The sequence below is a fragment of the Pseudomonas sp. NY15437 genome, assembly GCF_048068435.1.
GTDB lineage: Bacteria > Pseudomonadota > Gammaproteobacteria > Pseudomonadales > Pseudomonadaceae > Pseudomonas > Pseudomonas nitroreducens_B.
In genome coordinates this window covers 497,174-551,676 of the sequence record NZ_JBLUQC010000002.1, presented here as the reverse complement: position 1 = coordinate 551,676, position 54,503 = coordinate 497,174, and the positions used below count along the sequence as shown (strand labels likewise).

The 54,503-nt window shown below is 64.6% G+C and carries 58 protein-coding genes and 1 other RNA gene (2 of these 59 running past the window's edge); 41 read left to right on the top strand and 18 right to left on the bottom strand.

The features are described from left to right. The 8 genes from ptsN to ACNFIA_RS06605 form a co-directional block, all read right to left on the bottom strand. Positions 1-443, bottom strand: partial view of a PTS IIA-like nitrogen regulatory protein PtsN gene (ptsN, locus tag ACNFIA_RS06640; RefSeq protein ID WP_037009823.1) — the 5' portion only. The gene continues 25 nt to the left of window position 1, outside the view; only the first 443 of its 468 coding nucleotides appear in the window; its start codon is at positions 441-443; its stop codon lies beyond the left edge, outside the window. 9 nt (positions 444-452) lie between these two features. Next, positions 453-761 carry a ribosome hibernation-promoting factor, HPF/YfiA family gene (gene hpf / locus ACNFIA_RS06635; protein ID WP_017518151.1) on the bottom strand — a complete coding sequence of 103 codons (309 nt, stop codon included), beginning with the start codon at positions 759-761 and terminating at the stop codon, positions 453-455. Positions 762-839: 78 nt separating this feature from the next. Next, on the bottom strand, positions 840-2,342 hold the full coding sequence (locus tag ACNFIA_RS06630; RefSeq protein ID WP_416783540.1) for an RNA polymerase factor sigma-54: 1,503 nt from the start codon (positions 2,340-2,342) through the stop codon (positions 840-842). Between the two features lie 252 nt (positions 2,343-2,594). Further along, entirely contained in the window at positions 2,595-3,320 is a 726-nt protein-coding gene (gene lptB, locus ACNFIA_RS06625) for an LPS export ABC transporter ATP-binding protein (protein ID WP_236174410.1), read from the bottom strand. After that, positions 3,320-3,856, bottom strand: a complete 537-nt coding sequence (lptA, locus tag ACNFIA_RS06620) for a lipopolysaccharide transport periplasmic protein LptA (protein WP_017518148.1) — start codon at positions 3,854-3,856, stop codon at positions 3,320-3,322. Before lptA ends, lptB begins: the two co-directional genes overlap by 1 nt. Beyond that, positions 3,843-4,415 carry an LPS export ABC transporter periplasmic protein LptC gene (lptC, locus tag ACNFIA_RS06615; protein ID WP_259759368.1) on the bottom strand — a complete coding sequence of 191 codons (573 nt, stop codon included), beginning with the start codon at positions 4,413-4,415 and terminating at the stop codon, positions 3,843-3,845. Before lptC ends, lptA begins: the two co-directional genes overlap by 14 nt. An 8-nt stretch (positions 4,416-4,423) precedes the next feature. After that, positions 4,424-4,948: a KdsC family phosphatase gene (locus tag ACNFIA_RS06610; protein WP_416783537.1), complete on the bottom strand. Its 525-nt coding sequence runs from the start codon at positions 4,946-4,948 to the stop codon at positions 4,424-4,426. After that, entirely contained in the window at positions 4,949-5,923 is a 975-nt protein-coding gene (locus ACNFIA_RS06605) for a KpsF/GutQ family sugar-phosphate isomerase (protein ID WP_259759369.1), read from the bottom strand. Between the two features lie 238 nt (positions 5,924-6,161). Here ACNFIA_RS06605 and ACNFIA_RS06600 point away from each other — a divergent pair, with 238 nt between their 5' ends. The 10 genes from ACNFIA_RS06600 to hisC all read left to right on the top strand — a co-directional run bounded on the left by ACNFIA_RS06600 (position 6,162) and on the right by hisC (position 14,139). Next, positions 6,162-6,971, top strand: a complete 810-nt coding sequence (locus ACNFIA_RS06600) for an ATP-binding cassette domain-containing protein (RefSeq protein ID WP_024766540.1) — start codon at positions 6,162-6,164, stop codon at positions 6,969-6,971. Continuing rightward, positions 6,971-7,768 (top strand): lipid asymmetry maintenance ABC transporter permease subunit MlaE, encoded by a 798-nt coding sequence (gene mlaE, locus ACNFIA_RS06595; RefSeq protein WP_259759370.1) that lies wholly within the window; start codon positions 6,971-6,973, stop codon positions 7,766-7,768. The genes ACNFIA_RS06600 and mlaE overlap by 1 nt, the downstream gene beginning before the upstream one ends. Then, positions 7,768-8,241, top strand: coding sequence for an outer membrane lipid asymmetry maintenance protein MlaD (gene mlaD, locus ACNFIA_RS06590; RefSeq protein ID WP_024766538.1), 474 nt, complete (start codon positions 7,768-7,770; stop codon positions 8,239-8,241). Before mlaE ends, mlaD begins: the two co-directional genes overlap by 1 nt. 11 nt (positions 8,242-8,252) lie before the next feature. Continuing rightward, on the top strand, positions 8,253-8,900 hold the full coding sequence (locus ACNFIA_RS06585; RefSeq protein WP_416783535.1) for an ABC transporter substrate-binding protein: 648 nt from the start codon (positions 8,253-8,255) through the stop codon (positions 8,898-8,900). After that, complete coding sequence (locus ACNFIA_RS06580; RefSeq protein ID WP_259759372.1) at positions 8,897-9,205, top strand: STAS domain-containing protein; 309 nt, start codon at positions 8,897-8,899, stop codon at positions 9,203-9,205. The genes ACNFIA_RS06585 and ACNFIA_RS06580 overlap by 4 nt, the downstream gene beginning before the upstream one ends. Positions 9,206-9,314: 109 nt before the next feature. Then, positions 9,315-9,554 carry a BolA family protein gene (locus ACNFIA_RS06575; protein ID WP_416783533.1) on the top strand — a complete coding sequence of 80 codons (240 nt, stop codon included), beginning with the start codon at positions 9,315-9,317 and terminating at the stop codon, positions 9,552-9,554. 19 nt (positions 9,555-9,573) lie between these two features. Next, positions 9,574-10,842 carry a UDP-N-acetylglucosamine 1-carboxyvinyltransferase gene (gene murA, locus ACNFIA_RS06570; RefSeq protein WP_259759374.1) on the top strand — a complete coding sequence of 423 codons (1,269 nt, stop codon included), beginning with the start codon at positions 9,574-9,576 and terminating at the stop codon, positions 10,840-10,842. 14 nt (positions 10,843-10,856) lie between these two features. Then, positions 10,857-11,492: an ATP phosphoribosyltransferase gene (gene hisG, locus ACNFIA_RS06565; RefSeq protein ID WP_017518137.1), complete on the top strand. Its 636-nt coding sequence runs from the start codon at positions 10,857-10,859 to the stop codon at positions 11,490-11,492. Between the two features lie 265 nt (positions 11,493-11,757). Continuing rightward, positions 11,758-13,080, top strand: a complete 1,323-nt coding sequence (gene hisD, locus ACNFIA_RS06560; protein ID WP_416783532.1) for a histidinol dehydrogenase — start codon at positions 11,758-11,760, stop codon at positions 13,078-13,080. Positions 13,081-13,083: 3 nt separating this feature from the next. Continuing rightward, entirely contained in the window at positions 13,084-14,139 is a 1,056-nt protein-coding gene (hisC, locus tag ACNFIA_RS06555; RefSeq protein ID WP_259759376.1) for a histidinol-phosphate transaminase, read from the top strand. 52 nt (positions 14,140-14,191) lie between these two features. Here the strand turns inward: hisC and algW are convergent, their stop codons facing one another. After that, on the bottom strand, positions 14,192-15,340 hold the full coding sequence (gene algW / locus ACNFIA_RS06550) for a Do family serine endopeptidase AlgW (protein ID WP_259759377.1): 1,149 nt from the start codon (positions 15,338-15,340) through the stop codon (positions 14,192-14,194). Positions 15,341-15,453: 113 nt separating this feature from the next. Here algW and ACNFIA_RS06545 point away from each other — a divergent pair, with 113 nt between their 5' ends. Then, complete coding sequence (locus ACNFIA_RS06545; protein WP_416783530.1) at positions 15,454-16,212, top strand: Nif3-like dinuclear metal center hexameric protein; 759 nt, start codon at positions 15,454-15,456, stop codon at positions 16,210-16,212. A gap of 154 nt (positions 16,213-16,366) precedes the next feature. On the opposite strand, the gene mltB is transcribed toward ACNFIA_RS06545, so the two are convergent. After that, the gene (mltB, locus tag ACNFIA_RS06540) at positions 16,367-17,464 is read right to left on the bottom strand and encodes a lytic murein transglycosylase B (protein ID WP_416783529.1); all 1,098 of its coding nucleotides are present in this window, start codon (positions 17,462-17,464) and stop codon (positions 16,367-16,369) included. Positions 17,465-17,768: 304 nt separating this feature from the next. Here mltB and cysD point away from each other — a divergent pair, with 304 nt between their 5' ends. The 3 genes from cysD (at position 17,769) to ACNFIA_RS06525 (ending at position 21,227) form a co-directional block, all read left to right on the top strand. Beyond that, complete coding sequence (cysD, locus tag ACNFIA_RS06535) at positions 17,769-18,686, top strand: sulfate adenylyltransferase subunit CysD (protein ID WP_416783527.1); 918 nt, start codon at positions 17,769-17,771, stop codon at positions 18,684-18,686. A 12-nt stretch (positions 18,687-18,698) separates the two neighbouring features. Continuing rightward, a complete protein-coding gene (gene cysN, locus ACNFIA_RS06530; RefSeq protein WP_416783526.1) occupies positions 18,699-20,600 on the top strand; it encodes a sulfate adenylyltransferase subunit CysN in 1,902 nt (633 codons plus the stop codon). A 150-nt stretch (positions 20,601-20,750) separates the two neighbouring features. Then, the gene (locus ACNFIA_RS06525) at positions 20,751-21,227 is read left to right on the top strand and encodes an REP-associated tyrosine transposase (RefSeq protein WP_416783524.1); all 477 of its coding nucleotides are present in this window, start codon (positions 20,751-20,753) and stop codon (positions 21,225-21,227) included. 92 nt (positions 21,228-21,319) lie between these two features. Here ACNFIA_RS06525 and ACNFIA_RS06520 read toward each other — a convergent pair whose 3' ends face one another. Further along, positions 21,320-21,760: a YhcB family protein gene (locus ACNFIA_RS06520; RefSeq protein WP_259759382.1), complete on the bottom strand. Its 441-nt coding sequence runs from the start codon at positions 21,758-21,760 to the stop codon at positions 21,320-21,322. A 139-nt stretch (positions 21,761-21,899) separates the two neighbouring features. Here ACNFIA_RS06520 and ACNFIA_RS06515 point away from each other — a divergent pair, with 139 nt between their 5' ends. The 3 genes from ACNFIA_RS06515 to zapE all read left to right on the top strand — a co-directional run bounded on the left by ACNFIA_RS06515 (position 21,900) and on the right by zapE (position 25,116). Next, entirely contained in the window at positions 21,900-22,526 is a 627-nt protein-coding gene (locus ACNFIA_RS06515; protein ID WP_416783523.1) for an alpha/beta hydrolase, read from the top strand. 60 nt (positions 22,527-22,586) lie between these two features. Further along, positions 22,587-23,927, top strand: a complete 1,341-nt coding sequence (locus ACNFIA_RS06510; RefSeq protein WP_416783522.1) for a tryptophan--tRNA ligase — start codon at positions 22,587-22,589, stop codon at positions 23,925-23,927. Between the two features lie 94 nt (positions 23,928-24,021). Further along, the gene (gene zapE, locus ACNFIA_RS06505; RefSeq protein WP_416783521.1) at positions 24,022-25,116 is read left to right on the top strand and encodes a cell division protein ZapE; all 1,095 of its coding nucleotides are present in this window, start codon (positions 24,022-24,024) and stop codon (positions 25,114-25,116) included. Between the two features lie 158 nt (positions 25,117-25,274). On the opposite strand, the gene ACNFIA_RS06500 is transcribed toward zapE, so the two are convergent. Both ACNFIA_RS06500 and ACNFIA_RS06495 read right to left on the bottom strand, forming a co-directional pair. Continuing rightward, positions 25,275-26,240: a hypothetical protein gene (locus ACNFIA_RS06500; RefSeq protein WP_416783520.1), complete on the bottom strand. Its 966-nt coding sequence runs from the start codon at positions 26,238-26,240 to the stop codon at positions 25,275-25,277. A gap of 91 nt (positions 26,241-26,331) precedes the next feature. Continuing rightward, a complete protein-coding gene (locus tag ACNFIA_RS06495) occupies positions 26,332-27,231 on the bottom strand; it encodes a GlxA family transcriptional regulator (protein ID WP_259759563.1) in 900 nt (299 codons plus the stop codon). Positions 27,232-27,483: 252 nt separating this feature from the next. On the opposite strand from ACNFIA_RS06495, the gene ACNFIA_RS06490 reads away from it, so the two are divergent. Then, complete coding sequence (locus tag ACNFIA_RS06490; protein WP_259759387.1) at positions 27,484-28,629, top strand: acyl-CoA dehydrogenase family protein; 1,146 nt, start codon at positions 27,484-27,486, stop codon at positions 28,627-28,629. Positions 28,630-28,724: 95 nt separating this feature from the next. On the opposite strand, the gene ACNFIA_RS06485 is transcribed toward ACNFIA_RS06490, so the two are convergent. Then, on the bottom strand, positions 28,725-29,762 hold the full coding sequence (locus ACNFIA_RS06485; RefSeq protein ID WP_416783519.1) for an NADP(H)-dependent aldo-keto reductase: 1,038 nt from the start codon (positions 29,760-29,762) through the stop codon (positions 28,725-28,727). Positions 29,763-30,007: 245 nt separating this feature from the next. On the opposite strand from ACNFIA_RS06485, the gene rplM reads away from it, so the two are divergent. From rplM to ACNFIA_RS06450, 7 genes are all read left to right on the top strand, one after another. Then, a complete protein-coding gene (gene rplM, locus ACNFIA_RS06480) occupies positions 30,008-30,436 on the top strand; it encodes a 50S ribosomal protein L13 (RefSeq protein ID WP_015475857.1) in 429 nt (142 codons plus the stop codon). A 14-nt stretch (positions 30,437-30,450) separates the two neighbouring features. Further along, positions 30,451-30,843: a 30S ribosomal protein S9 gene (rpsI, locus tag ACNFIA_RS06475; RefSeq protein WP_259759389.1), complete on the top strand. Its 393-nt coding sequence runs from the start codon at positions 30,451-30,453 to the stop codon at positions 30,841-30,843. A 250-nt stretch (positions 30,844-31,093) separates the two neighbouring features. Next, positions 31,094-31,684, top strand: coding sequence for a ubiquinol-cytochrome c reductase iron-sulfur subunit (gene petA, locus ACNFIA_RS06470; RefSeq protein ID WP_259759390.1), 591 nt, complete (start codon positions 31,094-31,096; stop codon positions 31,682-31,684). After that, complete coding sequence (locus tag ACNFIA_RS06465; protein ID WP_138521295.1) at positions 31,684-32,895, top strand: cytochrome b; 1,212 nt, start codon at positions 31,684-31,686, stop codon at positions 32,893-32,895. The genes petA and ACNFIA_RS06465 overlap by 1 nt, the downstream gene beginning before the upstream one ends. Next, positions 32,895-33,677, top strand: a complete 783-nt coding sequence (locus ACNFIA_RS06460; protein WP_259759391.1) for a cytochrome c1 — start codon at positions 32,895-32,897, stop codon at positions 33,675-33,677. Before ACNFIA_RS06465 ends, ACNFIA_RS06460 begins: the two co-directional genes overlap by 1 nt. 93 nt (positions 33,678-33,770) lie before the next feature. Continuing rightward, the gene (locus ACNFIA_RS06455; RefSeq protein WP_259759392.1) at positions 33,771-34,388 is read left to right on the top strand and encodes a glutathione S-transferase N-terminal domain-containing protein; all 618 of its coding nucleotides are present in this window, start codon (positions 33,771-33,773) and stop codon (positions 34,386-34,388) included. Positions 34,389-34,399: 11 nt separating this feature from the next. Next, on the top strand, positions 34,400-34,804 hold the full coding sequence (locus tag ACNFIA_RS06450) for a ClpXP protease specificity-enhancing factor (RefSeq protein WP_207883732.1): 405 nt from the start codon (positions 34,400-34,402) through the stop codon (positions 34,802-34,804). Positions 34,805-34,853: 49 nt separating this feature from the next. Here the strand turns inward: ACNFIA_RS06450 and ACNFIA_RS06445 are convergent, their stop codons facing one another. Genes ACNFIA_RS06445 through ACNFIA_RS06430 form a run of 4 tightly spaced genes read right to left on the bottom strand, consistent with a single transcriptional unit; the run spans position 34,854 to position 38,239 of the window. Beyond that, complete coding sequence (locus tag ACNFIA_RS06445; protein WP_259759393.1) at positions 34,854-35,432, bottom strand: BON domain-containing protein; 579 nt, start codon at positions 35,430-35,432, stop codon at positions 34,854-34,856. Beyond that, entirely contained in the window at positions 35,429-36,022 is a 594-nt protein-coding gene (locus tag ACNFIA_RS06440; protein WP_017518113.1) for a phosphoheptose isomerase, read from the bottom strand. The genes ACNFIA_RS06445 and ACNFIA_RS06440 overlap by 4 nt, the downstream gene beginning before the upstream one ends. A gap of 28 nt (positions 36,023-36,050) precedes the next feature. Continuing rightward, complete coding sequence (locus tag ACNFIA_RS06435; RefSeq protein WP_259759394.1) at positions 36,051-36,428, bottom strand: YraN family protein; 378 nt, start codon at positions 36,426-36,428, stop codon at positions 36,051-36,053. Further along, positions 36,425-38,239: a penicillin-binding protein activator gene (locus ACNFIA_RS06430; RefSeq protein ID WP_416783514.1), complete on the bottom strand. Its 1,815-nt coding sequence runs from the start codon at positions 38,237-38,239 to the stop codon at positions 36,425-36,427. Before ACNFIA_RS06430 ends, ACNFIA_RS06435 begins: the two co-directional genes overlap by 4 nt. Before the next feature lie 126 nt (positions 38,240-38,365). On the opposite strand from ACNFIA_RS06430, the gene rsmI reads away from it, so the two are divergent. The 16 genes from rsmI to ftsA all read left to right on the top strand — a co-directional run. Continuing rightward, positions 38,366-39,214, top strand: a complete 849-nt coding sequence (rsmI, locus tag ACNFIA_RS06425; protein WP_416783513.1) for a 16S rRNA (cytidine(1402)-2'-O)-methyltransferase — start codon at positions 38,366-38,368, stop codon at positions 39,212-39,214. Positions 39,215-39,254: 40 nt separating this feature from the next. Next, an RNA gene (gene rnpB / locus ACNFIA_RS06420) (RNase P RNA component class A) lies at positions 39,255-39,611 on the top strand. Between the two features lie 306 nt (positions 39,612-39,917). Next, positions 39,918-40,373: a division/cell wall cluster transcriptional repressor MraZ gene (gene mraZ / locus ACNFIA_RS06415; protein WP_259759397.1), complete on the top strand. Its 456-nt coding sequence runs from the start codon at positions 39,918-39,920 to the stop codon at positions 40,371-40,373. Between the two features lie 8 nt (positions 40,374-40,381). Continuing rightward, positions 40,382-41,323 carry a 16S rRNA (cytosine(1402)-N(4))-methyltransferase RsmH gene (gene rsmH / locus ACNFIA_RS06410; protein WP_259759398.1) on the top strand — a complete coding sequence of 314 codons (942 nt, stop codon included), beginning with the start codon at positions 40,382-40,384 and terminating at the stop codon, positions 41,321-41,323. Continuing rightward, complete coding sequence (gene ftsL / locus ACNFIA_RS06405; RefSeq protein ID WP_259759399.1) at positions 41,320-41,613, top strand: cell division protein FtsL; 294 nt, start codon at positions 41,320-41,322, stop codon at positions 41,611-41,613. The genes rsmH and ftsL overlap by 4 nt, the downstream gene beginning before the upstream one ends. Next, complete coding sequence (locus ACNFIA_RS06400; RefSeq protein ID WP_259759400.1) at positions 41,610-43,358, top strand: peptidoglycan D,D-transpeptidase FtsI family protein; 1,749 nt, start codon at positions 41,610-41,612, stop codon at positions 43,356-43,358. The genes ftsL and ACNFIA_RS06400 overlap by 4 nt, the downstream gene beginning before the upstream one ends. Beyond that, positions 43,358-44,821: a UDP-N-acetylmuramoyl-L-alanyl-D-glutamate--2,6-diaminopimelate ligase gene (locus tag ACNFIA_RS06395; protein WP_416783509.1), complete on the top strand. Its 1,464-nt coding sequence runs from the start codon at positions 43,358-43,360 to the stop codon at positions 44,819-44,821. The genes ACNFIA_RS06400 and ACNFIA_RS06395 overlap by 1 nt, the downstream gene beginning before the upstream one ends. Continuing rightward, complete coding sequence (locus ACNFIA_RS06390; protein ID WP_416783507.1) at positions 44,814-46,178, top strand: UDP-N-acetylmuramoyl-tripeptide--D-alanyl-D-alanine ligase; 1,365 nt, start codon at positions 44,814-44,816, stop codon at positions 46,176-46,178. The genes ACNFIA_RS06395 and ACNFIA_RS06390 overlap by 8 nt, the downstream gene beginning before the upstream one ends. Further along, positions 46,179-47,261: a phospho-N-acetylmuramoyl-pentapeptide-transferase gene (mraY, locus tag ACNFIA_RS06385; protein ID WP_259759403.1), complete on the top strand. Its 1,083-nt coding sequence runs from the start codon at positions 46,179-46,181 to the stop codon at positions 47,259-47,261. Positions 47,262-47,274: 13 nt separating this feature from the next. Next, a complete protein-coding gene (murD, locus tag ACNFIA_RS06380) occupies positions 47,275-48,621 on the top strand; it encodes a UDP-N-acetylmuramoyl-L-alanine--D-glutamate ligase (protein WP_416783506.1) in 1,347 nt (448 codons plus the stop codon). Further along, entirely contained in the window at positions 48,621-49,820 is a 1,200-nt protein-coding gene (gene ftsW, locus ACNFIA_RS06375) for a putative lipid II flippase FtsW (protein WP_259759405.1), read from the top strand. The genes murD and ftsW overlap by 1 nt, the downstream gene beginning before the upstream one ends. Then, positions 49,810-50,883, top strand: a complete 1,074-nt coding sequence (murG, locus tag ACNFIA_RS06370) for an undecaprenyldiphospho-muramoylpentapeptide beta-N-acetylglucosaminyltransferase (protein ID WP_416783503.1) — start codon at positions 49,810-49,812, stop codon at positions 50,881-50,883. The genes ftsW and murG overlap by 11 nt, the downstream gene beginning before the upstream one ends. Beyond that, entirely contained in the window at positions 50,876-52,330 is a 1,455-nt protein-coding gene (gene murC, locus ACNFIA_RS06365) for a UDP-N-acetylmuramate--L-alanine ligase (RefSeq protein ID WP_416783501.1), read from the top strand. The genes murG and murC overlap by 8 nt, the downstream gene beginning before the upstream one ends. After that, entirely contained in the window at positions 52,327-53,274 is a 948-nt protein-coding gene (locus ACNFIA_RS06360) for a D-alanine--D-alanine ligase (RefSeq protein ID WP_416783500.1), read from the top strand. The genes murC and ACNFIA_RS06360 overlap by 4 nt, the downstream gene beginning before the upstream one ends. Positions 53,275-53,277: 3 nt before the next feature. Continuing rightward, positions 53,278-54,141, top strand: a complete 864-nt coding sequence (locus ACNFIA_RS06355) for a cell division protein FtsQ/DivIB (protein WP_416783498.1) — start codon at positions 53,278-53,280, stop codon at positions 54,139-54,141. A 21-nt stretch (positions 54,142-54,162) separates the two neighbouring features. Then, a protein-coding gene (gene ftsA / locus ACNFIA_RS06350) for a cell division protein FtsA (RefSeq protein ID WP_045209630.1) crosses the window boundary here: on the top strand, positions 54,163-54,503 show its 5' end (the start). It continues 907 nt past the right edge of the window; the window shows 341 of its 1,248 coding nt (coding positions 1-341); the start codon lies at positions 54,163-54,165; its stop codon lies off the right edge, out of view.

Genomic DNA, 54,503 nt, shown 5'->3' with positions numbered 1-54,503 from the left:
ACGACGATCCGGTACAGGTCCTCGCCGTTGGCGGCGTGACGCAGGCGGTCGCGGACGTCGGAGCGGTCGAGCATGGAGGCGATCTGCCGCAGCAGTTCCAGGTGCTCCTCGGTGGCCGCTTCGGGTACCAGCAGCACGAACACCAGGTCCACCGGCGCGCCGTCGAGGGCGTCGAAGTCTACCGGGTGGTCAAGGTGGAGGATGGCGCTGATGGGCGACTGGCAGCCGGGGAGACGGCAGTGGGGAATGGCGATGCCATTGCCGAAGCCGGTGGAGCCCAGGCGTTCCCGGGCCACCAGGCTGTCGAAGATGTCTTGGGAATCGAAGCCCGGCAGCTCGCGCGCCACCAGGTTGGCGATTTGTTCGAGGACACGTTTCTTGCTGCCGCCCGGCACGTTCACGAGGGAACGGCCGGGGGTCAGGATTTGCTCAAGTCGGATCATAGAGAGGGGTTAACGAACGCCCACACCTTGCTGGCGTTCGAGGTATTTTTCCTTGTGCTTGATCAGTTGGCGGTCGAGCTTGTCGGTGAGCAGGTCGATGGCCGCGTACATGTCTTCATGTTCGGCGCAGGCCACCACTTCGCCTCCGGCGATGTGGAGGGTGGCTTCAATTTTCTGCTTCAGTTTCTCGACCTCCATGATGACCTGAACATTGGTGATCTTGTCGAAGTGGCGCTCCAGCCGGCCAAGTTTCTCGCCGACATAGTCGCGCAGGGCGTCGGTCACATCCAGTTGATGTCCACTGATGTTGACTTGCATACCGCTTTCTCCTTGTTGCCCGTGTGTAAGTGGCAGGTTAGGGGGCCTGCCGCCGGAACACTTTGGCGTGGATCAACGTCACACCAGTCGCTTGCGCTCGCTCGAGGGAGAGATTCCTAGGGACTCCCGGTACTTGGCGACGGTACGACGTGCCACTTGAATGCCCTGTGCCTCCAGTAAACCAGCGATCTTGCTGTCACTCAATGGCTTTTTCGGACTTTCCGCCGCGACCAGTTTCTTGATGATCGCGCGGATCGCCGTGGAGGAGCACTCGCCGCCTTCGGAGGTGCTGACGTGGCTGGAGAAGAAGTACTTCAGCTCGAAGATGCCCCGCGGCGTGTGCATGAACTTCTGCGTGGTGACGCGGGAGATGGTCGATTCGTGCATGCCCACCGCCTCGGCGATGTCATGCAGGACCAGCGGTTTCATCGCCTCCTCGCCGTATTCGAGGAAGCCGCGCTGGTGCTCGACGATCTGCGTCGCCACCTTCATCAGCGTCTCGTTGCGGCTTTGCAGGCTCTTGATGAACCAGCGCGCTTCCTGCAGCTGGTTGCGCATGAAGGTGTTGTCGGCGCTGGAGTCGGCGCGGCGTACCAGGCCCGCATATTGCGAGTTGACGCGCAGGCGCGGCACCGCTTCCTGGTTCAGCTCCACCAGCCAGCGGTCGTTGTGCTTGCGGACGATGACGTCCGGGACCACGTACTCGGCTTCGCCGGATTCGATCTGCGAGCCGGGACGAGGGTGCAGCGACTGGATCAGCTCGATGGTTTCGCGCAGCTCGTCTTCCTTGAGCTTCATGCGTCGCATCAGTTGGCTGTAGTCGCGGCTGCCGAGCAGGTCGAGGTGGTCGCTGACCAGACGGATGGCCTCGGCCAGCAGGTAGGTCTTGGGCGGCATCTGGCGCAGCTGCAGCAGCAGGCATTCGCGCAGGTTGCGCGCGCCGACGCCGGCGGGTTCGAGCTGTTGCACGCGGCGCAGCACGACTTCCACTTCATCCATCTCTACGCCCAGTTCGGGATCGATGGAGGCGAGGATGTCGTCGAGGGATTCTTCGAGGTAACCGTCGTCCGTGATGCCGTCGATGATGCTCAGGGCGATCAGGCGGTCGGTATCGGACATCGGCAGGAGGTTGAGCTGCCACAGCAGGTGGCTCTGCAGGCTTTCGCCGGCGGAGGTGCGGGAGGTGAAGTCCCACTCGTCGTCATCGTTGCTGGGCAGGCTGCTGGCACTGGTCTGGTAGATGTCTTCCCAGGCGGTGTCGACCGGCAACTCGTTGGGGATGCGCTCGGCCCACTGGTCCTCGTCGAGGCTGTCGGCGTTGGGCGTGGTGCTTTCCTGGAAATTGTCCTGGGAACTGCTGCTGGTACCGTTGGCGCCGGACTCTGCGCCGTCCGCCATCGGGTCGCTGTTATCGAAATCCTCACCTTCTTCCTGGCGCTCCAGCATCGGGTTGGACTCCAGGGCTTCCTGGATTTCCTGTTGGAGGTCCAGCGTGGAGAGCTGGAGCAGTCGGATGGCCTGTTGCAGCTGCGGGGTCATCGTCAGCTGCTGGCCCATCTTGAGGACTAGCGATGGTTTCATGCTGGAACTAGGCACCTTGTTCGCTGGCGCACGGCGCGCCATATCCACGACTACGGACGCCGGAGCGCCGCGAGGAAGCAAATTATATGCCTGAGTTTGGACGCTTTGCCTAGGGGCTGTCGACCTTTCGTTACAACCCGGTTGCGCAAGGCAAGAGCGGGCAGCCGAATACGACGCGCAGCGGCCGGCAAGCCGCGCCACGCTTGGGCAGGAGAGAGGCTGCCGCGCCCAGGCAGGGCGCGGCGCGGGGCCTTACAGGCGGAACTCGTGGCCCAGGTAGACTTCCTTCACCAGGTCGTTGGCGAGGATGCTTTCGGCGCTGCCTTCGGCGATCAGTTGACCGTCGTTGACGATGTACGCCGTTTCGCAGATATCCAGGGTCTCGCGGACGTTGTGGTCGGTGATCAGCACACCGATGCCCTTGGCCTTGAGGTGATGGATGATCTGCTTGATGTCGCCCACGGAGATCGGATCGACGCCAGCGAAGGGCTCGTCCAGCAGGATGAACTTCGGCGAGCTGGCCAGGGCGCGGGCGATTTCCACGCGGCGGCGTTCACCACCGGACAGGCTCATGCCGAGGTTGTCGCGGATGTGGTGGATGTGGAACTCCTCAAGCAGGCCCTCCAGGGCTTCCTGGCGGCCGGCGCGATCGAGGTCGGCACGGGTTTCCAGGATGGCGCCGATGTTGTCCGCCACCGACAGCTTGCGGAAGATCGAGGCTTCCTGCGGCAGGTAGCCGATGCCGGCGCGCGCGCGGCCGTGCATGGGCAGGTGGGTGACATCCTGCTCGTCGATGCGGACGACGCCCTGATCGGCGCGAACCAGGCCGACGATCATGTAGAAGCAGGTGGTCTTGCCCGCTCCGTTGGGGCCGAGCAGGCCGACGATCTGCCCGCTCTCGATGCTCATGCTGACATCGCGGACGACTTGCCGGCTCTTGTAGCTCTTGGCGAGGTGCTGGGCGGTTAGCGTAGCCATTACTGCGCTTGATCCTGCTTTTTCTTGGGCTGGATGACCATGTCGATTCGCGGACGCGGCGTGGTGACCTGGGAGCCGGTGGCGCGGCCTGCGTTGACGATCTGGCGCTGGGTGTCGTAGACGATCTTCTCGCCTTCGAAGGTGTTGCCTTCCTGGATCACCTTGGCCTGGTCGATCAGCACCACGCGGTTCTGCGACACGAAGTACTGGATGGTCAGGCCGTAGGCCTGGGTGATCTGCTTGTCCGGCGCCGGCTTCTGCTCGAAGTAGGCGGGCTTGCCGACCGAGGTCACGACCTCGATCTCGCCATCCTTGTTCTGCTTGAGCGTGACGGTGTTGCCGGTCAGCTTCATGCTGCCCTGGGTCACCACCACGTCGCCGCGATAGACCGCTACGCCCTGCTTGTCATCCAGTTCGGCGCTGTCGGCCTGGACGCGGATCGGCTGTTCCCGGTCGGTGGGAAGCGCCCAGGCGGCAGAGCTGCCGATGGCGGCGGCGAGGCTGAAGAGAAGGGGGAGGGTGTTAACGAGCCTCATGCTGACCTCTTACGTTGGACAGCAGGAGCATCCGGCTGTCTTTCAGATACGCTTTCATGCCAACTGCCGTGGTCACACCGTTGGGTTCGGTGATCTTCACGGGTTGGTCAGTCTGCGCATAGTCCTTGTCTGGGAACACCGTCATGCGCGAGGTGTTGAGCAGGAGCGTGCGCTGCTGTGCGTCGGTGCGCGCAACGCGCACGTCGTCGATCAGCTCGACCTGCTTGCCTTCGGGGGCCACTTCGGCGCGAACGCTCTGGACATGCCACGGCTGAGGCTCGTTCTCCCGGTGGAAGAAGAGGTCGGGCGTGGTGACCAGGGTCACGTCGGTTGCTTTCAGGTGTTCGAGTTTGTCGGCGGTCATCTCGTAGGCGAGGGAACCGTCGACGCGGTACTGCACGCTCTTGGCGTTCACCACGTAGAAATCGACAGCGTCGCTGGTCTGCGACTTGAGCTGCCGCTCGTTGAAATCCAGGCGCACGTTCCAGTAATAGCCGAGGGCGATCAGCAGGATGGCGATCAGGGCGAGCAACAGCTTCTGTTGGAGTGTCTTGGGCATGTTCGGCTCTAGAGGTACGCGTTCTGGGCAGCTTCGAGGTTGCCCTGGGCGCGCAGGATCAGTTCGCAGAACTCGCGGGCGGCGCCTTCGCCGCCACGGGCCTGGGTCACGCCGTCGGCATGCTGGCGCACGAACGCATCGCCGCTGGCGACCGCCATGCCCAGGCCGGCGCGGCGGATGGCCGGCAGGTCGGGTAGATCGTCGCCCAGGTAGGCGACTTCTTCATAGCCTAGACCCAGTTCGGCGAGCAACTCGTCCAGGGCGACCAGCTTGTCTTCGCGGCCCTGGAACAGGTGGTTGATGCCCAGGTTCTTCGCCCGGCGCTCGACCACCGGGCTCGAACGGCCGGTGATGATCGCGGTGCGCACGCCGGAGTTCATCAGCATCTTGATGCCCTGGCCGTCCAGGGTGTTGAACGTCTTGAACTCGCCGCCCTCAGGCAGGAAGTAGAGCTTGCCGTCGGTGAGCACGCCATCGACGTCGAACACCGCCAGGCGGACCTTTTTCGCGCGCTGCAGCAGGTCGGCGGTCATTCAGATGACCCCCGCGCGGGTCAGGTCGTGGACGTGGAGGACGCCGACCGGATGATCCTTGTCGTCGACCACCACGAGCACGTTGATCTTGTGGTCGTCCATGATCTTCAGGGCTTCGGCGGCGAGCATGTCCGGGCGCGCGGTCTTGCCGTGCACGGTCATCACCTGGTCGATGGTCACCTGGCGCACGTCCAGGCCCTTGTCGAGGGTGCGGCGCAGGTCGCCGTCGGTGAAGACCCCGGCCAGACGGCCGTCTTCGCCCAGGATGACGGTCATGCCCAGGCCCTTTCGGGTCATTTCCAGCAGGGCGCCGCTGAGCGACGTGCCCGGGGAAACCTGCGGCAATGCTTCACCCACGTGCATGATGTTTTCCACTTTCAGCAACAATCGACGGCCCAGTGCGCCGCCCGGATGCGAGAAAGCGAAGTCTTCGGCGGTGAAGCCACGGGCTTCCAGCAGGGCGATGGCGAGCGCGTCGCCGATCACCAGGGAAACCGTGGTGGAGGAGGTCGGCGCCAGGTTCAGCGAGCAGGCTTCGTGCTCGACGCTGGCATCCAGGTTGACCGCGGCGGCCTTGGCCAGCGGCGATTCGGCGTTGCCGGTCATGCTGATCAGGGTGATGCCCAGGCGCTTGATCAGCGGCAGCAGGGTGACGATTTCGGCGGTGGAACCGGAGTTGGACAGGGCCAGGACGACGTCGTCCTTGGTGATCATGCCCATGTCGCCGTGGCTGGCTTCGGCCGGATGGACGAAGAAGGACGGCGTGCCGGTGCTGGCCAGGGTGGCGGCGATCTTGCGGGCGATGTGCCCGGATTTGCCCATGCCGACCACGACCACGCGGCCCTTGCAGGCCAGCAGCAGTTCGCAGGCCAGGGAGAAATCGGCGCCGATGCGCGGCAGCAGAGCGTCTACCGAGTCACGCTCGAGGCGGATGGTGCGTTGTGCCGACTGGATGAAATCGTGTTTCTGGCTCATGTTCCAAAGGCGCGGGGCAAAATGAAGTGCGAGATTATAACGGGAAAGCGACGAAGGCTTCATCACTGGCATCTCAATGTTGAGCGCATTTTGCTGAACTGGCCCTTAACGGTGGCTTAGCAGCGCTTGGGGCGCGGCTTCGCGGGGTGTTATAGTTCGCCGCCGTTCGGCCTGCCGCGCCGTGTTCCTGCCGTGTGACAGACGGGGCAACGGACAGCGCCGTGATGAAAGGAGTTCTATGAGCACCAATGACCAATACGCGGTCGAGCTGAAGGGGCTGAGCTTCAAGCGTGGCACGCGTAAGATTTTCGATAACGTGGACATCCGCATTCCGCGCGGCAAGGTCACCGGGATCATGGGGCCCTCGGGGTGTGGCAAGACCACCCTGCTGCGACTGATCGCCGCCCAGCTGCGCCCGGCGAGCGGGGAAGTGTGGGTCAACGGCCAGAATCTCCCCACGCTGGGTCGCAGCGACCTGTTCGACATGCGCAAGCAGTTCGGCGTGCTGTTCCAGAGCGGCGCGCTGTTCACCGACCTCGACGTTTTCGAGAACGTGGCCTTCCCGCTGCGGGTGCACACCGAGCTGCCGGAGGACATGATCCGCGACATCGTCCTGATGAAACTGCAGGCCGTGGGCCTGCGCGGAGCGGTGGAACTGATGCCGGACGAGCTGTCCGGCGGCATGAAGCGCCGTGTGGCGCTGGCCCGGGCGATTGCGCTGGACCCGCAGATCCTGATGTACGACGAGCCCTTCGTGGGACAGGACCCGATCGCCATGGGCGTTCTGGTGCGCCTGATCCGTCTGCTCAACGATGCCCTGGGCATCACCAGCATCGTGGTTTCCCACGACCTGGCGGAAACCGCGAGCATCGCCGACTACATCTATATCGTCGGCGACGGTCGTGTGCTCGGCCACGGGACGCCGGCGGACCTGCAGGGTCTCGACGATCCGCGGGTGCGCCAGTTCATGAAGGGCATCCCGGATGGTCCGGTGCCGTTCCACTATCCTGCTCGCGATTACCGCGCCGACCTGCTGGGAGAACGTTGATGCGCAAGACTTCACCGCTCGAGCGCGTTCGCCTGCTCGGGCGCGCGGGCCTCGATGTCCTCGAGTCGCTGGGCCGTTCGAGCCTGTTCCTGGTGCATGCCATCTTCGGCCGCCGCGTGCACAGCGGCGCCTTCCAGTTGCTGGTCAAGCAGCTGTATTCGGTGGGTGTGCTGTCCCTGGCGATCATCGTCGTCTCCGGGCTGTTCATCGGCATGGTGCTGGCCCTGCAGGGCTACAACATCCTGGCGAGCTACGGTTCCGAGCAGGCGGTTGGCCAGATGGTGGCGCTGACGCTGTTGCGTGAACTGGGGCCGGTGGTGACCGGTCTGTTGTTCGCAGGGCGTGCCGGTTCCGCGCTGACCGCCGAGATCGGCAACATGAAATCCACGGAGCAGTTGTCCAGCCTGGAGATGATCGGCGTCGACCCGCTCAAGTACATCATCGCGCCGCGCCTGTGGGCCGGCTTCATCTCGATGCCGCTGCTGGCAGCTATCTTCAGTGTCGTCGGCATCTGGGGCGGAGCCCTGGTCGCCGTGGACTGGCTGGGTGTGTATGACGGTTCGTACTGGTCGAACATGCAGAACAGCGTGCAGTTCACCAAGGACATTCTCAATGGCGTGATCAAGAGCGTGGTGTTCGCTTTCGTCGTGACCTGGATCGCCGTGTTCCAGGGGTATGACTGCGAACCCACCTCCGAAGGGATCAGCCGCGCCACCACCCGTACCGTTGTGTATGCCTCCCTGGCCGTGCTGGGGCTGGACTTCATCCTGACCGCCTTGATGTTTGGAGACTTCTGATGCAAACCCGCACCCTGGAAATCGGTGTAGGCCTGTTCATTCTGGCCGGCCTGCTGGCCCTGCTGCTGCTGGCCCTGCGTGTCAGCGGACTGACCATCGGCAATTCGGGCGATACCTACAAGCTGTACGCCTATTTCGACAATATCGCCGGTGTCACCGTGCGCGGTAAGGTCACCATGGCGGGCGTCACCATCGGCAAGGTCACCGCGGTGGACCTGGACCATGACAGCTATCGTGGTCGAGTGACCATGGAGATCAACCGTCAGGTCAACAACCTGCCGGACGACTCGACCGCCTCCATCCTGACCGCCGGCCTGCTCGGCGAGAAATACATCGGCATCAGCGTCGGTGGTGATGAAGAGCTGCTCAAGGACGGCGATACCATCAAGGACACCCAGTCGGCACTCGTGCTGGAAGACCTGATCGGCAAGTTCCTGCTGAATTCGGTCAACAAAGACGACTCGAAGAAATGAGGACTCATTCCATGTTGAAAACCTTGCGCCGTGGCTTCCTGGTTCTGCTCGCGATCCTGCCGCTGTTCGCCCAGGCCGAGCAGACCGCACAGCAGGTCGTGCAGCAGACCGTCGACAGCCTGCTGACGGACCTGAAAACCAACAAGGCCAGCTACAAGGCCAATCCCCAGGCGTTCTACGACACCCTGAACCGTATCCTCGGCCCGGTAGTGGACTCCGAGGGCATCGCCAAGGGCGTGATGACCGTCAAGTATTCGCGCCAGGCCACCCCGGAGCAGGTCAAGCGCTTCGAGGAAACCTTCAAGAACAGCCTGTTCCAGTTCTATGGCAACGCGCTGCTGGAATACGACAACCAGGACATCCGCGTGCTGAACACCGGCAAGCAGGAGCAGGACCGCGCTTCGGTGAACATGGAAGTGGTGGGCAGCAGCGGCGCCATCTATCCGGTGCAGTACACCATGGTCAACCAGGGCGGCACCTGGCGCCTGCGTAACGTGATCATCAACGGCATCAACATCGGCAAGCTGTTCCGTGACCAGTTCGCCGATTCCATGCAGAAGAACCGCAATGACCTGGAAGCCACCATCGCCGGGTGGGGCCAGGTAGTCGCCAAGGCCAAGGACGCTGCCAAGGGCCAGCCGGAAGGCGGCGCTGAATGAGCCAGGGCGATATCTCGGAGCGTTCCGAGGGCGAACTGGCCCTGGTCGGCGTGCTGGATTACAGCACCGGCCCCGCGTTGCGCGAGAAGGGCGCCCGGCTGATCTCCGCCAGCAAGGCAACGGCGCTGCGCGTGGATTGCTCCGGGGTGGAACACTCCAGCAGCGTCGGATTGTCGCTGCTGCTGTCCTATACCCGCGATGCGCGCAAGGCCGGCAAGACGCTGCAGATCGCCGGCCTGCCCAAGGACATGCAGGAAATCGCCAAGGTGGGCGAGCTCCTGGAGATCCTGCCGTTACAACATTGAAACAATGAGAAGCCCTCCGTCCGCGACTTCCCCTGCCGGGGTTCGCAGGCGGGGGGCTTTTTTGTATCATGGCCGACCCGCGCGCGTAGGGCGCCGAACGAGGTTGAGCATGCAGGCCGTAGAAGTCAAAAACTTCCTGGAATCGAAACTGCCAGGTACCCAGATCGAAGTGGAAGGCGAAGGCTGCAATTTCCAGCTGAACCTGATCAGCGACGAGCTCGTCGGCCTGAGCCCGGTCAAGCGCCAGCAACAAGTCTATGCCCACCTGAACGAGTGGATCGCCTCGGGCGCCATCCATGCCGTCACCATGAAATTCTTCAGCCGCGCCGCCTGGGCCGAGCGTTCCTGAGCCCACGGGGAAAATAGCAATGGATAAACTGATCATTACCGGCGGCACTCGTCTCGATGGCGAGATCCGCATCTCCGGCGCGAAGAACTCGGCGCTGCCGATCCTCGCCGCCACCCTGCTGGCCGACACCCCGGTGACCGTCTGCAACCTGCCGCACCTGCACGACATCACCACCATGATCGAGCTGTTCGGTCGCATGGGCGTGCAGCCGATCATCGACGAGAAACTCAACGTCGAAGTCGACGCCAGCACCATCAAGACCCTGGTGGCGCCGTACGAGCTGGTCAAGACCATGCGGGCGTCGATCCTCGTGCTCGGCCCGATGGTGGCCCGCTTCGGTGAAGCCGAAGTCGCGCTGCCCGGCGGCTGCGCCATCGGTTCGCGTCCGGTGGACCTGCACATCCGCGGCCTGGAAGCCATGGGCGCGCAGATCACCGTCGAAGGCGGCTACATCAAGGCCAAGGCCCCGGCTGGCGGCCTGCAGGGCGCGCACTTCTTCTTCGATACCGTCAGCGTGACCGGTACCGAGAACATCATGATGGCCGCCGCGCTGGCCAATGGCCGTTCCGTGCTGGAAAACGCCGCGCGCGAGCCCGAAGTCGTCGACCTGGCCAACTTCATCAACGCCATGGGCGGTGATGTGCAGGGCGCCGGTACCGATACCATCGTGATCAACGGTGTCAAAAGCCTGGGTGGCGGCGCCAAGTACAGCGTCATGCCCGACCGCATCGAGACCGGCACCTACCTGGCCGCTGCCGCGGCCACCGGTGGTCGCGTCAAGCTCAAGGACACCGACCCGACCATCCTCGAGGCCGTGCTGGCCAAGCTGGTCGAAGCGGGCGCGCACATCACCACCGGCAGCAACTGGATCGAGCTGGACATGAAGGGCAACCGGCCAAAGGCGGTGAACATCCGCACCGCGCCGTACCCGGCATTCCCCACCGACATGCAGGCGCAGTTCATTTCCCTGAACGCCATCGCCGAAGGCACCGGCGCGGTCATCGAGACCGTGTTCGAGAACCGCTTCATGCACGTCTACGAAATGAACCGCATGGGCGCGCAGATCCTGGTCGAAGGCAACACCGCCATCGTCACTGGCGTTCCGCAGCTCAAGGGCGCCCCGGTCATGGCAACCGACCTGCGTGCTTCCGCCAGCCTGGTGATCGCTGCCCTGGTGGCTGAAGGCGACACCCTGATCGACCGCATCTACCACATCGACCGTGGCTACGAGTGCATCGAAGAGAAACTGCAACTGCTCGGGGCGAAGATTCGCCGCGTACCGGGCTAGGGCTGAGGCGGACAATGCTGACGATTGCCCTGTCCAAGGGCCGGATCCTCGACGACACCCTGCCGCTGCTCGCGGCGGCAGGCATCGTGCCGACCGAGAATCCGGACAAGAGCCGCAAGCTGATCATCCCCACCACCCTCGATGACGTGCGCCTGCTGATCGTGCGCGCCACCGACGTGCCGACCTATGTCGAGCACGGCGCCGCCGACCTCGGCGTGGCGGGCAAGGACGTGCTCATGGAGTACGGTGGCCAGGGCCTCTACGAGCCCCTGGACCTGAAGATCGCCAACTGCAAGCTGATGACCGCCGGTGCGGTCGGTGCGCCGGAGCCCAAGGGGCGCCTGCGCGTGGCCACCAAGTTCGTCAATGTCGCCAAGCGCTACTACGCCGAACAGGGCCGCCAGGTCGACGTGATCAAGCTGTACGGCTCCATGGAGCTGGCACCGCTGGTCGGCCTCGCCGACAAGATCATCGACGTGGTCGATACCGGCAATACCCTGCGCGCGAACGGCCTGGAGCCCCAGGAACTGATCGCGCACATCAGCTCGCGCCTGGTGGTGAACAAGGCTTCGATGAAGATGCAGCATGCGCGCATCCAGGCCCTGATCGACACCCTGCGCGAAGCGGTGGAGTCTCGACACCGGGCGTAATCCTTAGCGCGGCCATCTGGCTGCGCCCGCCTATCCGTGTCATAGCCAAATTTTCTCGGGTGCCCGCACGGAAGGCTTGGTAGTCTTGCGGCGCCCGAGAACCTGTCCCTGATCTGCTGCGCTCGATCAGGCGGCGTTGAAAACAGTCTCGGAATGCTCATTCACAGCACGTGAACTCCGCTTCCTCGCCTGTTTTCGCCTTGCCTGATCTTCGCTCGCGACGACCAGGGACAGGTCCTAATCACGCCAATTAAAGAGGCCAGCTATGACCGCACCCTTCGCACTCCGTCGACTCAACGCCGCCGATCCGGACTTCGCGCGTCATCTGGACCATCTGCTCTCCTGGGAAAGCGTGTCCGACGAGTCGGTGAACCAGCGCGTGCTGGACATCATCGCTGACGTGCGCCAGCGCGGTGACGCTGCCGTGGTGGAGTTCACCCAGCGTTTCGATGGCGTCGACGCCACATCCATGGCCGACCTGATCCTGCCGCGCGAGCGCCTGGAACTGGCCCTGACCCGCATCACCCCGGCGCAGCGCGAGGCGCTGGAGATCGCCGCCGAGCGCGTGCGCAGCTACCACGAGAAGCAGAAGCAGGACTCCTGGCGCTACACCGAAGCCGACGGCACTGTGCTCGGCCAGCAAGTCACCCCGCTGGATCGCGCCGGCCTGTATGTGCCTGGCGGCAAGGCGTCCTACCCGTCGTCCGTGCTGATGAACGCCATTCCGGCCAAGGTCGCCGGCGTCGCCGAAGTGGTGATGGTGGTGCCGACCCCGCGCGGCGAGATCAATGAAATCGTCCTGGCCGCCGCCTGCATCGCCGGCGTCGATCGCGTCTTCACCATCGGCGGCGCCCAGGCCGTGGCCGCGCTGGCCTACGGCACCGAGAGCGTGCCCCAGGTGGACAAGATCGTCGGCCCGGGCAACATCTACGTCGCCACCGCCAAGCGCCACGTGTTCGGCCAGGTAGGTATCGACATGATCGCCGGCCCGTCCGAAATCCTCGTGGTCTGCGATGGCGGCACCGATCCGGACTGGATCGCCATGGACCTGTTCTCCCAGGCCGAGCACGACGAGGACGCCCAGTCGATCCTGGTCAGCCCCGACGCCGCCTTCCTGGACAAGGTCGCCGCCAGCATCGAGAAGCTGCTGCCGACCATGGAGCGTGCCGAGATCATCCGCACCTCGCTGACCAACCGCGGCGCGCTGATTCATGTGGCCGACCAGGAGCAGGCCTGCCAGGTCGCCAACCGCATCGCGCCGGAGCACCTGGAGCTGTCCGTGGCCGACCCGGAAAGCTGGCTGCCGAAGATCCGCCACGCCGGCGCCATCTTCATGGGCCGCTACACCGCCGAGGCGCTGGGCGATTACTGCGCCGGGCCGAACCACGTACTGCCGACTTCCGGCACGGCGCGCTTCTCCTCGCCGCTGGGCGTGTATGACTTCCAGAAGCGCTCCTCGATCATCTTCTGCTCCGCGCCGGGCGCCTCCGAGCTGGGCAAGACCGCTTCGATCCTGGCCCGTGGCGAGTCGCTGACCGCCCACGCGCGCAGCGCCGAATTCCGCATCCTTGACGCTAAGAGTGAGTAACCCATGAGCAAATTCTGGAGTCCCTTCGTCAAGGAACTGGTGCCCTACGTTCCGGGCGAGCAGCCGAAGCTGGCCAAGCTGGTCAAGCTCAACACCAACGAAAACCCCTACGGCCCGTCGCCGAAGGTGGTCGCCGCGATCCAGGCCGAGCTGAACGACACGCTGCGCCTGTACCCGGACCCAAATGCGGATCGCCTCAAGCAGACCATCGCCCAGTACCACGGCGTGAAGCCCTCCCAGGTCTTCGTCGGCAACGGGTCGGACGAGGTCCTGGCACACGCCTTCCACGCGCTGTTCCAGCACGGCAAGCCGCTGCTGTTCCCCGACGTGACCTACAGCTTCTACCCCGTCTACTGCGGCCTCTACGGCATCGACTTCGAAGCGCTGCCGCTGGACGAGCAGTTCCAGATCCGCGTCGAGGATTACGCGCGCCCGAACGGCGGCATCATCTTCCCCAACCCCAACGCGCCCACTGGTTGCCTGCTGCCGCTCGAGGCCATCGAACGCCTGCTGCAAGCGAGCCCGGACAGCGTAGTGCTGGTGGATGAAGCCTATGTCGATTTCGGTGGCGAGACGGCGATTTCCCTGGTCAACCGCTACCCGAACCTGCTGGTGGCGCAGACCCTGTCCAAGTCGCGTTCGCTGGCGGGCCTGCGGGTCGGCTTCGCGGTCGGCCACGAGGACCTGATCGAAGCGCTGGAGCGCGTGAAGAACAGCTTCAACTCCTACCCGCTCGACCGCCTGGCCCTGGCTGGCGCGGTGGCGTCCTTCGAGGACCAGGCCTACTTCGAGCAGACCTGCAACGCGGTTATCCACAGCCGCGACAAGCTGGTGGCCGAACTCAAGACCCTGGGCTTCGACGTGCTGCCGTCGGCGGCGAACTTCATCTTCGCCCGCCACCCGCAGCGCGACGGCGCCGAGCTGGCCGCGGCGCTGCGCGAGGAGGGCGTGATCGTGCGTCACTTCAAGCAGCAGCGGATCAACCAGTTCCTGCGCATCAGCATTGGCACCGAGGAGCAGAACCAGGCGCTGCTGGATGCGTTGCGCCTGAAGCTGTAAGCCATTCGCGGAAATGAAAACGGCGCCCTCGGGCGCCGTTTTTCATTGCGGATCAGTTGGCGTTGGGGGCCGGCGGCGGACGCAGGCCGACTTCGGCGTTGAGCGTCACCGGCTTGCCGTTGCGCAGCACTTCGATGGTGATCTTCTCGCCCGGCTTGGTACGCGCGACCTGGTTCATCGAGCGCCGGCCATCGCTGGCGGCCTCGCCATCGATGTTCAGGATGATGTCGCCTGGCAGCAGGCCGCCCTTGGCCGCGGGGCCGTCGCGGTAGACGCCGGCAACGACGATGCCGGCCTTGTCCTTGAGATCGAAGGACTCGGCCAGTTCCGGCGTCAGCGGCTGCACTTCGACGCCGAGCCAGCCGCGAATCACCTGGCCGTGCTCGATGATCGACTGCATGACTTCCAGCGCCAGCTTGGTCGGGATGGCGAAGCCGATGCCCTGGGAGCCGCCGGACTTGGAGAAGATCGCGGTGTTGATGCCGATCAGGTTGCCGTTGGCGTCCACCAGCGCACCGCCCGAGTTGCCCGGGTTGATCGCGGCGTCGGTCTGGATGAAGTCCTCGTAGGTGTTCAGGCCCAGCTGGTTGCGCCCGGTGGCGCTGATGATGCCCATGGTGACGGTCTGGCCGACGCCGAAGGGGTTGCCGATGGCCAGGCACACATCGCCGGTGCGGATGCCATCGGAGCGGCCGAGCATGATCGAGGGCAGGTCCTTGAGGTCGATCTTCAGGACCGCGAGGTCGGTTTCCGGATCACTGCCCACCAGGCGGGCGATGGTCTCGCGGCCATCGCGCAGGGCCACGACGATCTGGTCGGCCCCGGCGGTCACGTGGTTGTTGGTCAGCAGGTAGCCTTCGGGGCTCATGATCACCGCCGAACCCAGGCTGGACTCCATGCGCTTCTGCTGCGGCAGGTTATCCCCGAAGAAGCGCCGGAATAGCGGGTCGTCGAGCATCGAGTTGTTCGGCTTGCTGACCATCTTGGTGGTGTACAGGTTTGCCACGGCCGGCGACGAGCGGGTCACGGCATCGGCGTAGCTGACCGGGCCCTGTTGCAGGCGGCTGAGCAGCGGGGCTTGTTGCAGGTGTACTTCCTGCTGCGGAAGGCCGACCCATTGCGGGTTATGCTGGATGATCAGCAGCGCCAAGAGGACGCCAACCAGCACGGGCCAGCCGAGAAAACGCAGGGCCTTCAGCATCGAAGAAAATCCTTGGGGTTGCTTGGCCGGGGGAGGGCCGATAGGGTGGCGGCCATTATACGGGCGGCGAGCCAAGAAAATAGACGCTCGCAGCCGATGTTGGAGGAATTTCGATGGCAATCGCACTGAGCACGCTGGTCGAGGAAGCGGACCGTTTCCTCGAGGCGGCGAAGATCCAGGATTACTGCCCCAATGGCCTGCAGGTCGAGGGCCGGCCGCAGGTGCGCCGGATCGTTTCCGGGGTCACCGCCAGCCAGGCATTGCTGGATGCTGCCGTGGCGGCGGACGCCGATGTGGTGCTGGTCCACCATGGCTACTTCTGGAAAGGCGAGGGCGCCCGCGTGGTGGGCATGAAGCAGCGTCGTCTGAAGACCCTGCTGAACAACGATATCAGCCTGCTGGCCTATCACCTGCCGCTGGACCTGCATGCCGACGTGGGCAACAACGTGCAGCTTGGCCGCCAGCTCGGCTTCGAGATCGAAGGCCCGCTGGAGCCGGGCAACCCGCGTTCCATCGTGCTGGTCGGCTCGCTGGCCGAGCCCATGCTGCCGAGCGATCTGGCGCGCCATGTGCGCGATGTGCTGGGCCGCGAACCGCTGTTGGTGGATGGCGGCCAGCCGATTCGTCGCATCGCCTGGTGCACCGGTGGCGCCCAGGGGTACATCGACCAGGCCATTGCCGCCGGCGTCGATGCCTACCTCACCGGGGAAGTCTCCGAGCAGACCGTGCACAGCGCCCGCGAGAACGGCATCAGCTTCATTGCCGCCGGGCACCACGCGACCGAACGCTATGGCGTGCAGGCCCTGGGCGACTACCTGGCCAAGCGCTTCGCCATCGAGCACCTGTTCATCGATTGCCCGAACCCGGCCTGATCCTTCGGCCCGGCAATCTTCGTGTAGGAGCGAGCGTGCTCGCGAGGCCGTGTGACTGGGGCTGTTCGCGAGCGAGCTCGCTCCTGCAGGTGAAACTCGATCCTCGCGGCAACGAAAAAGGCCGGCTCACTGAGCCGGCCTTTTTGCGTGTGCCTCAGCGGTAGCCGTGGCGCTGGCGATCGACCGCCTTGCCCAATTCCCACACCGCCATGGCGTAGTGGGTGCTGTGGTTGTAGCGGGTAATCACATAGAAGTTCGGCAGGCCGTACCAGTACTGGTAGGTGTTGCCCATGTCCAGGCGCAGCAGGCTCGCGGTCTTGTGGTTGCCCAGGGAGCCCTGGGGTTGCAGCCCGGCGCTCGCCAGCACGCCGATGGGGTATTGGGTCTTGAAGCCGTCTTCCAGCGAGCGGGCCTGGCCTATGGCGGGGATAGCCACCGGGTCGCCGGTGACCCAGCCGTGCTGCTTGAAGTAATTGGCCACGCTGCCGATGGCGTCGCGCGGGTTCCACAGGTCGCGGTGGCCGTCTCCGTCGAAGTCCACCGCGTACTTGGTGAACGAGGAGGGCATGAACTGCCCGTAGCCCATGGCGCCGGCATAGGAGCCGCGCATTTCCAGCGGGTTGTCGCCTTCCTTGCGCGCCTGCAGGAGGAACTGTTCCAGTTCGCCGCTGAAGAAATCGGCGCGTCGCGGGTAGGAGAACGACAAGGTGGCCAGCGCGTCGATGATCCGCGTCTTGCCCATTACACGGCCCCATCGGGTTTCCACGCCGATGATGCCGACGATGATTTCCGGCGGCACGCCATAGGTGCGCGAAGCGCGCTGTAGGTCGGCCTCGTATTCGTTCCAGAACTGCACGCCCTTCTGCACGTTGTCCGGGGTGAGGAACTTCTTCCGGTAGCGCAACCAGGCGCCGTTCGGGCCGCTGGGCGCGGTGTAGGTGGGCGCCTGGCGGTCCATCAGGCGGATGACCCAGTCGAGTTCGCGGGTCTGGGCGAACAGGTCCTGCAGGTCCTGGCGGTTGAAATTGTGCTGGCTCACCATGCGGTCGATGAAGCGCTGGGCATTGGCATTGCCGGCGAAGTCGCCGCGCAGCGGGGTGATCGGTTGCACCGAGCCGAATGCCGGGTGGGCGCTGGGAGTGATCAGGGTCGGTGTCTTCGGCTTCTGGGCCGGCTGCGGAGCGGGAGTCGGTTTGCTGCTGCACGCGGAAACGAAGAGGAGCAAAGGCAGGACAAAAGCGATGCGGCGCATGGGAAATCTTCTGGGGAGGAAAACTTGCCGCTATGCTAGCGCAGTGCCGGCTGGGCACAAGCCGGGAGCGCATCCTGGAAGCGGCTGACTCTGTTGCAGGAAAAGTCCCGGCGATATTTCGTTCCAGCACCCGTCCAGTCACCCTTCAGACGCACGCCGAAAGCCGTTTTCGCACTGAGCGCGTATGGCTATATCGGTATATTTTTTCGGTATAACCCGCCATCCGGTTAGAGCCTTGCGCTGTGATAGAGTGCGCGCTCGTCTACGGCCCGCCGGCCGTCCATAAGCAATTCCGTGAGTAGCCATGGTCGACAAACTGACGCATCTGAAACAGCTGGAGGCCGAGAGCATCCACATCATCCGCGAGGTCGCCGCCGAGTTCGACAACCCGGTGATGCTGTACTCGATCGGCAAGGACAGCGCGGTGATGCTCCACCTCGCGCGCAAGGCTTTCTTCCCCGGCAAGCTGCCGTTCCCGGTGATGCATGTCGACACCCGCTGGAAATTCCAGGAGATGTACAAGTTCCGCACCAAGATGGTCGAGGAACTGGGCCTGGACCTGATCACCCACATCAACCCCGATGGCGTGGCGCAGGACATCAACCCCTTCACTCACGGTAGCGCCAAGCACACCGACATCATGAAGACCGAAGGCCTGAAGCAGGCCCTCGACAAGTACGGCTTCGACGCCGCCTTCGGTGGTGCCCGCCGCGACGAAGAGAAGTCCCGCGCCAAGGAGCGCGTCTACTCCTTCCGCGACAGCAAGCACCGCTGGGACCCGAAGAACCAGCGTCCGGAACTGTGGAACGTTTACAACGGCAAGGTGAAGAAGGGCGAGTCGATTCGCGTCTTCCCGCTGTCGAACTGGACCGAGCTGGACATCTGGCAATACATCTACCTGGAGCAGATCCCGATCGTGCCGCTGTACTTCGCCGAAGAACGCGAAGTCATCGAGATGAACGGCTCGCTGATCATGATCGACGACGATCGCATCCTCGAGCACCTCACGCCCGAGCAGAAGGCCAGCATCCAGAAGAAGATGGTGCGTTTCCGTACCCTGGGCTGCTACCCGCTGACCGGCGCGGTGGAATCCACCGCTACCACGCTGCCGGAAATCATCCAGGAAATGCTGCTGACGCGGACTTCCGAACGCCAGGGCCGGGTCATCGACCACGATGCCGCAGGCTCGATGGAAGAAAAGAAACGTCAGGGCTACTTCTAAGGTTCTCGCAACATGTCGCATCAATCCGATCTGATCAGCGAGGACATCCTCGCCTACCTGGCCCAGCACGAGCGCAAGGAACTGCTGCGCTTCCTTACCTGCGGCAACGTTGACGACGGCAAGAGCACCCTGATCGGGCGCCTGCTGCATGACTCCAAAATGATCTACGAGGACCACCTCGAGGCCATCACCCGCGATTCGAAGAAAGTCGGCACCACCGGCGATGACGTCGACCTGGCGCTGCTGGTCGACGGCCTGCAGGCCGAGCGCGAGCAGGGCATCACCATCGACGTGGCCTATCGCTACTTCAGCACCGCCAAGCGCAAGTTCATCATCGCCGACACCCCCGGCCATGAGCAGTACACCCGCAACATGGCCACCGGCGCGTCCACCTGCGACCTGGCCATCATCCTGATCGACGCCCGCTACGGCGTGCAGACCCAGACCCGTCGGCACAGCTTCATCGCCTCCCTGCTGGGCATCAAGCACATCGTCGTCGCCATCAACAAGATGGACCTCAAGGGCTTCGACGAGGGCGTGTTCGAGCAGATCAAGGCCGACTACCTGCAGTTCGCCGACAAGATCAACCTGAAGACCAACTCCCTGCACTTCGTGCCGATGTCGGCGCTGAAGGGCGACAACGTGGTCAACAAGTCCGAGCGCTCGCCCTGGTACACCGGCCAGTCGCTGATGGAAATCCTCGAGACCGTGGAAGTCGCGGGTGATCGCAATCTCGACGACATGCGCTTCCCGGTGCAGTACGTCAACCGCCCGAACCTGAACTTCCGCGGCTTCGCCGGCACCCTGGCGAGCGGCATCGTGCGCAAGGGCGATGAAGTCGTGGCCCTGCCGTCGGGCAAGGGCAGCAAGGTCAAGTCCATCGTCACCTTCGAAGGTGAGTTGGAGCAGGCCGGCCCGGGCCAGGCCATCACCCTGACCCTGGAAGACGAAATCGACGTCTCCCGCGGCGACATGCTGGTGCACGCCGACAACCGCCCGCAGGTAACCGACGGCTTCGACGCCATGCTGGTGTGGATGGCCGAAGAGCCGATGCTGCCGGGCAAGAAATACGACATCAAGCGCGCCACCAGCTACGTGCCGGGCTCGATCCCGAGCATCGCGCACAAGGTGGATGTGAACACCCTGGAAGAGACCGCCGCCAGCGAACTCAAGCTCAACGAGATCGCCCGCGTGAAGGTCAGCCTGGATGCGCCCATCGCCCTGGACGGCTACGACCAGAACCGCACCACCGGCGCCTTCATCGTCATCGACCGGCTGACCAATGGCACCGTCGGCGCCGGCATGATCATCGCCGCCCCGCAGGCGGGCCACGGCTCGGCCACCCACCACGGTGCCAACGCCCATGTCGCCCGTGAAGAGCGTGCCGCGCGCTTCGGCCAGCAACCGGCCACCGTGCTGTTCAGCGGCCTCTCCGGCGCCGGCAAGAGCACCCTGGCCTACGCCGTGGAGCGCAAGCTGTTCGACATGGGCCGTGCGGTCTTTGTGCTGGATGGCCAGAACCTGCGCCATGACCTGAACAAGGGCCTGCCGCAGGACCGTGCCGGCCGCACCGAGAATTGGCTGCGCACCGCCCACGTGGCGCGTCAGTTCAACGAGGCCGGCCTGATCAGCCTGTGCGCCTTCGTCGCCCCGAGCGCCGAGGGCCGCGAGCGCGCCAAGTCGCTGATCGGCGCCGAGCGCCTGGTCACCGTCTATGTCCAGGCGTCCCCGCAGGTCTGCCGCGAACGCGACCCGCAGGGCCTGTACGCTGCCGGCCAGGACAACATTCCGGGCGAGTCCTTCCCCTACGACGTGCCGCTGGATGCCGATCTGGTGATCGACACCCAGAGCCAGTCGGTAGAGGAGGGCGTAAAGGCCGTTCTCGACCTGCTCCGCCAGCGCGGCGCGATCTGATCGCACAGCGCTGACGAAAAAGCCCCGCAGATGCGGGGCTTTTTCTTTGGTGACAACCGATTACGCCGACCTCTGACGCGGAGCCATCTGCTTGCGTAGGAGCGGACCCTGCCCGCGAAATCCGTCCATCCCTCTCGAGGATGGACGGCTATGTCTCATCCTGCTTTTCCTTACGCTCCAGGCAACCGCGCTTTGCGCAAAAGGCGTTCGTCGACTCCAGGCAGTGTGTACCTCGTTACAGCCACCACAGAGCATCGAACCGCTGTCTTTCTCGACTTCAATCGTGCCTGCGTCGCTTCATCGTCGTTTACACGACCGTCGGTGCTCGGCCGAAACAGGCTGCTCGCCTGGGTTTTGATGCCGGATCACGTCCATTGGCTGCTTCAGTTGGGCGATGGCGAGGACCTGGCCAAATCGGTTGGACGAATGAAGGCTGTCAGTGCGCGAGAGGTGCGTTGCAAGAGGGGATGGCAGGACACCGTATGGGCGTCCGCTTTCCATGACCGGACGCTACGAAGGGAAGAAGATTTAGTCGCTGTTGCCCGGTATGTGGTAGCCAATCCTTTGCGCGCGGGGCTGGTCAGAACAGTGAAGGAGTATTCCTTTTGGGATGCAGTGTGGCTGTAAGAGTTTCGCGGACAAGGTCCGCTCCTACGGGAGCAGTTCGGTTCCCATGAAAAAGCCCCGCCGAGGCGGGGCTTTTTCTAAGGAGTCGAGCCTCAGTACTTGCTCTTCAGCCCGTACGTCTCATCCAGCGTGCCCGGCCCTTCGCTGGGCTTGGGGGCGTAGTCGCGCGGTGCTTCGTTGTTTGCCGGCGGGGTCAGGCGCTCGCGGCGCTCGGGGTATTCGTCGGCGTGCAGGGCGGCCAGCAGGCGCTGCTTGGTCTGTTCGTCCAGGGCCAGGCGCTCGGCGCCCTCGGACAGGTGCTCCTGTACATCCTGATAGCTCTGGGTGAGCTTCTTCATCAGGCTGGCGGAGGTGCTGAAGTGGGTCACCACTTCGCGCTGGTAGCTGTCGAAACGATCCTGCATGTCATCCACCTGACGCTGCAGCTTGTTCGGCGCGGCGTTGGGCAGCAGGCGGGCGATCAGGAAGCCGATGCCGACCCCGACGATCAGGGCGAGTAGCGGCAGCAACCAGGTGGTGAGGGACTGTTCCACGCGAATCCTTCCTCTATAGACGGCTTTGCTTTACGTTAGCGGCTTGCACCTGTGCTTGTATACCGTGGCGAACGCTTCGCCGCCTGCGCAGGTATTGAGCTAGACGAGACGACCCGCCACGGGGTCACGGAGCTGTTGTTTGACCACCCGCGAAATCCCTCTGTTCCTTGACGGCCCCGATGGCCAGCTGGAAGCCCTGCACCTCGCCACGCCTGACGCCCGGGGCGTCGCGCTGATCTGCCACCCGCACCCGCTGTTTGCCGGCACCATGCAGAACAAGGTGGTCGCCACCCTGCAGCGCGCCGCGCGGGATGCAGGATACGCCACCCTGCGTTTCAATTTTCGTGGCGTGGGTCAGAGCGCCGGCAGTTATGCCGAGGGCCGCGGCGAGATCGATGACGCGCTGGCCGCCGCGCACTGGCTCGCCGAGCAGCATCCGGGGCTGCCGTTGACGCTGATGGGCTTCTCCTTCGGCTCCTGTGTGGCGGGCAACGCCGCCGAGCGCCTGGAAGAGCAGGGCGCCGAGCTCGCGCAACTGTTCATGCTGGCCCCGCCGGTCGAACGCTTCGACGTCGACCTGCCCGAGCGCTGCCCGCTCACGGTGATCCAGCCGGAGGCCGACGAAGTGGTCACGCCCGAGCGCGTGTATGCCTGGAGCGCCGAGCTGAGCAAGCCCCATGAGCTGATCCGCATGCCCGAGTGCAGCCATTTCTTCCACGGCAAGCTGATCGAGCTCAAGGACCTGATACAGGCCCGGCTCGCCTAGCTCGCCCAGCCGCGATACCATCCGGCCCGCCATTTCATTTGTGTTGATTCCTGGATTCCCATGACGACCCGTATCCTGACCGGCATCACCACCACCGGTACTCCGCACCTGGGCAACTACGCCGGCGCCATCCGCCCGGCCATCGTCGCCAGCCGCGATCCGCAGGCAGATTCCTTCTACTTCCTGGCCGACTACCACGCGCTGATCAAGTGCGATGACCCGGCGCGCATCCAGCGTTCGCGCCTGGAGATCGCCGCCACGTGGCTGGCCTGCGGCCTGGATGCGGACAAGGCGACCTTCTATCGCCAGTCCGATATTCCCGAAATCCCCGAACTGACCTGGCTGCTCACCTGCGTGAGCGCCAAGGGCCTGCTCAACCGCGCCCACGCCTACAAGGCCTCGGTGGACAAGAACGTCGAGGCCGGCGAAGACCCGGACGCCGGCGTCACCATGGGCCTGTACAGCTACCCGGTGCTGATGGCCGCGGACATCCTGATGTTCAACGCCCACAAGGTGCCGGTCGGCCGCGACCAGATCCAGCACGTGGAGATGGCCCGCGACATCGGCCAGCGCTTCAACCACCTGTTCGGCAATGGCAAGGAGCTGTTCACCCTGCCCGAGGTGGTGATCGAGGAAGACGTGGCGACCCTGCCGGGCCTGGACGGGCGCAAGATGTCCAAGAGCTACGACAACACCATCCCGCTGTTCGGCAGCGCCAAGCAGCTCAAGGATGCCGTGGCGCGCATCGTCACCGACTCCCGTGCGCCGGGCGAGCCAAAGGACCCGGACAACTCGCACCTGTTCACCCTCTACCAGGCGTTCTCCACCCACGAGCAACAGGCTGCGTTCCGCGCCGAGCTGCTCGGTGGCCTGGCCTGGGGCGAAGCCAAGCAGCGCCTGTTCGAACTGCTCGACAACGAGCTGGGCGAGGCCCGCGAGCGCTACCACGCACTGATCACCCGCCCGGCCGATCTGGAGGATATCCTCCAGGCCGGTGCCGCCAAGGCCCGCCGCATCGCTACCCCGTTCCTCGGCGAGTTGCGCGAATCCGTCGGCCTGCGCTCGTTCCGCGAGCAGGTCCAGGTGGCGACCGAAGGCAAGAAGAAGGCTGCCAAGGCCGCGCGTTTCGTCAGCTTCCGCGAAGACGAAGGCTTCCGCTTCCGCCTGCTGGATGCCGCTGGCGAGCAACTGCTGCTGTCCATCGCCTTCGCCGATGGCAAGGCCGCGGGCCAGGTGACCAAGCGCCTGCAGGCCGAGGAATTGGACCTGCACGCCGAGCTGAATGCCTTCAGCGTGCGTCTGGATGGCGAAGCCGTGGCGTACAGCCCGGAGTTCTCCACCGACGCGGAACGCGACGCCGCCATGCAGCGTCTGCGCGAGGCTCTCGCTCCGCAGGAGTGAGGGTCGGCAGGCCGGTCCGACTACCGGCCAATTGCCAAGCAACGGGGGCGCCGCTAAAGTGTGCGCCCCCGTTTTCGTTGCCTTGCTACCGATCATGACGCCTCTTCAGCGCTACCAGGAAGACCTCAAACGCCCCGATTTCTTCCACGACGCCGCCCAAGCGAACGCCGTGAAGCACCTGCAACGCCTCTACGACGACCTGGTCGCTGCCGACAAGGGCAAGTCCGGCCTGTTCGGCAAGCTGCTGGGCAAGAAGACCCAGGAGCCGGTGAAGGGCCTGTATTTCTGGGGCGGCGTCGGTCGCGGCAAGACCTACCTGGTGGATACCTTCTTCGAGGCGCTGCCGTTCAAGCAGAAGATGCGCACGCACTTCCACCGCTTCATGAAGCGCGTCCACGAGGAAATGAAGACCCTCAAGGGCGAGAAGAACCCGCTGACCATCATCGGCAAGCGTTTCGCCGACGAGGCCCGGGTGATCTGCTTTGACGAATTCTTCGTCTCCGACATCACCGATGCGATGATCCTCGCGACCCTGCTGGAAGAGCTGTTCAAGAACGGCGTCAGCCTGGTGGCGACTTCCAACATCGTGCCGGACGGCCTGTACAAGGACGGCCTGCAGCGCGCCCGCTTCCTGCCGGCCATTGCCCTGGTCAAGCAGTACACCGAGGTGGTCAACGTCGACAGCGGCGTGGACTACCGCCTGCGTGCCCTGGAACAGGCCGAGCTGTACCACTGGCCGTTGTCGGAGCAAGCCGAGCAGGCCATGACCCGCGACTTCAAGGCGCTGACCCCGGAATGCGCCGCGGCCACCCGCGACGACGCGCTGATGATCGAGAATCGCGAGATCCGCGCGCGCATCACCTGCGATGACGTGGCCTGGTTCGAATTCCGCGAGCTATGCGACGGCCCGCGCAGCCAGAACGACTACATCGAGCTGGCGAAGATCTTCCACGCCATCCTGATTTCCAACGTCGAGCAGATGAACGTGGCCAAGGACGACATGGCCCGCCGCTTCATCAACCTGGTGGACGAGTTCTACGACCGCAACGTCAAGCTGATCCTCTCCGCCGAGGTGGAGCTCAAGGACCTGTACACCGGTGGTCGCCTGGAGTTCGAATTCCAGCGCACCCTGAGCCGTCTGCTGGAAATGCAGTCCCACGAATACCTGAGCCGTCCGCACCGCCCCTGATGGCCAGGTGAATGAAAAGGCTGCCCAAGGGCAGCCTTTTTCGTTTTGGCTCTTCGTAGGAGCGAGCTTGCTCGCGAACCGCCCAGCACTGCAGCTGCCGGGAAATGTTCGCGAGCAAGCTCGCTCCTACGTAAAGCCATCCCGCGTGACAGCAGCGATCAGCGCTGGGCCATCTCCTGCTGCGCCTTCATCAGCAGTTGCTGGGCATGGGTCACCTCCAGTGCCTCCATGGCGTTGATCGGCTTGATCGCCACGGCCTTCTTCAGCTGTTCCAGCGCCTTCTGCTCTTCGTCCTCGCCATACACATAGCCCAGCGCGTTGGCGTACTCGTAGTGGCCGATGGGCAGGTCGTCCGCGGCGCGGAAGGAGCGGGCGAAGTACTGCTCCATCTTGTCCGCGCTGACCCCGTAGGTCATCTTGCCTACCAGTTTGCCGACCTTGCGGATCACGCCGGCCTCGTAGCCGCCATAGAGCGCGAGGGCGAACGGCTGGTTCGGCTGCTGTGCCAGCAGGGCGTCCAGTTCCTTGGGAATATCGCTGGTGTAGCCGCGTTTGAGCACCACCGGCACCGGCAGGTCTTCGGCGAGGCGGGCCTTGGCGTAGGCGCGACCGAACTGGGCGATGGGGTCGGCATTGAGCAACGGGCCGGCCTCGTCGGTGTAGCTGATGACTTCCTCCAGCAGGCGCTGCTTCTCGTCCTGAGTCGGCGCGAGGAACATGGCGTACAGCACCTGGGCGAACAGGCCGGGCACCTGGCCGCCGACGCCGAGCGCCAGGCCATCCTTTTTGGCCTGGGCGAAGTCGCCGCGGAACACCTTGCGCCAGACGTCCTGCAGCTTCTCGGCGTAGACCTGCGCTTCTTCCGGCTTGCCGCTGAAGCCGGTGCCGGCGGCCACGGTCTTCTCCAGGGCGTCGGGATGCTTCGTGGCCATGCTGACCACCCAGTCCGCATCCGGGAAGGGATAGTGGGCGCCGAAGCCGCGGGTCAGTCGTGGCCAGGCCTCGCGCAGCTTGTCGCCGCTGTAGTCGAAGGCGCTCTGGTCGTAGGGGAAGGGTTTCCAGGTGTCGTCCGCCACAGCGTTCAGGCTGAAGGCGGCCAGCAGGGCAAGCAGAAAGTGGCGCATGGCGATATCCCGATGGGTTCTTGTTGTCAGGTGCTGCCCCGATCATAGGGCGGCGCCTGAGTCCGTGAACCCATCCTAGGGATGGCCTGTTTCAGGCGTCCTTCTGTTCGTACTGGCGTCGGTAGTGGTTGGGCGACAGCCCGGTGTGCTGCCTGAACAGGCGGGCGAAGAAGCTGGCGTCGTCGTAACCGACTTCGTAGCTGATGGTCTTGATGCTCTTGCGGGTGGTGGACAGCAGGTTGCGCGCCGTCTCGATGCGCAAGCGCTGCAGGTAATGCAGCGGCTTGTCGCCGGTGGCCGCCTGGAAGCGCCGCATGAAGTTGCGAATGCTCATGCCGTGCTCCCGGGCCACGTCTTCGAAGCGGAACTTGTCGAAGAAATGCTCCTCCAGCCAGTGCTGGATCTGCAGGATCGCCGGGTCGTGGTGCAGCTTCTGTCCGCCGAAGCCCAGGCGGCCCGGCGTGTAGGTCCGCTGCACTTCGTAGAGGATGTCGCGGGCGACGCCCTGGGCCACGGCGGCGCCGCAGAAGTGCTCGATCAGGTAGATGTACAGGTCGCGCACCGAGGTCAGGCCGCTGGCGCTGTAGATGTTGTCGGCGTCGGCGATGTGCTTGTCCTGGTTGAGCAGCACCGTGGGATAGCGCTCGGCGAACTCGCGGAAGAATCGCCAGTAGGTGGTCGCTTCCTTGCCGTCGAGCAGGCCGGCTTCGGCGAGCCAGAACACGCCGGACACCTCGCCGCACAGGACGCAGCCCGCCGCATGGCGCTCGCGCAGCCAGGGCAGCACCTGCGGGTAGAGGGTCAGCAGTTCGTCGAAGTCGCCCCAGAAGGCCGGAAGGATGATCAGCTCCGGTTCGTCCAGGGCGCCGTGCACCGGCAGGAGGTCGCCGCTGAAGCTCATCACGGGCTGGCCGTCGGGGCTGACGATGCGGGTTTCGAAGCTGGGTTGCAGACCGAGCCCCTGTTGCCGGCCATGGCGCAGGGCGGCCATGTGGAAGAAGTCCTTGGCCTGCATCAGCGTCGAGCCGAAGACACCATGGGTGGCGAGTATGCTGACGCGGCGCAGCATGCGGGAAGCGGGATTGGGCATCGGTTCTTGTACTTCTTATGGATGTCTTGGCATGACGCTAAAGCGGTCATGATGCGGCTGGATCGTCTTATTTTTTGGCGAAAGTGTCCAGTGCAGAGCGGTTCGCGCTGGCCTACAGTCGGCCTTCCAATAACGCCAACAACCGATCCGCAGGTGCACCGCATGATTCCCAGAACCCTGTTCAGTTCCGACCACGAGCTGTTCCGCGACAGCGTCCGCAAGTTCCTCGAACAGGAGGCGGTGCCCTTCCACGCCCAGTGGGAGAAGGACGGTCACATCGACCGCACGCTGTGGAACAAGGCCGGCGAGGCCGGGATGCTCTGCTCGCACCTGCCCGAGGCCTACGGCGGCATGGCGGCGGACTTCCTCTACAGCGCGGTGGTGATCGAGGAGATCGGTCGCCTGGGTCTGACCGGTATCGGCTTCTCGCTGCATTCGGACATCGTCGCCCCGTACATCCTCCACTACGGCAGCGAGGAGCTGAAACAGCGCTATCTGCCCAAGCTGGTATCCGGCGAGATGGTCTCGGCCATCGCCATGACCGAGCCGGGCGCCGGCTCCGACTTGCAGGGCGTGAAGACCACCGCCGTGCTGGATGGCGACGAATACGTGATCAACGGTTCGAAGACTTTCATCACCAACGGCTGGCTGGCCGACCTGGTCATCGTGGTCGCCAAGACTGACCCCAAGGCGGGCGCCAAGGGCACCAGCCTGTTCCTGGTGGAGGCGGGCACGCCGGGCTTCACCAAGGGCAAGCGCCTGGAAAAAGTCGGCATGAAGGCCCAGGACACCTCCGAGCTGTTCTTCCAGGACGTGCGCATTCCGAAGGAAAACCTGCTGGGCAAGGACGGGCAGGGCTTCATTTACCTGATGCAGGAACTGCCCCAGGAGCGCCTGACCGTGGCGCTCGGCGCGCTGGCGTCGGCCGAGGCGGCGCTGAAATGGACGCTGGACTACACGCGCGACCGCAAGGCTTTCGGAAAATCCGTTGCTGATTTCCAGAACACCCGCTTCAAGCTCGCGGAAATGGCCACCGAGATCCAGGTCGGCCGCGTCTTCGTCGACCGCTGCCTGGAGCAGCACCTGGAAGGCAAGCTGGATGTGCCCACCGCGGCCATGGCCAAGTACTGGACCACCGACCTGCAGTGCAAGGTGCTCGATGAGTGCGTGCAGTTGCATGGCGGCTACGGCTTCATGTGGGAATACCCCATCGCCCGCGCCTGGGCCGATGCCCGCGTGCAGCGCATCTATGCCGGCACCAACGAGATCATGAAGGAGATCATCGCCCGCGCGCTGTGACCGGCAGACGTCCGTAGGAGCGAGCTTGCTCGCGAACACTTCGCTGGCACTGGGGTGTCAGGCGGTTCGCGAGCAGGCTCGCTCCTGCGAAAGGCTCAAGGCGCCGGGTTGGGCTGGTCCTTGTGGATCGCCTCGATGCCGGCCAGCACCTCGTCGGAGAGCTTCAGGTCGAAGCTGCCGAGGTTGGCGTCCAGTTGCTCGAGGCTGGTGGCGCCGATGATGTTGCTGGTCACGAACGGCCGGCTGGTGACGAAGGCCAGGGCCATTTGCGCCGGGTCCAGGCCATGCTCCCGGGCGAGTGTCACATAGCGGTCGCAGGCGCTTTCGCTCTGCGGGTTGGTGTAGCGGGTGAAGCGGCTGAAAAGGCTGATCCGCGCGTTGGCCGGGCGCGCGCCGCCGAAGTACTTGCCCGAGAGCATGCCAAAGGCCATGGGCGAATACGCCAGCAGGCCGATCTGTTCGCGGATGGCGATTTCCGCAAGGCCCACCTCGAAGCTGCGGTTGAGCAGGTTGTAGGGGTTCTGGATCGACACGGCGCGCGGCCAGCCACGCTCCTGGGCAATCTGCAGGAAGCGCATGGTGCCCCAGGGCGTTTCGTTGGACAGGCCGACGTGGCGGATCTTGCCGGCGCGCACCTGCTCGTCGAGCGCTTCCAGCGTGTCTTCCAGCGCCGTGAAGCTTTCTTCCTTGTGCTGGTAGCCCAACTGGCCGAAGAAGTTGGTACTGCGCTCGGGCCAGTGCAACTGGTAGAGATCGATCCAGTCGGTCTGCAGGCGCTTGAGGCTGCCATCGAGCGCCGCGACGATATTCTTGCGGTCGAGCTTCGGCTGGCCGTCACGGATGTGGCTGATGGCGTTGCCGGGGCCGGCGATCTTGCTGGCCAGCACCCAGTCGGCGCGATCGCCGCGCCGGGCGAACCAGTTGCCGATGATCTGTTCGGTGCGGGTGTAGGTCTGCGCGCGCGGCGGCACCGGGTACATCTCCGCGGTATCGATGAAATTCAGACCGGCGGCCTTGGCCCGCTCGATCTGCGCGAAAGCCTCGTCTTGCGTGTTCTGCTCGCCCCAGGTCATGGTCCCCAGGCAGAGGGCGCTGACTTTCAGTTCGGTGCGGCCGAGCGGGCGGTACTCCATGCAGATCTCCTCATGAAAACAAGTGCGTCATACGGTTGAAAATTCTGCCGGAATCTGCATAATTCCGCAGCCTTTCATCGGTGGGGGATGCCAAGCCTGCCGATCGATACATCTAGTCGTTACGGACGCACACCGACCCGAGCCCCAATTCGTGTCTGTCTTCGGCTGTCCTTGACTTGTCAAGGCAACCACTGTCCAGTAAGATTCGCCGTCTTATTTTCAGGCGGCCCCTGAGGCTATAACGAATGAAAACTTATACCGCGAAACCAGAAACTGTTAAGCGCGACTGGTTCGTCGTCGACGCTGCTGGCCTGACCCTGGGTCGTCTGGCTACCGAGATTGCTACCCGCCTGCGCGGCAAGCACAAGCCGGAATACACCCCGCACGTTGACACTGGCGACTACATTGTCGTCATCAACGCCGAGCAGGTTCGTGTCACTGGCGCCAAAGCTACCGACAAGATGTACTACCATCACTCGGGCTTCCCGGGCGGTATCAAGTCGATCAACTTCGAGAAGCTGATCGCCAAGGCTCCTGAGCGTGTTATCGAGACTGCCGTCAAAGGCATGCTGCCGAAGAACCCGCTGGGCCGCGACATGTACCGCAAGCTGAAAGTGTACAAGGGTGCCAACCACCCGCACACCGCTCAGCAGCCTCAAGAACTGAAGATTTAACGGGATAGCTCATTATGTCGGCGACTCAAAATTACGGCACTGGCCGTCGTAAGACCGCTACCGCTCGCGTCTTCCTGCGTCCGGGCACTGGCAAGATCTCCATCAACAACCGCACTATCGAGCAGTTCTTCGGTCGTGAGACCGCTCGCATGGTTGTCCGTCAGCCGCTCGAGCTGACCGAGAACACCGAGAAGTTCGATATCTACGTTACCGTCGTTGGCGGTGGTGTAAGCGGCCAGGCCGGTGCGATCCGTCACGGTATCACCCGCGCCCTGATCGAGTACGACGAGACCCTGCGCAGCCCGCTGCGTAAAGCTGGCTACGTCACTCGCGACGCTCGTGAAGTTGAGCGTAAGAAAGTCGGTCTGCGCAAAGCGCGTAAGCGTCCGCAGTACTCCAAGCGTTAATACGACGCTTCGAAAAAAAACGCCCAGTTCCTTTGGACTGGGCGTTTTTTTATGTCTTCAATAAGTTCGTGCGGCAAGGTGTCGCATCCGCGCAAGCCGCGCGGCGCAAGGGTTCCAAGGGTTGTGTGACAGGCTATTACCTTGTCATCACAAGGGCTTTTCTTTACCATTTGGCGAATTTTTTGCGCGGCTCGAATTTTTACTTAAAAGCCTGATTTGAACAGGCTTGAAGCTGATGGGAGACGACTGAATGAGTAATGACGGCGTGAATGCAGGCCGGCGTCGCTTCCTTGTCGCGGCCACCTCGGTGGTCGGTGCGGCAGGAGCGGTCGGAGCTGCGGTCCCGTTCGTGGGGTCATGGTTCCCCAGTGCCAAGGCGAAGGCCGCTGGCGCGCCGGTGAAGGTCAACGTAGGGAAGATCGAGCCGGGCCAGCAGGTCGTGGCCGAGTGGCGGGGCAAGCCCGTTTTCCTGGTGCATCGCACCAAGGAAATGCTCGACGCGCTGCCGACCCTCGAAGGCCAGTTGTCCGACCCCGAGTCGAAAGCCTCGGAGCAGCCGGCGTACGTCGATCCCAAGCTGCGTTCGATCAAGCCTGAGCTGGCCGTGATCGTCGGTATCTGCACCCACCTGGGTTGCTCGCCGACCTTCCGCCCGGAAGTCGCTCCCGCGGACCTCGGTCCGGACTGGAAGGGTGGCTACTTCTGCCCCTGCCACGGCTCCCATTACGACCTCGCCGGCCGCGTTTACAAGGGGCAGCCCGCGCCCCTGAACCTGCCGATTCCGCCCTATTCGCTTGATGGTGACGAGTTGACCATCGGTGTGGACCAGGAGAAAGCCTGATGAACAAGTTCATGGCTTGGGTCGATGCCCGCTTCCCCGCGACCAAGATGTGGGAAGACCATCTGAGCAAGTACTACGCCCCGAAGAACTTCAACTTCTGGTACTTCTTCGGCTCCCTCGCACTGCTGGTCCTGGTTAACCAGATCCTCACCGGTATCTGGCTGACCATGAGCTTCACCCCGTCGGCCGAAGAAGCGTTCGCGTCCGTCGAGTACATCATGCGCGATGTGGATTACGGCTGGATTATCCGCTACATGCACTCCACCGGTGCATCGGCGTTCTTCGTGGTCGTCTACCTGCACATGTTCCGCGGCCTGCTCTACGGCTCCTACCAGAAGCCGCGCGAACTGGTGTGGATCTTCGGCATGCTGATCTACCTCGCCCTGATGGCCGAGGCCTTCATGGGCTACCTGCTGCCCTGGGGCCAGATGTCCTACTGGGGGGCCCAGGTGATCATCTCGCTGTTCGGCGCCATTCCGGTAATCGGCGAAGACCTGTCCCAGTGGATCCGTGGTGACTTCCTGATCTCCGGCATCACCCTGAACCGCTTCTTCGCCCTGCACGTGATTGCCCTGCCGATCGTCCTGCTCGGCCTGGTCGTGCTGCACATCCTGGCGCTGCACGAAGTCGGCTCGAACAACCCCGACGGCGTCGATATCAAGAAGAAGAAGGACGAGAACGGCATCCCGCTGGACGGCATTCCGTTCCACCCGTACTACACCGTGAAAGATATCGTCGGCGTGGTGGTCTTCCTGTTCGTCTTCTGCACCGTGATCTTCTTCTTCCCGGAAATGGGCGGTTTCTTCCTCGAGAAGCCCAACTTCGAGATGGCGAACCAGTTCAAGACCCCGGATCACATTGCGCCGGTTTGGTACTTCACTCCGTTCTACGCCATCCTGCGCGCCGTTCCGGACAAGCTGATGGGCGTCATCGCCATGGGTGCCGCCATCGCCGTGCTGTTCGTGCTGCCGTGGCTGGACCGTAGCCCGGTTCGCTCGATCCGCTACAAGGGCTGGCTGAGCAAGATCTGGCTGGTGATCTTCGCGGTGTCCTTCGTCGTTCTCGGCTACTACGGCTCGCAAGCGCCGTCGCCGCTGGGCACTACGCTGTCGCGCCTGTGCACCATTCTGTATTTCGCCTTCTTCATCCTGATGCCGTTCTACACCCGGATGGAGAAAACCAAACCGGTTCCGGAAAGGGTGACTGGCTGATGAAAAAGCAATTCGCTGCATTTGTTCTGGCTCTGCTGCCTGTCTTCGGCTTCGCCGCCGAAGGACATGGCCCGGCCCTGGATCGCGTCGATATCGACCTGACCGACAAGGCTGCCATGCAGGATGGCGCGCGTACCTTCGCCAACTACTGCATGGGCTGCCACAGCGCCAAGTTCCAGCGTTATGAGCGTGTCGGCCGTGATCTGGGTATCCCGGAAGAGCTGATGATGAGTCACCTGGTGTTCACCGGCGCGAAGATCGGTGATCACATGGACATCGGCATGAAGCCGGCTGACGCCAAGGTATGGTTCGGCGCTGCGCCGCCGGACCTGACCCTGGTCGCTCGCGTTCGTGGTACCGACTGGCTGTACACCTACCTGCGTTCGTTCTACGAAGATCCCAAGCGTCCGTGGGGCGTGAACAACAAGGTCTTCCCGAACGTCGGCATGCCGAACGTGCTGGTCAGCCTGCAGGGCCGCCAGGTCATCGGTTGCAAGCAGGTTCAGGTCGTCGAGGATGGCAAGAAGCAGTACGATCCCCTGACCGGTACTCCGCTGACCCACGAGGCCTGCGATCAGCTGACCATCGTGCCGAAGTCCGGCCAGCTGACCGAAGCCCAGTTCGACGAGAAGGTGAAGAACCTGGTGACCTTCCTGGCTTATTCGGCTGACCCGAACAAGCTGGATTCTCACCGCATCGGCACCTACGTTCTGCTGTTCCTGGCCTTCTTCTTCGTGTTCGCCTATCTGCTCAAGCGCGAATACTGGAAGGACGTGCACTAAGCACCATCCGTCGTAGTAACAAGCGCGCGCCCTACGGGGCGCGCGTGCGTTTTTCTACCTCCCACAAGAAGATCCTGCGAGGAGGCGCGCGGCATGGCCGCAATCAACAAGCTCACCTGCTTCTCCGACCCTGCCTGCCATTACAGCCACCGCGTGCGCCTGGTGCTGGCGGAGAAGAGCGTCGTCGCCGATATCATCGACGTCCCCGCCGGCAACATCCCGGCCAAGCTCGCCGAAGTGAACCCCTATGGCAGTCTGCCGACGCTGGTCGATCGCGATCTCGCGCTCTACGAGTCGACAGTGGTCATGGAGTACCTCGATGAGCGTTATCCACATCCGCCGTTGCTCCCGGTCTATCCGGTGGCTCGCGCCAACAGCCGCTTGCTGATGCACCGCATCCAGCGCGACTGGTGCAGCCTGGTGGATCGCATCCTCGATACCCGCCGCAAGGACGCCGAACGAGCCTTGGCGCGCAAGGAGTTGCGTGAGAGCCTGACAGGTGTGTCGCCACTGTTCGCCGACAAGGCGTTTTTCCTCAGTGACGAGTTGAGCCTGGTGGATTGCTGCCTGCTGCCGATCCTCTGGCGTCTGCCGATTCTGGGTATCGAGCTTCCGAGGCCGGCGAAGCCGCTACTGGATTACATGGAGCGGCAGTTCTCGCGAGAAACTTTCCGTGCGAGCCTGTCCTCTATCGAACGTGATATGCGCTAAGGAGCCTGATGATGAACTCCAGTCGTCCCTACCTCGTGCGAGCCCTCTATGAGTGGATCGTCGACAACGGCTGCACGCCGCATATCCTGGTGAACTCCGAGTACCCGGGCGTGCGGGTGCCGCCGGGCTACGCCAGTGACGGCCAGATCGTGCTCAACGTCTCGCCGACCGCGGTGCGTCATCTGCAGATGGACAACGAGGCGGTGAGCTTCGAAGGTCGCTTCGGCGGCGTCGCCCAGAGCCTCTACATCCCGTCCCAGGCGGTGATGGCTATCTACGCCCGTGAGAACGGCCAGGGCATGGTCTTCGACCTGGAGCCGCCGGTGCCGACCGACGACGAGGATCTGCCCGATGACGGCCCCTCCGACGAGCCGCCGCGCCCCAGTGGCCGGCCCAGCTTGAAAGTGGTGAAGTAATAAAAAAGACGACCCGAGGGTCGCCTTTTTCATGCCTGCGATCGAGTGATCAGTCGATGTACTCGAACAGGCGGACGATCTTCTGCACGCCGTCCACGCCCTGGACCACCTGGGTGGCCAGGTCGCCTTCCTTGCGGGTCACCAGGCCCAGCATGTAGACGATGCCGTTCTCGGTCAGGACCTTGATGCGGGTCGAGGGCACGTTCGCATCGGCGAGCATCTGGCTCTTGATCTTGGTGGTCAGCCAGGTGTCGTTGCTACGAGCAGCCAGGGAGGAGGGCTGCAGGATCTGCAGCTCGTTGTGCACGGTCTTGACCTTCTGCACTTCCTTGGCGGCCTGTTCGGCCTTGTTCTTCAGGTCGGCGCGCGGCGTCTGGCCGGCCAGCAGCACCACGCCGTTGTAGCTGATCACCACGATGTGGGAATTGCGGTCGAGATCCGGATCGGCCTTGGCGACGTTCACGGCCACTTTGGTTTCGATCAGCGAATCGTCGATCTTGCTGCCAAGGGTGCGGGTGCCCTTGTCATCGTCGATCGGCTTGTCGCGGGTGGCGCTGACGAAACTGGTGCAGCCACCCAGTGCCATGGTCACGGCCAGAGCGGCTGCGATCAGAGGGGTACGGGTCATTCTTCACTCCCGAACAGTTGACGGTCGATGAGGTCGCACAGGCAATGGATCACCAGCAGGTGGACTTCCTGGATGCGTGCAGTGACCTTGGCCGGAACGCGGATTTCCACGTCCTCGGGCAGCAGCAGCGATGCCATGTTGCCGCCGTCGCGGCCGGTCAGAGCTACGACAACCATTTCGCGATCATGTGCGGCCTGGATCGCCTGAATGACGTTCGCGGAGTTGCCGCTGGTGGAAATCGCCAGCAGCACGTCACCCGGTTGGCCCAGAGCGCGGATCTGCTTGGAGAAGACTTCGTTGTAGCTGTAGTCGTTGGCGATCGAGGTAATGGTCGAGCTGTCGGTGGTCAGGGCGACGGCCGGCAGGCTCGGGCGCTCGCGCTCGAAACGGTTCAGCAGTTCGGAGGAGAAGTGCTGTGCATCGCCGGCGGAGCCGCCATTGCCGCAGGAGAGAATCTTGCCCTCGTTCAGCAGGGCATTGACCATGACCATGCTGGCCTGCTCGATATGCGGGATGAGCACCTCGGTGGCCTGTTGCTTGGTCTCGATGCTGGCATGGAAGAGCTGGCGGATACGGGATTGCATGTCCATCAGGTGTGACCTTTCGTCGGGCGTCTGATCAGGTGTCAAAAGCGTTGGGAATCCAGTTCAAATGCCCTGCGCAGCCTGGGGTGCGAGCGTCGATGGCGACGATGTCGAACCGGCAGGGATGGCTGCTCCAGCGGGCATTCTGTTGCAGGAAGAGTTCGGCGGAGATGGTCAGGCGCTGACGCTTGCGCCAGTCGACGCTTTCCAGCGCTCCTCCCCAGGCGGAATGCCGGCGGGAGCGAACTTCGACGAATACTACTGTATCGCCGTCCAGCATGACCAGATCGAGCTCGCCTCGGCGGCACATCCAGTTCTGCGCCAGGAGGCGCAATCCATGCTGCTGCAGATGGGCCAGGGCGGCGGCTTCAGCCTGTCGCCCGGCCTTCTGGGTAGGGCTGTTGCCGATCAAATACCGCTGTTCTCCAGCGGCTGGACCTGGCCGTTCTTGAACTCGGCCCAGGGCAGGCGGCGCTCCACGCGCTGACCGGCGCTCACGCTCAGGGTGCCGGTGAGGCCGTCCAGCTGCATGCTCGGTACCGCTTTGAGCTCCGGCAGGCGCGGCGCCAGCTGGTAGGCGTCGGCGCCCATGGCGTACAGGCGGCCGAGGCTGCCGTTGGCGGCTGGCCATTGGCTGGCGACCTGCTGGCGCAGGGCGTTGTTCGGATTCAGCAGCCACGGAGTCTCGCAGAAGCGAATGCCGTTCAGGTCCTGATCCTGGGCCGGGTTGTTCGTCCCGCTGTACAGGTTGGAGGTGGCATACACAGGCAGGTCGCCCGCGTACTGGAAGGCCAGGGTCGGCTTGATCTGGCGGGCCTGCTGCGGCGTGGCGGCGAGGAAGATGAAGTCGATGTCCTGGCGGCGCGACGGCTGGGTGTCGACGCTGCTGTCGAGCACGCCCTGCAGGCGCTTGGCGCGGCCTTCGCTCTGGCGCAGTTGCAGCAGGTCGGCGATCTGGCGGGCCAGTTCCACCGGCTGGTCGACATGTTCGGAGGCGATCAGGGTGCCGCCGGCGGCCTGCCAGTTGCGGCTGAAGGAGGCGAGGACGCGATCGCCCCATTCGCCACGCGGCACCAGGGCAACGGCGCGGCGCATGCCATCGCTCCAGGCGCGGTTGGCGACTTCGCGGGCTTCATCCTCGGCAGACAGGCCGAACTGGAACAGTTGCGCCGGGCCTTCCTGGTTGCTGTCGGCATAGTTCAGGGCCAGGGTGGTGATCGGCAGTTGCGGCTGGGCGCTCATCTGCTTGACCAGGTTCTTCTCCAGCGGGCCGACGACCAGTTGTACGCCATCGGCCTGGGCCTGGCGGTAGAACTCGTCCAGCGAGCGCAGCTGGCTGCTGTCGTAGAGCTTGATCGCCGGTTGCGGCTGGCCGCTCTGCTGCGCCTGGTAGTGGGCGGCGATGAAGCCGTCCTGCAGGGCCTTGGCGACGGAGGCGAGCTGGCCTTGCTGCGGCAGCAGCAGGGCGATCTTGTTCAGCGGCTGGGCGGCCAGGGACTTCAGCTTGGTGAGGGCTTCCGGCAGTTGCTTGGCAGCCGGGTGGTCCGGGTTCTGCGCGACCCAGTTGTCGATGTTCGACTGCTGTTCCTTCAGGGTCGAGGACGTCTTGGTGATGCGCGCCAGTTGCAGCCAGCCGTTCAGGTCGCCTTCGTTGCTGTTGGCCTGCATCTGGTCGACCGGCAGACTGGAAACCAGCTTCCAGATCTCTTCGTGGTTGACCTTACTCGCCTCGGCGTTGAGCAACGGGTCGATGAACACGCGTTCGCGGGCGGCGCTCAGGGCCTGGCCGTCGGCGGCCAGGGCGAGGGATTTGACCATGCCGGCGCGGGCTTGCAGGTCCACGGGCATTTCGCCCAGGCGCTGGAAGCTGGGGTGGTCAAAAGCCTTCAGCGCGGCCTTGGTCTTGTTGCGGGCCAGTTCCAGCTGGGCGCGCAGGGTGCTGGCGAACACCTGCTGGGCGGGCTTCAGGCTGTCCAGCGGGATCTGGTCGAGGATCTGCGTGGAGCGGCCGATATCCTTCTGCTTATAGGCAAGGTCAGCAGCGGACAGGCGCAGGACGGCGGCGTCGTCCGGCTTGGCGGTGGAGGCCTGCTGCAGCAGCTGTTCGATGCTGGCGTCCGGCGTGCGCGGCAGTTCGCCGAGATTGGACGACGGGGAGGACGCACAGGCGGCGAGCATGCCGGCCAGGAACAGAGCGGATAGCGGACGCAGGCGAGCGATCATATCGGGCTTCTCGTGACGCATTCAAAGAGCTGCCGATTGTACCCAAGCGGGGAAGGGGACGCGATGGCGGCTGCCGGAATCGGGATACAATGCGGCTTTTTGAGATACATACGGCGAGGTTAGCGCGTGACCCTTGGCACTCTCTATGTGGTGGCCACTCCCATTGGCAACCTGGACGACATCAGTGCGCGGGCGCTGAAGGTGCTGGCTGACGTGGCGCTGATCGCCGCCGAAGACACGCGGCACTCAGTGCGGCTGTTGCAGCATTTCGGCATCCAGACGCCGCTGGCGGCCTGTCACGAGCACAACGAGCGGGAGCAGGGCGGCCGCTTCCTCAACAAGTTGCAGGCGGGCGAGGACGTCGCGTTGATTTCCGATGCGGGGACGCCGCTGATTTCCGATCCCGGCTACCACCTAGTGCGCCAGGCGCGCGCGGCGGGCATTGCGGTCGTCCCGGTGCCGGGCGCCTGCGCGCTGATCGCGGCGCTGTCCGCAGCCGGCCTGCCATCGGACCGCTTCGTTTTCGAAGGCTTTCTCCCGGCCAAGGCGGCTGGGCGTCGTGGGCGCCTGGAAGCGCTGCTGGACGAGCCGCGCACCCTGATCTTCTACGAGGCGCCGCATCGCGTGCTGGAGTGCATCGAGGACATGGCGGCGATCTTGGGCGACGAACGGCCGGCGCTGCTGGCGCGCGAGCTGACCAAGACCTTCGAAACGCTCAAGGGGCTGCCGCTGGGGGAGTTGCGCGAGTTCGTCGCCGCCGACAGCAATCAGCAGCGCGGCGAATGTGTGCTGCTGGTGGCCGGCAAGCCTGCGCCCGAAGGGGATGAGGCGTTGGATGCCCAGACGCTGCGCGTGCTGGACCTGCTGCTGGCGGAGCTGCCGGTCAAACGCGCTGCTGCGCTGGCCGCCGAGATCACGGGGGCGCGCAAGAACCAGCTTTATCAGATCGCGCTGGAGCGTCAGGGCAAGGCTTGAGCTTGTCCTGAGCGTCGTCAGCCGCTAACCTTGCGGACTGAGAGTCGATTGGACAGTCGCTGTCTCGTGGTGTTCCACCATGGGGTGGAGGAAAGTCCGGGCTCCACAGGGCAGAGTGCCAGGTAACGCCTGGGAGGCGCGAGCCTACGGAAAGTGCCACAGAAAATAACCGCCTAAGCGCGCAAGCGCCGGTAAGGGTGAAAAGGTGCGGTAAGAGCGCACCGCACGGCTGGCAACAGTTCGTGGCTAGGTAAACCCCACTCGGAGCAAGATCAAATAGGAACCCATTGGCGCGGCCCGCGTTGGGTTCGGGTAGATCGCTTGAGGCATGCAGTGATGTATGTCCCAGAGGAATGGCTGTCCTCGACAGAACCCGGCTTACAGATCGACTCTCAGCCTTTTTTCTCCACTTCTTCCCACATGACCATTTGTCGCGGACCGGAAGAAGTTTAAAACTTAAGAAATCACTTTAAGTATGAAAGCCCAGTGTTTTGAAAACACTGGGCTTTTCTCTTTTCTAGCGCGTCAAATTCCTCCCCGAACCTCTTAAAAGCACGCTAAATCTCGGTCCTATAAGGATTTTTCCCATCTGGCTTGCCTTGACGGTGGGGAGCGCGGATTTCTATAGTGTGCGGAAGTGGTATGAAGTGGGTAAAAGTGGGATCAACAGGCATGGATAGCCAACCACAGGGGAAGCGCTGACGTGTTTCGCGGAGCTAACGCCATCAGTCTCGACGCCAAAGGGCGCCTCGCGATGCCGAGTCGGTATCGTGACGAGCTCGTTTCGCGTTGCAATGGCCAGCTCATCGTCACCATCGATGCCGTCGACACCTGCCTCACTGTCTACCCCCTCCCGGAATGGGAACTCATCGAAGCCAAGCTGCGCGAACTGCCCTCGCTGCGTGAAGAGACGCGGCGCCTGCAGCGTTTGCTGATTGGTAATGCCGTTGACCTGGAGCTCGATAGCGCCGGGCGTTTTCTCGTTCCGCCGCGTCTGCGCGAATACGCAGGGCTGGACAAGAAGGCGATGCTGGTCGGCCAGCTGAACAAGTTCCAGTTGTGGGACGAAGACAAATGGAATGCGCTTGCCGAGGCCGACCTCGCAGCCATCAAAGAACCCGGCGGCCTGCCGGATGAACTGCGCGACCTTATTCTGTGAGCCTGCCTGTGACCAGTACCTTCCAACACATCACCGTTCTACTCGAGGAGGCCGTCGAAGCGCTGGCCCCCCTGGAGGGCGGCCGCTATGTGGACGGTACCTTCGGCAGGGGAGGGCACAGCCGGGCCTTGCTCGGCAGGCTTGGCCCGGGTGGTCAACTGCTCGGGTTCGACAAGGACCCGCAAGCGATCGCGACAGGAAAAGCACTGGCGGCCGAAGACGGCCGCTTCGTCATTGTGCAACGGTCCTTCGCCGAGATGGGTGAGGAGTTCTCCGCGCGCGGCCTGCAGGGCAGCGTGAATGGCGTTCTGCTGGACCTGGGCGTGTCCTCGCCACAGCTGGATGACCCCGAGCGTGGCTTCAGCTTCCTCAACGACGGCCCGCTGGACATGCGCATGAACCCCGACCAGGGCGTCAGCGCCGCGCAGTGGATCGCCACCGCCGCGGAAGACGAGATCGCCCGCGTGTTCAAGGATTACGGTGAGGAGCGCTTCGCCAAGCGCATGGCGCGCGCCATCGTGCAGCGCCGGGCGGAAAAGCCGTTCGAGCGCACCGCCGACCTGGCCGCCGTGATCACCGAGGCCAACCCGGCCTGGGAGAAGGGCAAGAACCCGGCGACCCGCGCCTTCCAGGGACTGCGCATCTTCATCAACAACGAGCTGGGCGATCTGGAGCGTGGCCTTGAGGCTGCCCTGGAAGGCCTGGCCATCGGCGGTCGCCTGGTGGTGATCAGCTTCCACTCGCTGGAAGACCGTATCGTCAAACAGTTCATGCGCAAGCAGGTGAAGGGCGAAGCGGACAACCTGCCGCGCAACCTGCCGATCCAGGTCAAGCCCTTCGAGCCGCGCCTGAAGCTGATCGGCAAGCCGGTCTACGCCTCCGAAGCCGAGCTCAAGGCCAACCCGCGCTCGCGCAGTGCGGTCATGCGCATCGCGGAGAAGCTCAGATGAGCCGTCTCTTCTCCAAGCGCCTGCCGACCGGCAGCTTCTTCATGCTGCTGCTGTTCATCGGCGTACTGCTGTCCGCTATTTCCGTTTCCTACAGCGCGTACTGGAACCGCCAGTTGCTCAACTCGCTGTACACCGAGCTCAACGTGCGCGACAAGGCGCAGGCCGAGTATGGCCGCCTGATTCTCGAGCAGAGCACCTGGACGGCCCACAGCCGCATCGAAGCCCTGGCGACCGACCAGTTGAAGATGCGCGTGCCCGATCCGACCGAAATCATCATGGTGGCGCCATGAGAGACCTGGCCGGCGCTCGTTATCCCTGGCGCTTCCGCGTCGTCATCGCCTTGTTGCTGGCGATGGTGGCGGCGATCGCCTGGCGCATCGTCGACCTCCACGTCATCGACCACGACTTCCTCAAGGGCCAGGGCGATGCGCGCAGCGTGCGGCACATCTCCATTCCCGCGCACCGCGGCCTGATCACCGACCGTAACGGCGAGCCGCTGGCCGTCAGTACGCCGGTGGCTACGCTGTGGGCCAACCCCAAGGAACTGGTGCTTGAGCGCGAGAAGTGGGGCTTCCTCGCCGACGCGCTGGGACAGCCCAAGGCGGCGCTGTCCGAGCGTCTGGATGCGAACGCCGACAAGGAATTCATCTATCTGGTACGAGGCCTGACCCCGGAGCAGGGCGAGGCCGTGATGGCCCAGGTGAAGACTCATCGTATTCCGGGGGTTTACTCGGTCGAGGAGTTCCGCCGCTTCTACCCGTCCGGCGAAGTTGCCGCCCAGGTGGTGGGCTTCACCGACGTCGACGACCGTGGCCGTGAAGGCGTGGAACTGGCCTTCGACAGCTGGCTGGCCGGTGTGCCGGGCAAGCGCCAGGTGCTCAAGGACCGCCGCGGACACCTGATCCGTGACGTGCAGGTCACCCGCAACGCCAAGGCCGGCAAGACCCTCGCCCTGTCCATCGACCTGCGCCTGCAGTACCTCGCCAACCGCGAGCTGCGCAACGCGCTGGTGGAGAACGGCGCCAAGGCCGGCAGCCTGGTGATTCTCGACGTGAAGACCGGCGAAGTGCTGGCCATGGCCAACCAGCCGACCTACAACCCGAACAACCGTCGCAACCTGCAGCCGGCGATGATGCGCAACCGCGCCATGATCGACGTGTTCGAGCCGGGTTCGACCATGAAGCCGTTCTCCATGAGCGCGGCGCTGGAAACCGGCCGCTGGAAACCCACCGACAAGGTCGAGGTGTACCCCGGTACGCTGCAGATCGGCCGCTACACCATTCGTGACGTGTCCCGTACCGAAGGGCCGGTGCTGGACCTCACCGGCATCCTGATCCGCTCCAGTAACGTGGGCATGAGCAAGGTGGCCTTCGATATCGGCGGCGAAGCTATCTATAGCCTGATGCAGAAGGTCGGCCTCGGCCAGGATACCGGCCTGGGCTTCCCCGGCGAGCGTGTGGGCAACCTGCCGAACTACCGGGAGTGGCGCAAGGCTGAGACGGCCACGCTGTCTTACGGCTACGGCCTGTCGGTTACCGCCATCCAGCTGGCCCATGCCTACGCGGCGCTGGCCAACAACGGCCGCAGCGTGCCGCTGACCATGGTCCGCGCCGACCGTCAGCCGGAGGCTACCCAGGTAATCCCCGAGCCGGTCGCCAAGACCATGCAGGGCATGCTCCAGCAAGTGATCGAGGCGCCCAACGGCGTGTACCGCGCCCAGGTGCCGGGCTATCACGTGGCTGGCAAGTCCGGTACCGCGCGCAAGACCGCGACCGGCGCCAAGGGCTATGCCGAGAACTCCTACCGCTCCCTGTTCGCCGGTTTCGCGCCGATGAACAACCCGCGCTACGTCGCCGTGGTGGTCATCGATGAACCCAGCAAGGCCGGCTATTTCGGTGGCCTGGTCTCCGCGCCGGTGTTCAGCAAGGTGATGTCCGGCACGCTGCGCCTGATGAACGTGCCGCCGGACAACCTGCCGGCCACCCCGCAGCAACAAGCTGATGCTGCGCCCGCTGCCAAAGGAGGGCGTGGCTGATGCCGATGAGCCTGAACCAACTGCTGCCGCAAGCCGAAAGCGGCGAACTGATCCGTGAGCTGACCCTGGACAGCCGCACCGTCAAGCCGGGTGACCTGTTCCTGGCCGTGCCGGGTGGGCGCCAGGATGGCCGCGCGCACATTGCCGCAGCGCTCACCCAGGGCGCCGCCGCCGTTGCCTACGAAGCGGAAGGCGCCGTGGATCTGCCGCCCAGCGACGTGCCGATGATTGCCATCAAGGGCCTCGCCAAACAGCTCTCCGCCATTGCCGGCCGCTTCTATGGCGAGCCGAGCCGCGGTGTCGAGCTGGTCGGCGTTACCGGCACCAACGGCAAGACCAGCGTCAGCCAGCTGGTGGCCCAGGCACTGGACCTGCTCGGCGAACGTTGCGGCATCGTCGGCACGCTCGGCACGGGTTTTTACGGCGCGCTGGAAAGCGGTCGTCACACCACCCCCGACCCGCTGGCGGTACAAGCGACCCTGGCACGCCTGAAGCAGGCTGGCGCCAAGGCCGTTGCGATGGAGGTGTCCTCCCACGGGCTGGAGCAGGGCCGCGTCGCGGCGCTGGGCTTCGACGTGGCGGTGTTCACCAACCTCTCGCGCGACCACCTGGACTACCACGGCACGATGGAAGCCTACGGCGCCGCCAAGGCCAAGCTGTTTGCCTGGCCGGGCCTGCGTTGCCGGGTCATCAACCTGGATGACGACTTCGGCCGCCAACTGGCGGGCGAGTCCCACGAATCCCGCCTGATGGGGTACAGCCTCAGCGACCCGTCGGCCTATATCTATTGCCGCGAAGCGCAGTTCAGCGACGCCGGCGTGCAGGCGCAGATCGTCACGCCGCAGGGCGAAGGCCTGCTGCGCAGTGCGCTGCTGGGCCAGTTCAACCTGAGCAACCTGCTGGCCGTGGTCGGCGCGTTGCTGGGCCTGGACTACCCGCTGGGCGACGTCCTCAAGGTGCTGCCGCAACTGCAAGGGCCGGTGGGCCGCATGCAGCGTCTGGGCGGCGGCGACAAGCCGCTGGTGGTCGTCGACTACGCCCACACGCCGGACGCGCTGGAAAAAGTCCTGCTGGCCCTGCGCCCGCACGTACATGGCCAACTGCTTTGCCTGTTCGGCTGCGGTGGTGACCGCGACAGCGGCAAGCGCCCGATCATGGCGCAGATCGCCGAGCAGCACGCCGACCGCGTGCTGGTCACCGACGACAACCCGCGCACCGAGAAGAGCGAAGCGATCATCGCCGATATCCGTGCCGGTTTCGCCAAGCCCGACGCGGTGGCGTTTGTTCCCGGTCGTGGCGAGGCCATTGCCCGCCTGATTGCCTCCGCCGGCGCCGATGACGTCGTGCTGCTGGCTGGCAAGGGGCATGAGGATTACCAGGAGATCGACGGTGTTCGCCACCCGTTCTCCGATCTGGACCAAGCCGCCGAGGCGCTGGCTGCCTGGGAGGTGAAGCGTGATTAAGCCCCTTTCGCTCAACGAAATCGCCGGCGCCCTGAATGGCCGCGTGGCCGGTGCCGACGCCCGCTTCGACGCCGTCAGCACCGACAGCCGCGCCATTGTGCCCGGCCAGCTGTTCATCGCCCTGACCGGCCCGCGTTTCGACGGCCACGACTACCTGGCCGACGTCGCCGCCAAGGGCGCGGTTGCCGCCCTGGTCGAGCGCGAAGTCGCCGACGCACCGCTGCCCCAACTGGTGGTGAAAGACACCCGTATCGCGCTCGGCCAACTCGGCGCGCTGAACCGTGCCGCCTTCACCGGCCGTGTCGCCGCCGTCACCGGCTCCAGCGGCAAGACCACCGTGAAGGAAATGCTGGCAAGCATCCTGCGGACCCAGGGCGACGTCCTGGCCACCCGCGGCAACCTGAACAACGACCTCGGTGCGCCGCTGACCCTGCTGCAGCTGGCTCCGGAGCACCAGAGCGCGGTCATCGAGCTGGGAGCCAACCGTGTCGGCGAAATCGCCTACACCGTGGCGCTGACCCGTCCGCAGGTCGCCATCATCACCAACGCCGGCACCGCCCACGTCGGCGAGTTCGGCGGCCAGGACAAGATCGTCCTGGCCAAGGGCGAGATCCTCGAAGGGCTGGCCGACGATGGCGTGGCCATCCTCAATCGCGATGACAAGGCCTTCGATACCTGGCAAACCCGCGCTGCCGGCCGCCGCGTCTCCAGTTTCGGCCTGCATGACAAGCGTGCCGACTTCCGCGCCAGTGACCTGAAGCGCGACGCCCGAGGCTGCCCGGGATTCACCCTGCACGGCCCGGCCGGCGAGGCTGCCGTTCAGCTGAATCTCCTGGGTGAGCACAACGTCACAAACGCGCTGGCCGCCGCTGCTGCCGCTCACGCCCTTGGCGTGCCGCTGGTCGGGATCGTCTCCGGCTTGCAGAACCTGCAGCCAGTCAAGGGGCGCGCCGCAGCGCAGCTGGCGACGAATGGCATGCGTGTGATCGACGACAGCTACAACGCCAATCCGGCTTCAATCTGCGCGGCGATTGATATACTCGCCGGCTTTTCCGGCCGGACCGTTCTGGTCCTCGGGGACATGGGCGAGTTGGGTGCCTGGGCGGAATCTTCCCACCGTGAAGTGGGAACTTACGCCATTGGCAAAGTCACCGCGCTCTATGCCGTCGGACCGTTGATGAGCCACGCCGTGCAGGCGTTCGGTTCCGCGGGCCGGCATTTCGCCGATCAGGCCAGCCTGATCGACGCCCTGGCCGACGAAGCATCGTCAACCACCATTCTGATCAAGGGTTCCCGCAGCGCGGCGATGGACAAGGTCGTCGCGGCGTTGTGCGGTACCTCCGAGGAGAGTCACTAAATGCTGCTGCTGCTCGCCGAGTACCTGCAACAGTTCTACAAGGGCTTCGGCGTCTTCCAGTACCTGACCCTGCGCGGCATCCTGAGCGTGCTGACCGCACTCGCCCTGTCGCTGTGGCTGGGCCCGTGGATGATCCGCACCCTGCAGATCCGTCAGATCGGCCAGGCCGTGCGCAACGACGGCCCGCAATCGCACCTGTCCAAGAAAGGCACGCCGACCATGGGTGGCGCGCTGATCCTCACCGCCATCGCCATCAGCACCCTGCTGTGGTCCGACTGGTCGAACCGCTACATGTGGGTCGTGCTGGCCGTCACGTTGCTGTTCGGCGCCGTCGGCTGGGTGGATGACTACCGCAAGGTGATCGAGAAGAACTCCCGTGGCCTGCCGAGCCGCTGGAAGTATTTCTGGCAGTCGGTATTCGGCCTGGGCGCGGCGATCTTCCTGTTCATGACGGCCGAAACGCCGGTCGAGACCACCCTGATCGTGCCGATGCTGAAGAACGTCGAGATCCCGCTGGGCATCTTCTTCGTCGTGCTGACCTATTTCGTGATCGTCGGTTCGAGCAACGCGGTGAACCTCACCGACGGCCTCGATGGCCTGGCCATCATGCCCACCGTGATGGTCGGCGGTGCGCTGGGGATCTTCTGCTACCTGTCGGGCAACATCAAATTCGCCGAATACCTGTTCATCCCGAGCGTGCCGGGCGCGGGCGAGCTGATCATCTTCTGTGCCGCCATCGTTGGTGCGGGGCTGGGCTTCCTCTGGTTCAACACCTACCCGGCGCAGGTCTTCATGGGCGACGTCGGCGCGCTGGCGCTGGGCGCCGCGCTGGGCACCATCGCGGTGATCGTGCGCCAGGAAATCGTGCTGTTCATCATGGGCGGCGTGTTCGTCATGGAAACCCTGTCGGTGGTGATCCAGGTCGCCTCCTTCAAGTTGACCGGCAAGCGGGTGTTCCGCATGGCGCCGATCCACCACCACTTCGAACTCAAGGGCTGGCCGGAGCCGCGCGTGATCGTGCGCTTCTGGATCATCACGGTGATTCTCGTGCTGATCGGCCTGGCCACGTTGAAACTGCGTTGAGGACTGATCGAGCATGAGCCTGATCGCTTCCGACCAATTCCGCATCGTTGTCGGCCTCGGCAAGAGCGGCATGTCCCTGGTGCGCTACCTGGCGCGTCAGGGCGTGCCGTTTGCCGTGGCCGATACGCGCGCGAATCCGCCGGAGCTGGCGACCCTGCGCGAGCAGTACCCGCAGGTCGAGGTGCGCTGCGGCGACCTCGACGCCGATTTCCTCTGCCGTGCCCAGGAGCTCTACGTGAGCCCCGGCCTGTCGCTGCGCGTCCCGGCGCTGGTGGAAGCTGCCGCCCGTGGCGTGCGCATGTCTGGCGACGTCGACCTGTTCGCGCGTCACGCGAAGGCGCCCATCGTCGCCATCACCGGATCCAATGCCAAGAGCACCGTCACCACCCTGGTAGGCGACATGGCCCAGGCCGCCGGCAAGCGCGTTGCTGTCGGCGGCAACCTGGGCACCCCGGCGCTGGACCTGCTGGCCGACGACGTCGAGCTGTATGTCGTGGAACTCTCCAGCTTCCAGCTGGAAACCTGCGAGCGCCTGAACGCCGAGGTCGCCACCTGCCTGAACGTCAGCGAAGACCACATGGACCGCTACGACGGCATGGCCGACTACCACCTGGCCAAGCACCGCATCTTCCGCGGTGCCCGGCAGGTCGTGGTGAACCGTGCCGACCCGCTGAGCCGTCCGCTGATCGCCGACAACGTGCCGTGCTGGACCTTTGGCACCAACAAGCCGGACTTCAAGGGCTTTGGCCTGATCGAAGAGGACGGCGAGAAGTGGCTGGCCTTCCAGTTCGACAAACTGATGCCGGCCCGCGAACTGAAGATTCGTGGCGCGCACAACCAGTCCAACGCCCTGGCCGCGCTGGCGCTGGGGCATGCCGTGGGCCTGCCGTTCGAACCGATGCTGCAGACCCTGCGCGAATTCGCCGGTCTCGCCCATCGCTGCCAGTGGGTGCGTGAGCGCAACGGTGTGAACTACTACGACGACTCCAAGGCCACCAACGTCGGTGCCGCCCTGGCTGCCATCGAAGGCCTGGGTGCCGACATCGACGGCAAGCTGGTGCTGATCGCCGGTGGCGACGGCAAGGGCGCCGATTTCCACGACCTGCGGGCGCCGGTGGCGCAGCATTGCCGCGCCGTCGTGCTGCTGGGCCGTGACGCCGAACTGGTCGGCGCCGCCATTGGCAATGCCGTGCCGAAGGTCCGCGTGAACACCCTGGACGAAGCCGTCGAGCATGCTGCCGACCTGGCCCTGCCGGGCGACGCCGTGCTGCTCTCGCCGGCCTGCGCGAGCCTGGACATGTTCAAGAACTACGAAGAACGCGGACGCCTGTTCGCCAAGGCCGTGGAGGAGCTCGCCTGATGTTCTCCTTCCTGCGCCCTTATCCGTCCCCGCTGATCAGCCGCAACGGCATCGACGTCGACTTCCCGCTGCTGGCGGGTTGCCTGGCGCTGCTCGGCCTCGGCCTGGTGATGGTCACTTCGGCGTCCTCCGAAGTCGCTGCGGCGCAGTCCGGCAACCCGCTGTACTTCTCGGTTCGCCACCTGATCTATCTCGCCATTGGCTTCGTCGCCTGCGGCGTGACCATGATGATCCCGATGGAAACCTGGCAGCGCTGGGGCTGGAAGCTGCTGGCCGTGGCCTTCGTGCTGCTGGTGATGGTGGTCACGCCCGGCATCGGCCGCGAGGTGAACGGCTCCATGCGCTGGATCGGTTTCGGCCTGTTCAACATCCAGCCTTCGGAGATCGCCAAGGTCTTCGTGGTGATCTTCATGGCCGGCTACCTGGTTCGTCGCCAGGAAGAGGTACGCGAGAGCTGGCTGGGCTTCTTCAAGCCGTTCGTGGTGCTGCTGCCGATGGCCGGCCTGCTGCTGCGCGAGCCGGACTTCGGCGCCACCGTGGTGATGATGGGCGCGGCCGCCGCGATGCTGTTCCTGGGCGGCGTCGGGCTGTTCCGCTTCGGCCTGATGGTCGCGCTGGCGGTGGGCGCCGTGGTGCTGCTGATCCAGACCCAGCCCTACCGGATGGCGCGCCTGACCAACTTCACCGACCCCTGGGCTGACCAGTTCGGCGCGGGCTACCAGCTGAGCCAGGCGCTGATCGCCTTCGGTCGTGGCGGCTGGACCGGCATGGGCCTGGGCAACAGCATCCAGAAGCAGTTCTACCTGCCCGAGGCGCACACCGACTTCGTCTTCGCCGTGCTCGCCGAAGAGCTGGGCATCGTCGGCGCCATGGCGACCGTCGCCCTGTTCGTCTTCGTCAGCCTGCGCGCCCTGTACATCGGTATCTGGGCCGAGCAGTCGAAGCAGTATTTCTCCGCCTATGTCGCCTACGGGCTGGCCTTCCTGTGGATCGGCCAGTTCCTGATCAACGTGGGCGTGAACGTCGGCCTCCTGCCGACCAAGGGCCTGACCCTGCCGTTCCTGAGCTACGGCGGCAGCTCGCTGGTGATCTGCTGCGCCTGCCTGGGGATGCTCCTGCGCATCGAATGGGAACGCCGCACCGTGATGGGCAGCGAGGAATATGAATTCAGCGAAGAGGACTTTGCCGATGAAAGGTAACGTCCTGATCATGGCGGGCGGCACCGGCGGACACGTGTTCCCGGCCCTGGCCTGCGCCCGTGAGTTCCAGGCGCGCGGCTACAGCGTGCACTGGCTGGGCACCCCGCGCGGCATCGAGAACGATCTGGTACCCAAGGCCGGCGTGCCGCTGCACCTGATCAATGTCAGCGGCCTGCGCGGCAAGGGCGTCAAGTCGCTGCTGCGCGCGCCGTTCGATCTGCTCAAGTCGCTGTTCCAGGCGCTGGGCGTGGTTCGCCAGCTCAAGCCGGTCTGCGTGCTTGGCCTGGGCGGCTACGTCACCGGCCCGGGCGGCCTGGCGGCCAAGCTGTCCGGCGTGCCGCTGGTGATCCATGAACAGAACGCCGTCGCCGGCACCGCCAACCGCAGCCTCGCGCCGCTGGCCAAGCGGGTGTGCGAAGCCTTCCCGAATACGTTCGACAGCAGCGCCAAGCGCCTGACCACCGGCAACCCGGTGCGCGTCGAGCTGTTCCTGGAAGAGGGCGCCCGTGCGCCGTTGGCCGGTCGCCGCGTCAACCTGCTGGTGCTGGGCGGCAGCCTGGGCGCCGAGCCACTGAACAAGCTGCTGCCCGAAGCCCTGGCCCAGGTACCGAGCGAGATTCGCCCGGCCATTCGCCATCAGGCCGGTCGTCAGCATGACGAAATTACCGCGGAGCGTTACCGCGCCGCGGGTGTCGAAGCGGACGTCGCTCCGTTCATCGCCGACATGGCCGCCGCCTATGCCTGGGCCGATCTGGTGATCTGCCGCGCCGGCGCGCTGACCGTGAGCGAGCTGACCGCCGCCGGCCTGCCGTCCTTCCTGGTGCCGCTGCCCCACGCGATCGACGACCACCAGACCAAGAACGCCGAATTCCTGGTGCGGGAGGGCGCAGCCCACCTGCTGCCGCAGAAATCTACCAGCGCCGCCGATCTGGCCGCGCAGTTGTCCGAGGTATTGATGCATCCCGATTCCCTGACCCGCATGGCCGCTCGCGCTCGCAGCCTGGCCAAGCCCGAGGCTACCCGCACGGTGGTCGATGCCTGCCTGGAGGTGGCCCGTGGTTAAAGAACCGACCGGCGTCACCCGCACCATGCGCCGCATCCGTCGCATCCACTTCGTCGGCATCGGTGGCGTGGGCATGTGCGGAATCGCGGAAGTGCTGCTCAACCTCGGCTACGAAGTTTCCGGCTCCGACCTCAAGGCGTCGCCGGTCACCGAGCGCCTGGAGAAGTTCGGCGCACAGATCTTCATCGGCCACCGGGCGGAGAACTCCGACGGCGCCGACGTGCTGGTGGTCTCCAGTGCGGTGAACAAGTCGAACCCGGAAGTCGCAGCCGCGCTGGATCGCCGTGTGCCGGTAGTGCCGCGCGCCGAGATGCTCGCCGAGCTGATGCGCTACCGCCACGGCATCGCGGTGGCCGGTACCCACGGCAAGACCACCACCACCAGCCTGATCGCTTCGGTATTCGCCGCCGGCGGCCTGGACCCGACCTTCGTCATCGGCGGCCGCCTGAACGCCGCGGGCACCAACGCGCAGCTGGGCACCAGCCGCTACCTGGTGGCCGAGGCCGACGAGAGCGACGCCAGCTTCCTGCACCTGCAGCCGATGGTCTCGGTGGTCACCAACATCGACGCCGACCACATGAGCACCTACGGCGGAGACTTCAACAAGCTCAAGCGCACCTTCGTCGACTTCCTGCACAACCTGCCGTTCTACGGCCTGGCCGTGGTCTGCGTGGACGACCCGGTGGTGCGCGAGATCCTGCCGCAGGTCGCTCGCCCGACCGTGACCTACGGCCTGAGCGAGGACGCCGACGTCCGCGCCATCAACATCCGCCAGGAAGGCATGCGCACCTACTTCACCGTGCTGCGCCCCGAGCGCGAGCCGCTGGACGTCTCGGTGAACATGCCCGGCCTGCACAACGTGCTGAATTCCCTGGCGACCATCGTGATCGCTACCGACGAAGGCATCTCCGACGAAGCCATCGTCCAGGGCCTGTCCGGCTTCCAGGGTGTCGGCCGACGCTTCCAGGTCTATGGCGACCTGCTGGTCGAAGGCGGCAGCGTGATGCTGGTCGACGACTACGGCCACCACCCGCGCGAAGTCGCGGCGGTGATCAAGGCCGTGCGCGGTGGCTGGCCGGAGCGTCGCCTGGTGATGGTCTACCAGCCGCACCGTTACACCCGCACCCGTGACCTGTACGAGGACTTCGTGCAGGTGCTGGGCGAGGCCAACGTGCTGATGCTGATGGAGGTCTACCCGGCCGGCGAAGAGCCGATCCCCGGGGCCGACAGCCGTCACCTGTGCCATAGCATCCGCCAGCGCGGCCAGCTCGACCCGATCTACCTGGAGCGTGGCGGTGACCTCGCTTCGCTGCTGCAGCCGCTGCTGCGTCCGGGCGACATCCTGCTTTGCCAGGGCGCCGGCGATATCGGCGGGCTGGCTCCGCAACTGATCAAGAATCCGATGTTCGGCGCCGCCGCTGCGGGCGCCGAGGGGAAGAAGCAATGAGTGACGCCCTCAAATCCGCCCTCGAGCCCCGCGCCTTCGGTCGCGTTGCTGTGCTGTACGGCGGCAAGAGCGCCGAGCGCGAGGTGTCGCTGAAGTCCGGCGCCATGGTCCTGCAGGCGCTGCAGGGCGCGGGTGTGGACGCCTTCGGCATCGACGTGGGCGACGACCTGCTGGAGCGCCTGACCCGCGAGAAGATCGACCGCGCCTTCATCATCCTCCACGGCCGTGGCGGTGAAGACGGCACCATGCAGGGCCTGCTGGAAATCGCCGGCATTCCCTACACCGGCAGCGGTGTGCTGGCCTCCGCGCTGGCCATGGACAAGCTGCGGACCAAGCGCGTGTGGCTGAGCCTCGGCCTGCCCACGCCCGACCACGCCGCGCTCGCCAGCGAGGACGATTGCCGTGCCGCTGCCGCGAAGCTGGGCTTCCCACTGATCGTCAAGCCGGCCAGCGAGGGCTCGAGCATCGGCATGGCCAAGGTGAACAGCGTGGACGAGCTGATCGCCGCCTGGGCTGCTGCCGCGAAATACGATCCGCAGGTGCTCGTCGAGCAGTGGATCAGCGGCCCCGAGTACACCGTCGCGATCCTCCGTGGTCAGGTGCTGCCGCCCATTCGTCTGGGCACCCCGCACACCTTCTACGACTACGACGCCAAGTACCTGGCCAACGATACCCAGTACCAGATTCCCTGCGGCCTGGAGGCCGACAAGGAACAGGAACTCAAGGACCTGACCGCGCGCGCCTGCGATGCCCTGAGCATCCAGGGCTGGGGTCGGACCGACGTGATGCAGGACGCCCAAGGGCGCTTCTGGCTGTTGGAAGTGAACACGGCACCGGGCATGACCGATCACAGCCTGGTGCCCATGGCCGCGCGCGCGGCCGGCCTGGATTTCCAGCAACTGGTGCTGGCGATTCTCGCCGACAGCGTCGAGGCAAGGGGGTAAGTCATGAACGGCGCGCAGCTTCGTCACCAGAATCCCGGATCCGGCCGTGCACCCGCACGCAAGCCGGTGCCGCGCGGCGCCAGCCGTCTGGTGGCCAAGGAGCCGCTCAGCGCCCGTATGCCCAAGCCCAGCTTCGGCTTCCTCAAGGTGCTGCTGTGGCCGCTGGTGCTGGGCGTGCTCGGTGCAGGCGCGTACTACGGCGCGCAGTACGTGCTGCCCTACGCGGACCGACCGATCGCCAAGGTCAGCGTGGAGGGCGATCTCAGCTACATCAGCCAGGCGGCGGTGCAGCAGCGGATCAGCCCCTACGTCTCGGCCAGCTTCTTCACCATCGACCTGGCCGGCATGCGCCAGGAGCTGGAGCAGATGCCCTGGATCGCCCATGCCGAGGTGCGCCGCGTATGGCCCGACCAGGTGGTGATCCGCCTGGACGAGCAACTACCCATCGCCCGTTGGGGGGATGAGGCGCTGTTGAACAACCAGGGGCAGGCTTTCGCCCCGCGCGAAGTCGCCAACTACGAGCACCTGCCGCGCCTCTCCGGCCCGCAGCGCGCTCAGCAACAAGTGATGCAGCAGTACCAGATTCTCAGCCAGATGCTTCGCCCGCTGGGCTTCACCATCGCCAGCCTGGACATGAGTTCGCGCGGCGCCTGGACCCTGGGCACCGCACAAGGCGTGGAGATCATGCTGGGCCGCGACCACGCGGTAGAACAGATTCGCCGGTTCGTGACCATCTACGACAAGGCGCTGAAAGACCAGATTTCGAAAATTGCCCGCATCGACATGCGTTACCCCAACGGCCTGGCCGTGGGTTGGCGCGATCCGGTGCCGGAAACGACGGTGGCACAGACCACCGCCGTGCAGTGAGTTGAGGAGACTTCAATAACTATGGCAAGCGTGCAGAGCGGCAAAATGGTCGTCGGCCTGGACATCGGCACCTCCAAGGTGGTGGCGCTGGTGGGCGAGGTGGCGGCCGATGGCAAGCTGGAAATCGTCGGCATCGGGACGCATCCGTCGCGCGGCCTGAAGAAGGGCGTGGTGGTGAACATCGAGTCCACCGTGCAATCGATCCAGCGCGCCATCGATGAAGCCCAGCAGATGGCGGGCTGCCGTATCCACTCGGCCTTCGTCGGCATCGCCGGCAACCATATCCGCAGCCTGAATTCCCACGGCATCGTGGCGATTCGCGACCGCGAGGTCAGCGGCGCCGACATCGAGCGCGTGCTCGA

What these genes read in the sequence shown, in the direction of transcription:
- hpf (WP_017518151.1), bottom strand. Translation starts at nt 761, where the DNA reads ATGCAAGTCAACATCAGTGGACATCAACTGGATGTGACCGACGCCCTG.
- ACNFIA_RS06630 (WP_416783540.1), bottom strand. Translation starts at nt 2,342, where the DNA reads ATGAAACCATCGCTAGTCCTCAAGATGGGCCAGCAGCTGACGATGACC.
- lptB (WP_236174410.1), bottom strand. Translation starts at nt 3,320, where the DNA reads ATGGCTACGCTAACCGCCCAGCACCTCGCCAAGAGCTACAAGAGCCGG.
- lptA (WP_017518148.1), bottom strand. Translation starts at nt 3,856, where the DNA reads ATGAGGCTCGTTAACACCCTCCCCCTTCTCTTCAGCCTCGCCGCCGCC.
- lptC (WP_259759368.1), bottom strand. Translation starts at nt 4,415, where the DNA reads ATGCCCAAGACACTCCAACAGAAGCTGTTGCTCGCCCTGATCGCCATC.
- ACNFIA_RS06610 (WP_416783537.1), bottom strand. Translation starts at nt 4,948, where the DNA reads ATGACCGCCGACCTGCTGCAGCGCGCGAAAAAGGTCCGCCTGGCGGTG.
- ACNFIA_RS06605 (WP_259759369.1), bottom strand. Translation starts at nt 5,923, where the DNA reads ATGAGCCAGAAACACGATTTCATCCAGTCGGCACAACGCACCATCCGC.
- ACNFIA_RS06600 (WP_024766540.1), top strand. Translation starts at nt 6,162, where the DNA reads ATGAGCACCAATGACCAATACGCGGTCGAGCTGAAGGGGCTGAGCTTC.
- mlaE (WP_259759370.1), top strand. Translation starts at nt 6,971, where the DNA reads ATGCGCAAGACTTCACCGCTCGAGCGCGTTCGCCTGCTCGGGCGCGCG.
- mlaD (WP_024766538.1), top strand. Translation starts at nt 7,768, where the DNA reads ATGCAAACCCGCACCCTGGAAATCGGTGTAGGCCTGTTCATTCTGGCC.
- ACNFIA_RS06585 (WP_416783535.1), top strand. Translation starts at nt 8,253, where the DNA reads ATGTTGAAAACCTTGCGCCGTGGCTTCCTGGTTCTGCTCGCGATCCTG.
- ACNFIA_RS06580 (WP_259759372.1), top strand. Translation starts at nt 8,897, where the DNA reads ATGAGCCAGGGCGATATCTCGGAGCGTTCCGAGGGCGAACTGGCCCTG.
- ACNFIA_RS06575 (WP_416783533.1), top strand. Translation starts at nt 9,315, where the DNA reads ATGCAGGCCGTAGAAGTCAAAAACTTCCTGGAATCGAAACTGCCAGGT.
- murA (WP_259759374.1), top strand. Translation starts at nt 9,574, where the DNA reads ATGGATAAACTGATCATTACCGGCGGCACTCGTCTCGATGGCGAGATC.
- hisG (WP_017518137.1), top strand. Translation starts at nt 10,857, where the DNA reads ATGCTGACGATTGCCCTGTCCAAGGGCCGGATCCTCGACGACACCCTG.
- hisD (WP_416783532.1), top strand. Translation starts at nt 11,758, where the DNA reads ATGACCGCACCCTTCGCACTCCGTCGACTCAACGCCGCCGATCCGGAC.
- hisC (WP_259759376.1), top strand. Translation starts at nt 13,084, where the DNA reads ATGAGCAAATTCTGGAGTCCCTTCGTCAAGGAACTGGTGCCCTACGTT.
- algW (WP_259759377.1), bottom strand. Translation starts at nt 15,340, where the DNA reads ATGCTGAAGGCCCTGCGTTTTCTCGGCTGGCCCGTGCTGGTTGGCGTC.
- ACNFIA_RS06545 (WP_416783530.1), top strand. Translation starts at nt 15,454, where the DNA reads ATGGCAATCGCACTGAGCACGCTGGTCGAGGAAGCGGACCGTTTCCTC.
- mltB (WP_416783529.1), bottom strand. Translation starts at nt 17,464, where the DNA reads ATGCGCCGCATCGCTTTTGTCCTGCCTTTGCTCCTCTTCGTTTCCGCG.
- cysD (WP_416783527.1), top strand. Translation starts at nt 17,769, where the DNA reads ATGGTCGACAAACTGACGCATCTGAAACAGCTGGAGGCCGAGAGCATC.
- cysN (WP_416783526.1), top strand. Translation starts at nt 18,699, where the DNA reads ATGTCGCATCAATCCGATCTGATCAGCGAGGACATCCTCGCCTACCTG.
- ACNFIA_RS06525 (WP_416783524.1), top strand. Translation starts at nt 20,751, where the DNA reads ATGTCTCATCCTGCTTTTCCTTACGCTCCAGGCAACCGCGCTTTGCGC.
- ACNFIA_RS06510 (WP_416783522.1), top strand. Translation starts at nt 22,587, where the DNA reads ATGACGACCCGTATCCTGACCGGCATCACCACCACCGGTACTCCGCAC.
- zapE (WP_416783521.1), top strand. Translation starts at nt 24,022, where the DNA reads ATGACGCCTCTTCAGCGCTACCAGGAAGACCTCAAACGCCCCGATTTC.
- ACNFIA_RS06500 (WP_416783520.1), bottom strand. Translation starts at nt 26,240, where the DNA reads ATGCGCCACTTTCTGCTTGCCCTGCTGGCCGCCTTCAGCCTGAACGCT.
- ACNFIA_RS06495 (WP_259759563.1), bottom strand. Translation starts at nt 27,231, where the DNA reads ATGGCCGCCCTGCGCCATGGCCGGCAACAGGGGCTCGGTCTGCAACCC.
- ACNFIA_RS06485 (WP_416783519.1), bottom strand. Translation starts at nt 29,762, where the DNA reads ATGGAGTACCGCCCGCTCGGCCGCACCGAACTGAAAGTCAGCGCCCTC.
- rplM (WP_015475857.1), top strand. Translation starts at nt 30,008, where the DNA reads ATGAAAACTTATACCGCGAAACCAGAAACTGTTAAGCGCGACTGGTTC.
- rpsI (WP_259759389.1), top strand. Translation starts at nt 30,451, where the DNA reads ATGTCGGCGACTCAAAATTACGGCACTGGCCGTCGTAAGACCGCTACC.
- petA (WP_259759390.1), top strand. Translation starts at nt 31,094, where the DNA reads ATGAGTAATGACGGCGTGAATGCAGGCCGGCGTCGCTTCCTTGTCGCG.
- ACNFIA_RS06465 (WP_138521295.1), top strand. Translation starts at nt 31,684, where the DNA reads ATGAACAAGTTCATGGCTTGGGTCGATGCCCGCTTCCCCGCGACCAAG.
- ACNFIA_RS06460 (WP_259759391.1), top strand. Translation starts at nt 32,895, where the DNA reads ATGAAAAAGCAATTCGCTGCATTTGTTCTGGCTCTGCTGCCTGTCTTC.
- ACNFIA_RS06455 (WP_259759392.1), top strand. Translation starts at nt 33,771, where the DNA reads ATGGCCGCAATCAACAAGCTCACCTGCTTCTCCGACCCTGCCTGCCAT.
- ACNFIA_RS06450 (WP_207883732.1), top strand. Translation starts at nt 34,400, where the DNA reads ATGAACTCCAGTCGTCCCTACCTCGTGCGAGCCCTCTATGAGTGGATC.
- ACNFIA_RS06445 (WP_259759393.1), bottom strand. Translation starts at nt 35,432, where the DNA reads ATGACCCGTACCCCTCTGATCGCAGCCGCTCTGGCCGTGACCATGGCA.
- ACNFIA_RS06440 (WP_017518113.1), bottom strand. Translation starts at nt 36,022, where the DNA reads ATGGACATGCAATCCCGTATCCGCCAGCTCTTCCATGCCAGCATCGAG.
- ACNFIA_RS06430 (WP_416783514.1), bottom strand. Translation starts at nt 38,239, where the DNA reads ATGATCGCTCGCCTGCGTCCGCTATCCGCTCTGTTCCTGGCCGGCATG.
- ftsL (WP_259759399.1), top strand. Translation starts at nt 41,320, where the DNA reads ATGAGCCGTCTCTTCTCCAAGCGCCTGCCGACCGGCAGCTTCTTCATG.
- ACNFIA_RS06400 (WP_259759400.1), top strand. Translation starts at nt 41,610, where the DNA reads ATGAGAGACCTGGCCGGCGCTCGTTATCCCTGGCGCTTCCGCGTCGTC.
- ACNFIA_RS06395 (WP_416783509.1), top strand. Translation starts at nt 43,358, where the DNA reads ATGCCGATGAGCCTGAACCAACTGCTGCCGCAAGCCGAAAGCGGCGAA.
- mraY (WP_259759403.1), top strand. Translation starts at nt 46,179, where the DNA reads ATGCTGCTGCTGCTCGCCGAGTACCTGCAACAGTTCTACAAGGGCTTC.
- murD (WP_416783506.1), top strand. Translation starts at nt 47,275, where the DNA reads ATGAGCCTGATCGCTTCCGACCAATTCCGCATCGTTGTCGGCCTCGGC.
- ftsW (WP_259759405.1), top strand. Translation starts at nt 48,621, where the DNA reads ATGTTCTCCTTCCTGCGCCCTTATCCGTCCCCGCTGATCAGCCGCAAC.
- murG (WP_416783503.1), top strand. Translation starts at nt 49,810, where the DNA reads ATGAAAGGTAACGTCCTGATCATGGCGGGCGGCACCGGCGGACACGTG.
- ACNFIA_RS06360 (WP_416783500.1), top strand. Translation starts at nt 52,327, where the DNA reads ATGAGTGACGCCCTCAAATCCGCCCTCGAGCCCCGCGCCTTCGGTCGC.
- ACNFIA_RS06355 (WP_416783498.1), top strand. Translation starts at nt 53,278, where the DNA reads ATGAACGGCGCGCAGCTTCGTCACCAGAATCCCGGATCCGGCCGTGCA.